The 56,610-nt window shown below is 62.6% G+C and carries 48 protein-coding genes and 4 tRNA genes (1 of these 52 only partly in view); 32 read left to right on the top strand and 20 right to left on the bottom strand.

Annotated elements, in window-relative coordinates; genetic code table 11:
- The 4 genes in view from gmtZ to PSOLE_RS16155 are tightly spaced (at most 2 nt apart) and all read left to right on the top strand, a layout consistent with a single transcriptional unit that may run on beyond the window.
- Positions 1-1,861 carry the 3' portion of a gamma-mobile-trio integrase GmtZ gene (gmtZ, locus tag PSOLE_RS16170; RefSeq protein ID WP_074857871.1) on the top strand. The gene continues 533 nt to the left of window position 1, outside the view, so the window shows 1,861 of its 2,394 coding nt (coding positions 534-2,394); its start codon lies beyond the left edge, outside the window; its stop codon occupies positions 1,859-1,861.
- The gene (gmtX, locus tag PSOLE_RS16165) at positions 1,854-2,516 is read left to right on the top strand and encodes a gamma-mobile-trio protein GmtX (RefSeq protein ID WP_074857874.1); all 663 of its coding nucleotides are present in this window, start codon (positions 1,854-1,856) and stop codon (positions 2,514-2,516) included. The genes gmtZ and gmtX overlap by 8 nt, the downstream gene beginning before the upstream one ends.
- 2 nt (positions 2,517-2,518) lie before the next feature.
- Positions 2,519-2,956 carry a VPA1267 family protein gene (locus PSOLE_RS16160; RefSeq protein WP_074857877.1) on the top strand — a complete coding sequence of 146 codons (438 nt, stop codon included), beginning with the start codon at positions 2,519-2,521 and terminating at the stop codon, positions 2,954-2,956.
- Complete coding sequence (locus PSOLE_RS16155; RefSeq protein WP_074857880.1) at positions 2,953-5,268, top strand: ATP-dependent DNA helicase; 2,316 nt, start codon at positions 2,953-2,955, stop codon at positions 5,266-5,268. Before PSOLE_RS16160 ends, PSOLE_RS16155 begins: the two co-directional genes overlap by 4 nt.
- A 310-nt stretch (positions 5,269-5,578) precedes the next feature.
- Here PSOLE_RS16155 and PSOLE_RS16150 read toward each other — a convergent pair whose 3' ends face one another.
- Positions 5,579-6,139, bottom strand: coding sequence for a hypothetical protein (locus tag PSOLE_RS16150; protein ID WP_009686162.1), 561 nt, complete (start codon positions 6,137-6,139; stop codon positions 5,579-5,581).
- 226 nt (positions 6,140-6,365) lie between these two features.
- On the opposite strand from PSOLE_RS16150, the gene PSOLE_RS16145 reads away from it, so the two are divergent.
- Positions 6,366-7,355 (top strand): arsenic resistance protein, encoded by a 990-nt coding sequence (locus PSOLE_RS16145; protein ID WP_074857882.1) that lies wholly within the window; start codon positions 6,366-6,368, stop codon positions 7,353-7,355.
- Between the two features lie 327 nt (positions 7,356-7,682).
- Here the strand turns inward: PSOLE_RS16145 and PSOLE_RS16140 are convergent, their stop codons facing one another.
- Positions 7,683-9,023, bottom strand: a complete 1,341-nt coding sequence (locus PSOLE_RS16140; protein WP_074857885.1) for an NCS2 family permease — start codon at positions 9,021-9,023, stop codon at positions 7,683-7,685.
- Positions 9,024-9,615: 592 nt separating this feature from the next.
- Here PSOLE_RS16140 and PSOLE_RS16135 point away from each other — a divergent pair.
- Positions 9,616-10,383, top strand: a complete 768-nt coding sequence (locus PSOLE_RS16135) for a GntR family transcriptional regulator (RefSeq protein WP_003460856.1) — start codon at positions 9,616-9,618, stop codon at positions 10,381-10,383.
- A gap of 162 nt (positions 10,384-10,545) precedes the next feature.
- On the opposite strand, the gene guaD is transcribed toward PSOLE_RS16135, so the two are convergent.
- The 4 genes from guaD to xdhA form a co-directional block, all read right to left on the bottom strand.
- Complete coding sequence (guaD, locus tag PSOLE_RS16130; protein ID WP_074857887.1) at positions 10,546-11,850, bottom strand: guanine deaminase; 1,305 nt, start codon at positions 11,848-11,850, stop codon at positions 10,546-10,548.
- 117 nt (positions 11,851-11,967) lie between these two features.
- Positions 11,968-12,798 (bottom strand): xanthine dehydrogenase accessory protein XdhC, encoded by an 831-nt coding sequence (gene xdhC / locus PSOLE_RS16125; RefSeq protein ID WP_074857889.1) that lies wholly within the window; start codon positions 12,796-12,798, stop codon positions 11,968-11,970.
- A gap of 286 nt (positions 12,799-13,084) precedes the next feature.
- Positions 13,085-15,481 carry a xanthine dehydrogenase molybdopterin binding subunit gene (xdhB, locus tag PSOLE_RS16120; protein ID WP_074857892.1) on the bottom strand — a complete coding sequence of 799 codons (2,397 nt, stop codon included), beginning with the start codon at positions 15,479-15,481 and terminating at the stop codon, positions 13,085-13,087.
- A gap of 75 nt (positions 15,482-15,556) precedes the next feature.
- Positions 15,557-16,996: a xanthine dehydrogenase small subunit gene (gene xdhA / locus PSOLE_RS16115; RefSeq protein ID WP_074857895.1), complete on the bottom strand. Its 1,440-nt coding sequence runs from the start codon at positions 16,994-16,996 to the stop codon at positions 15,557-15,559.
- 326 nt (positions 16,997-17,322) lie between these two features.
- On the opposite strand from xdhA, the gene PSOLE_RS16110 reads away from it, so the two are divergent.
- The 4 genes from PSOLE_RS16110 (at position 17,323) to ligA (ending at position 24,933) form a co-directional block, all read left to right on the top strand.
- Positions 17,323-17,982 carry a GntR family transcriptional regulator gene (locus PSOLE_RS16110; RefSeq protein ID WP_074857897.1) on the top strand — a complete coding sequence of 220 codons (660 nt, stop codon included), beginning with the start codon at positions 17,323-17,325 and terminating at the stop codon, positions 17,980-17,982.
- Positions 17,983-17,988: 6 nt separating this feature from the next.
- On the top strand, positions 17,989-21,477 hold the full coding sequence (smc, locus tag PSOLE_RS16105; protein WP_074857900.1) for a chromosome segregation protein SMC: 3,489 nt from the start codon (positions 17,989-17,991) through the stop codon (positions 21,475-21,477).
- 213 nt (positions 21,478-21,690) lie between these two features.
- Positions 21,691-22,512: a cell division protein ZipA gene (zipA, locus tag PSOLE_RS16100; RefSeq protein WP_074857903.1), complete on the top strand. Its 822-nt coding sequence runs from the start codon at positions 21,691-21,693 to the stop codon at positions 22,510-22,512.
- A 60-nt stretch (positions 22,513-22,572) separates the two neighbouring features.
- Positions 22,573-24,933: an NAD-dependent DNA ligase LigA gene (gene ligA, locus PSOLE_RS16095; protein ID WP_003460869.1), complete on the top strand. Its 2,361-nt coding sequence runs from the start codon at positions 22,573-22,575 to the stop codon at positions 24,931-24,933.
- Between the two features lie 218 nt (positions 24,934-25,151).
- Here ligA and PSOLE_RS16090 read toward each other — a convergent pair whose 3' ends face one another.
- From PSOLE_RS16090 to PSOLE_RS16070, 5 genes are all read right to left on the bottom strand, one after another.
- Complete coding sequence (locus tag PSOLE_RS16090; RefSeq protein ID WP_003460871.1) at positions 25,152-25,520, bottom strand: glutaredoxin family protein; 369 nt, start codon at positions 25,518-25,520, stop codon at positions 25,152-25,154.
- Positions 25,521-25,714: 194 nt separating this feature from the next.
- On the bottom strand, positions 25,715-26,260 hold the full coding sequence (gene folE / locus PSOLE_RS16085; protein ID WP_003460872.1) for a GTP cyclohydrolase I FolE: 546 nt from the start codon (positions 26,258-26,260) through the stop codon (positions 25,715-25,717).
- Positions 26,261-26,337: 77 nt separating this feature from the next.
- A complete protein-coding gene (locus PSOLE_RS16080; RefSeq protein ID WP_003460873.1) occupies positions 26,338-26,895 on the bottom strand; it encodes a Smr/MutS family protein in 558 nt (185 codons plus the stop codon).
- A gap of 165 nt (positions 26,896-27,060) precedes the next feature.
- A complete protein-coding gene (locus tag PSOLE_RS16075) occupies positions 27,061-27,381 on the bottom strand; it encodes a hypothetical protein (protein WP_074857906.1) in 321 nt (106 codons plus the stop codon).
- An 81-nt stretch (positions 27,382-27,462) separates the two neighbouring features.
- Positions 27,463-28,059 (bottom strand): cysteine hydrolase family protein, encoded by a 597-nt coding sequence (locus PSOLE_RS16070; protein ID WP_074857908.1) that lies wholly within the window; start codon positions 28,057-28,059, stop codon positions 27,463-27,465.
- Between the two features lie 155 nt (positions 28,060-28,214).
- On the opposite strand from PSOLE_RS16070, the gene PSOLE_RS24955 reads away from it, so the two are divergent.
- On the top strand, positions 28,215-28,343 hold the full coding sequence (locus tag PSOLE_RS24955) for a hypothetical protein (protein WP_017679228.1): 129 nt from the start codon (positions 28,215-28,217) through the stop codon (positions 28,341-28,343).
- Between the two features lie 78 nt (positions 28,344-28,421).
- On the top strand, positions 28,422-29,342 hold the full coding sequence (prmB, locus tag PSOLE_RS16065) for a 50S ribosomal protein L3 N(5)-glutamine methyltransferase (RefSeq protein ID WP_074857911.1): 921 nt from the start codon (positions 28,422-28,424) through the stop codon (positions 29,340-29,342).
- A 231-nt stretch (positions 29,343-29,573) separates the two neighbouring features.
- On the opposite strand, the gene PSOLE_RS16060 is transcribed toward prmB, so the two are convergent.
- Complete coding sequence (locus PSOLE_RS16060; protein ID WP_074857913.1) at positions 29,574-30,374, bottom strand: hypothetical protein; 801 nt, start codon at positions 30,372-30,374, stop codon at positions 29,574-29,576.
- Positions 30,375-30,410: 36 nt separating this feature from the next.
- A complete protein-coding gene (locus tag PSOLE_RS16055) occupies positions 30,411-31,373 on the bottom strand; it encodes an alpha/beta hydrolase (RefSeq protein WP_039964689.1) in 963 nt (320 codons plus the stop codon).
- A 298-nt stretch (positions 31,374-31,671) separates the two neighbouring features.
- Here PSOLE_RS16055 and aroC point away from each other — a divergent pair, with 298 nt between their 5' ends.
- From aroC to PSOLE_RS16005, 9 genes are all read left to right on the top strand, one after another.
- Complete coding sequence (gene aroC, locus PSOLE_RS16050; protein ID WP_003460880.1) at positions 31,672-32,763, top strand: chorismate synthase; 1,092 nt, start codon at positions 31,672-31,674, stop codon at positions 32,761-32,763.
- Positions 32,760-33,920: an MFS transporter gene (locus PSOLE_RS16045; protein WP_003460881.1), complete on the top strand. Its 1,161-nt coding sequence runs from the start codon at positions 32,760-32,762 to the stop codon at positions 33,918-33,920. Before aroC ends, PSOLE_RS16045 begins: the two co-directional genes overlap by 4 nt.
- A 16-nt stretch (positions 33,921-33,936) precedes the next feature.
- Positions 33,937-34,476: an acireductone dioxygenase gene (locus PSOLE_RS16040; RefSeq protein WP_074857916.1), complete on the top strand. Its 540-nt coding sequence runs from the start codon at positions 33,937-33,939 to the stop codon at positions 34,474-34,476.
- 61 nt (positions 34,477-34,537) lie between these two features.
- The gene (locus tag PSOLE_RS16035) at positions 34,538-34,729 is read left to right on the top strand and encodes a PLDc N-terminal domain-containing protein (protein WP_003460883.1); all 192 of its coding nucleotides are present in this window, start codon (positions 34,538-34,540) and stop codon (positions 34,727-34,729) included.
- A 77-nt stretch (positions 34,730-34,806) separates the two neighbouring features.
- Entirely contained in the window at positions 34,807-35,277 is a 471-nt protein-coding gene (locus tag PSOLE_RS16030; protein WP_244597264.1) for a histidine phosphatase family protein, read from the top strand.
- 3 nt (positions 35,278-35,280) lie between these two features.
- On the top strand, positions 35,281-35,961 hold the full coding sequence (locus PSOLE_RS16025; protein ID WP_371821418.1) for an alpha/beta hydrolase: 681 nt from the start codon (positions 35,281-35,283) through the stop codon (positions 35,959-35,961).
- Positions 35,961-36,659: an SDR family oxidoreductase gene (locus PSOLE_RS16020; protein WP_074857922.1), complete on the top strand. Its 699-nt coding sequence runs from the start codon at positions 35,961-35,963 to the stop codon at positions 36,657-36,659. Before PSOLE_RS16025 ends, PSOLE_RS16020 begins: the two co-directional genes overlap by 1 nt.
- Positions 36,660-37,032: 373 nt before the next feature.
- Positions 37,033-37,377: a ribonuclease E inhibitor RraB gene (locus PSOLE_RS16015; protein ID WP_003460887.1), complete on the top strand. Its 345-nt coding sequence runs from the start codon at positions 37,033-37,035 to the stop codon at positions 37,375-37,377.
- 237 nt (positions 37,378-37,614) lie between these two features.
- Complete coding sequence (locus PSOLE_RS16005) at positions 37,615-38,322, top strand: type 1 glutamine amidotransferase (protein ID WP_074857925.1); 708 nt, start codon at positions 37,615-37,617, stop codon at positions 38,320-38,322.
- Positions 38,323-39,040: 718 nt separating this feature from the next.
- Here the strand turns inward: PSOLE_RS16005 and PSOLE_RS15995 are convergent.
- Both PSOLE_RS15995 and acnA read right to left on the bottom strand, forming a co-directional pair.
- Complete coding sequence (locus tag PSOLE_RS15995) at positions 39,041-40,606, bottom strand: methyl-accepting chemotaxis protein (protein WP_074857927.1); 1,566 nt, start codon at positions 40,604-40,606, stop codon at positions 39,041-39,043.
- Between the two features lie 251 nt (positions 40,607-40,857).
- Positions 40,858-43,578, bottom strand: a complete 2,721-nt coding sequence (gene acnA / locus PSOLE_RS15990) for an aconitate hydratase AcnA (RefSeq protein WP_074857930.1) — start codon at positions 43,576-43,578, stop codon at positions 40,858-40,860.
- A 307-nt stretch (positions 43,579-43,885) separates the two neighbouring features.
- On the opposite strand from acnA, the gene rlmM reads away from it, so the two are divergent.
- Complete coding sequence (rlmM, locus tag PSOLE_RS15985; protein WP_074857932.1) at positions 43,886-44,941, top strand: 23S rRNA (cytidine(2498)-2'-O)-methyltransferase RlmM; 1,056 nt, start codon at positions 43,886-43,888, stop codon at positions 44,939-44,941.
- A gap of 68 nt (positions 44,942-45,009) precedes the next feature.
- Positions 45,010-45,261 (top strand): sulfurtransferase TusA, encoded by a 252-nt coding sequence (gene tusA, locus PSOLE_RS15980; protein WP_003460892.1) that lies wholly within the window; start codon positions 45,010-45,012, stop codon positions 45,259-45,261.
- Positions 45,262-45,444: 183 nt separating this feature from the next.
- Here the strand turns inward: tusA and PSOLE_RS15975 are convergent, their stop codons facing one another.
- The gene (locus tag PSOLE_RS15975) at positions 45,445-46,503 is read right to left on the bottom strand and encodes a DUF3080 domain-containing protein (protein WP_074857934.1); all 1,059 of its coding nucleotides are present in this window, start codon (positions 46,501-46,503) and stop codon (positions 45,445-45,447) included.
- A gap of 39 nt (positions 46,504-46,542) precedes the next feature.
- Complete coding sequence (locus PSOLE_RS15970; protein WP_074857937.1) at positions 46,543-47,916, bottom strand: MATE family efflux transporter; 1,374 nt, start codon at positions 47,914-47,916, stop codon at positions 46,543-46,545.
- Between the two features lie 150 nt (positions 47,917-48,066).
- Between PSOLE_RS15970 and pdxB the strand changes: the two genes are divergently transcribed.
- The 3 genes from pdxB (at position 48,067) to PSOLE_RS15955 (ending at position 50,435) form a co-directional block, all read left to right on the top strand.
- Entirely contained in the window at positions 48,067-49,197 is a 1,131-nt protein-coding gene (pdxB, locus tag PSOLE_RS15965) for a 4-phosphoerythronate dehydrogenase PdxB (RefSeq protein ID WP_074857940.1), read from the top strand.
- Positions 49,198-49,494: 297 nt separating this feature from the next.
- Positions 49,495-49,980, top strand: coding sequence for a glutathione peroxidase (locus PSOLE_RS15960; protein ID WP_017679255.1), 486 nt, complete (start codon positions 49,495-49,497; stop codon positions 49,978-49,980).
- Positions 49,977-50,435, top strand: coding sequence for a MarR family winged helix-turn-helix transcriptional regulator (locus tag PSOLE_RS15955; RefSeq protein WP_074857943.1), 459 nt, complete (start codon positions 49,977-49,979; stop codon positions 50,433-50,435). Before PSOLE_RS15960 ends, PSOLE_RS15955 begins: the two co-directional genes overlap by 4 nt.
- Here PSOLE_RS15955 and PSOLE_RS15950 read toward each other — a convergent pair.
- Positions 50,425-52,746, bottom strand: coding sequence for a response regulator (locus PSOLE_RS15950; protein ID WP_074857947.1), 2,322 nt, complete (start codon positions 52,744-52,746; stop codon positions 50,425-50,427). The two genes, PSOLE_RS15955 and PSOLE_RS15950, sit on opposite strands and share 11 nt — an antisense overlap.
- Before the next feature lie 110 nt (positions 52,747-52,856).
- Between PSOLE_RS15950 and PSOLE_RS15945 the strand changes: the two genes are divergently transcribed.
- Entirely contained in the window at positions 52,857-53,747 is an 891-nt protein-coding gene (locus PSOLE_RS15945; RefSeq protein WP_003460900.1) for an ATP-binding protein, read from the top strand.
- Positions 53,744-54,226 (top strand): GAF domain-containing protein, encoded by a 483-nt coding sequence (locus tag PSOLE_RS15940; RefSeq protein ID WP_003460901.1) that lies wholly within the window; start codon positions 53,744-53,746, stop codon positions 54,224-54,226. The genes PSOLE_RS15945 and PSOLE_RS15940 overlap by 4 nt, the downstream gene beginning before the upstream one ends.
- Positions 54,227-54,350: 124 nt before the next feature.
- On the opposite strand, the gene PSOLE_RS15935 is transcribed toward PSOLE_RS15940, so the two are convergent.
- Complete coding sequence (locus PSOLE_RS15935) at positions 54,351-55,013, bottom strand: glutathione S-transferase family protein (protein ID WP_017679260.1); 663 nt, start codon at positions 55,011-55,013, stop codon at positions 54,351-54,353.
- A gap of 54 nt (positions 55,014-55,067) precedes the next feature.
- Complete coding sequence (locus PSOLE_RS15930; RefSeq protein ID WP_074857950.1) at positions 55,068-55,811, bottom strand: hypothetical protein; 744 nt, start codon at positions 55,809-55,811, stop codon at positions 55,068-55,070.
- Between the two features lie 243 nt (positions 55,812-56,054).
- On the opposite strand from PSOLE_RS15930, the gene PSOLE_RS15925 reads away from it, so the two are divergent.
- The 4 genes from PSOLE_RS15925 (at position 56,055) to PSOLE_RS15910 (ending at position 56,442) form a co-directional block, all read left to right on the top strand.
- Positions 56,055-56,130, top strand: a tRNA-Glu gene (locus PSOLE_RS15925).
- Positions 56,131-56,145: 15 nt separating this feature from the next.
- Positions 56,146-56,221: transfer RNA gene (locus PSOLE_RS15920), tRNA-Gly, on the top strand.
- 46 nt (positions 56,222-56,267) lie between these two features.
- Positions 56,268-56,343: transfer RNA gene (locus tag PSOLE_RS15915), tRNA-Glu, on the top strand.
- 23 nt (positions 56,344-56,366) lie between these two features.
- Positions 56,367-56,442: transfer RNA gene (locus PSOLE_RS15910), tRNA-Gly, on the top strand.
- The last annotated feature ends 168 nt before the right edge of the window (positions 56,443-56,610 follow it).

Below are 56,610 nucleotides of genomic sequence, written 5' to 3'. Positions count from 1 at the left end.
TCAGGTGCGCTTTCTCGACTCGGGCGAAGTCGATACCTGGCGCTACGAAAAAGGCGAATGGGTGCTCAACCAGCGGCACCCGCTCAAGAACGGCAACGAGAAGAACCCCTGGAAGCGGGGTGTGTTCTGCCGTATTCGCAGCGCCGACATTGGCGAGATCATGACCGGGCTGTACATCAACACCAACAAGACCGCTGACCAGAACAAGGACGAGCGCGAGCGCGGCTACACCATCCCCTGGCAGCACGCCGAAGTGCTGCACTGGCTGGAGAAGCTGCGCAACTGGCAGGAGAAATACAATCCGATTGACTCTCCGACGCCCTGCACCGAACTGGAAGCCAAGCATTTCGGCAGACCCAAGTCGGAACAGCAAAAACGCGAGATGGGTGCCATCTGCTTCCTGTTCCGCGATGCCAGCGCCAAGGGCCATGAGCGCGACAAGCCTTTTCAGCCGCAGCAACTCAGTGTGCTCTGGTATCGCCTGCTAAGTACCTTGGAAGACCGGGTGGCGGCGCGCGGGCAGACGCTCAGCGACGGCTCGCAGCTGCGCTTCGTGCAGCCGTACCCGGACGACTACCGCTCCCAAAAAAAGGGCACCGAGTTCCCCCTGCACAGCCTGCGGGTTTCCCTGCTGACCTGTTACGCGATGGAAGGCCAGGTGCCCATGCCGGTGCTGTCCAAGCTGCTCGCCGGGCATTCGCGGCTGCTGATGACGCTGTACTACACTAAGCCGACGCCGGCCATGATGACCCAGGCGCTGGATGCGGCGACTGTGAAGGTGGATGCCGCCCAAGGCGAGACCTTGCGCACCTTCTTGCGCGATGCCGACCTACGCCAGATCACCTGCAAGGTTGCCTACCGTGACGAAGCCTCGCTGCAAGCGGCGTTGGCGAACCGCAATCCCATCGGCTGGGAGCATCGCCACGTAGGCCTGTGCCTGGTCGGCGGCAATAGCGCCAAGTCTGACGAATCGGGCAGCGTCGGTGGCTGCTGGAACGGAGGCGAGTTCATTCGTAGTTTGGGGAGTGCCGGGAGTCAATACGGCCCCGTCCCCAATGGCCCCGAGAACTGTGTGCGCTGCCGCTGGTTAGTCACCGATGCGCGCTATCTGGATGCGTTGCGGGCGCACTTCAACACCATCAGCTACAAGGCGTCCCTGGCCGTCAATCTGGCCATTGAACATGAGCAGGCGCGGGACGACTTGCTCGATGCGCGTTATCTAGCCACGGAACAGGGCCGGCCCTTCCTCCAGCAGAATGATTTGCAGGAGGCCGAGCGGCGCTACGAGAAGCAGATCGTTCTCGCCGACCAGTATGCCAAGGATCTGGTGGCCTGCTTCCAGTTGATCGGTCGCCTCATCGCCATCGAGGAAGGCCGCGCTGAAGACGACAAGGCCACCAAACTGGTGGCCGTGGGCAGCATGCAGGACATCCATCAGCCGATCAGCTTCATCGAAACCCGGTCGGAGTTGCTGCAACTGGCGCAAATCTGTGAAGACGCCGAGATCTACCCCGATCTGGCCGATGACCTGCGCAAGACGCCGGCCATCGAAAAACGCTCGCGGGCGCTCAACAACTTGCTGATGCGCAATGGCTACAGCCCCGTCTTCATGCAGATGGACGAGCGCATGCAGTTGATCGCCGGCAACGCCATGCTGCGGGCGATGGCGCGCCAAGCCTCGCCCAACGACCAACTGGAAGGTTTCAGCTACGTCGTCGGGGCAATTGAAGCCGGCCAACATCTGAAGCTGCTCCCAGACGGCATCAAGTCCCTTGAAGAGGTCTACCAAGGCCCGGTGATCAAGCTGTCCGATCTGATCGCCACTTCCGCGAAAGCCGTTCGGGAGTTGAACCATGATTGATGCTCAGTCGATCTTTGAAGACCTCAAGGAACAGGCTTCAACGCGGCAGGCCAAGTCGCTGACGGCGCTTAATGACGTGCTGAAGGCGCAGTATGCCGCTGGCGAGCGCAACTTCTCGATTGCAGAGATTGCGCGCCTTTCAGCCGGGCGGGGCGGCCCCAGTGCCCAGACCATTCGTAACAAGACGGGGCAGGTCTTCCGTCAGCTCATTGAGGCGTGGGCCGCCCAAGCCGGGGCGTCGATGAAAGCCCCTATCAATCCGCTGGCCAAAGCAAACCGGGTTCCGAAGGACAACGAGTTGCTTGAGCGGATCGCAGACCCGGCATTGCGGGCGCTTTTTGGCCAGATCATTGCCGAGCGCAACCGCTACCGCAATGAACTCAATATCCTCAAGGCGCACAGCGAATTGATTGTCGATAAGCGCCCGGTGCGGCAATTCGAGCAGACCTCAGAGAACGGTGCTGTGCAGCTATTGCCCGCACTGAACCTCAACGATATGGAGATCGATGCGCTGAAGGCAGCTGTTTCGGATGAGTTCTTCCAACAGCGGGAGTGGACTGTCAATGCTGCCGGCCAGGTCAAGGACGAAAACAGACGCGAGATTTACAAACATGGCTATGTGAATGCCATTAAGAAGGTTCTCAAGGAAGTCTAACCATGGCTAACGGACAGCAGGCAGCCGAACAGAATCTGGCTGCATTCATCGCCTGGTCGGTATCGAAGTCGGACGATGACTTTCGTGAGTACGTCCACCGAGGCAAGCTAAAACGCTCAGAAATCGCCGCTGAATGCGCTTTTGGCAAAAGCGCACTGGTGCAGAACCCCTCGATTAAAAACGCACTGGAAACGCTTGAGGAACGCTTGAGGGGTGCTGGTGTTCTGCCCCCGCTGAACGAAGCAATTCAGCTAACACACCAAGAGTCGCCGATGCGCGACCGCGAAGCCAATACGCGCCGTCAGGACGGCCAGCGCCTGAACTCGCTAGAACAGGAAAACGCGGCCTTACGAGCGGAACTTGCTCATGCCAAAGCCATGCTTGAGCGCTACAAGCTACTGTCCTCGTTCATGGAAGAAACCGGACGGATGCCGCGATGAATGCTCCTGCGCCCAATCTACTGACAGCCACCGTTCGCATCACTCGCATGCGCTCTAAAAGCCGCCAAGGCTGCATTGCATTCGGCCATCGTGTTGACTTAACGACGGGCATCAACGACCGCGCCAGTGCGCTGGTAATCAGCGTGCCGGCTGCCATTGCGGAGCCCGCGAATATCATTGTTGGGTGCATCTACGAGGTCTATGGCGAAGCGCATACCATCCAGCGCACCCATGGCTCCTTCACCGTGTCGGAAACCCAGGTAGAGGCGCAGGATGTTCGCCTAGTTCGTCCCTCAGGCAGTCAATTGATTCAGTGGCTGGCCGACAATGCCAAAGGCATCGGTGAAGTAAAAGCCACAAAGCTATGGGATACATTGGGTGAGCGCTTGTATGAGGTGCTTGATAGCGCAGAGCACTCAGCCATCGAGGGGCTCATTCCGACTCTTGAAGTCCGTGCCGCCCTGTTCAAAAAATGGACTGAGAATGGCGACGCCAAGACGCTGCGCTTCGTACAGGAATGCAACATACCGCTGGATCTGGCCCGCAAAGCCATCAAGTTTCACAAAAAGAACACTATCACTGCCCTGACCGAAGACCCCTACCGGCTGCTGTCTTTCGAGGGCAGTTGGCAGCGCGTTGACGGCATCGCCCGAGACAAGTTCCACGTTGCACTGGACGACCCACGTAGGCTGGCCGCTGCACTGGAAGAGGCGTTGTACCGAGTGGCCGAGAAAGGCCATACCTGCGCCACCCTGAATGACCTGCAAGATACAGTTGGCCGGCTGGTCAAGCCCTATCGGGCACCCGACGCGGCGCTGGCAAAGGCGTTGCTTCAGGGGAATAAAACCGGCCAGTTCGTCAGCCGCGAAACCGCCAACGGCGACCTGATGCTGCACGCGCCAGGCACTTTCCTAATGGAGCGTAAGTGCGCCGAGTTCATCCACGAGCTGTTGCGTAACCCCGAAACTCAGCAGCCGTTATTCCCGACCGATATTGACGCCGTAATTGGCGAGTTCGAGCGCACAGAGCGGTTGCACTTGGGCATCCCAGCCTTTGCGCTGAACGACGCCCAGCGGGCAGCGGTCAGGACTTCCTTTGAAAACCGCTTCAGCATAATCACTGGCGGTGCTGGTGTTGGTAAAACCACGGTGCTTAAGGCTCTTTACCGAGCGCTTGATACCTTGGGCCGACCCCGCTTCCAAATGGCCCTTTCGGGCCGTGCAACGGCCCGAATGATGGAAGCGACCCAACAGGAGGCCACGACCATTGCGGGTTTCCTGAAACGTGTCAGCGCCGAGGAAATGGGGCCTGCGCCAATCATCGTTATCGACGAAGCCTCAATGCTTGATCTGGTGACCTTCCACCGGCTGGTCTGCAAGCTGCCTGCCGGCACCCACTTGATCCTGGTGGGCGACCCTTATCAGCTTCCGCCGATTGGCGCGGGCCTTGTACTTCATGTGCTGTGCGATCTTTCGAGCATGCCGGTTACGCGGCTCACCGAGGTCAAGCGCCAGGCCAAGGAGTCGGCCATTCCTGCGGCATCCTTAGCGATCCGCGAGGGGCGGTGGCCGGCATTCTCAGCGGATGCAGCGGGCGAGGTCGTGTTCCTACCTTGCGCCGACGACCAGATCATCCCGACCGTTATCGAGCTGTACGAGCGGGATCGCGACAATACCCAGATTCTTGGTGCCACCCGTTCATGCGAATTCGCCGGGGTGGAGACCCTGAACCGGGCCTGCCATGTGCGCTACACCGGCCAGGGGCGGCATCTGATGGCTACCAACCCGGAAACCGGCGAGATCGAAGCCACAGGCTTCTGCGAGGGCGATCTGCTGCTATACACCGCCAACAACTGGGATCGGAACCTGCAAAACGGCTGCCTGGGCAAACTTACTGATATTTTCGACCGGCCACAAACGGTCAACCTGGGCGACGATGAGAATCCCGACATGCGAATCGCCTTGGGCCGTGCCATCTACGAGGGGGTCGAGCACTATGTCCTCGACAGCGATGTGGATGTGATGCATCACGCTTTCGCGATCACGGTTCATAAAAGCCAGGGCAGTCAGTTTAAGCGAGTGATCGTGCCGGTACGAAAGTCGCGGGTGCTTGATCGCACCTTCGTCTACACAGCTGTCACGCGGGCGCAGATGCAGGTGATCCTCGTGGGGAATGCCGATGCGGTAAGAGAAGCTGTTGCGCTACCGCCGAAGGCATTTGGCCGGCAGGTTGGGCTAACCGAGATGCTGAATGCGAAATTGCATCTGACTCGACCGCCCATTTGCATGGGCCCTGTTCAGCCTTTGCATTAACCCTGACCAGTTGTTTGAAGCTAATAGGGTATAGCGGGCGACACTCGGCCAAAAGCAGCCATTAGCCAGCCAGACATGTAGGTGTCCGCTGATACAGAGTTGACGTATTCGTGCCCCCTATTGGTTGATGCGTCGACGGAGCGCACAAAAAAGTCACCATTCACAGGAGCTTTAGCGCTGAATCTTCAGGTGAGCCAAAAATTGAATCGGTGGGCGCCAGCCCAACGCCCCTAGCGTGAGTTGGGCTGGCGCATGAGAGTATTCATACCGTACGGGAACAGCATGCTGCCCGTGGAATAAGTGTGAAGTCTCAGCGCTGTGGCATGCCCATATGCTGCTGATGCTGCATCATCTGATCCATCATCATCTGTTGCATGCCCATGTACCTGTCCATCATGTATTGATGCTGCTTCATCTGCTCAGGCGTCATCTGGGAGTAGTGGCTGCCCATTTGATCCCAGCCCATCATGTGGCCCCCACCCATCATCTTACCGTTACCCATCATGTGGCCCCCGCCCATCATCTGACCGTCACCCATCATATGGCCGCCCTGCATGCCCCCTCCGCAGCACCCCATCATTCCGCCGCCACGCATTCCGTTCATCATGTGCATTCCTTGCTGCATCATGGTTTGGTGCTCTTGCATCAGTTTCTGACGCTGTGCAGGGTCGCTTGCTTTCTGAATTTGGCTCATTTGCTCCTGCATTCTCTTCAGGTTTTCTTGTGCCTTCGCCATCTCTTGATCAAATTGCTCAACGCTCATTGGCTGCTGTTGAGCCTGGCTGGTGGTACTGGAGTCCTGCTGCGCAAAGGTTAAGGCCGGAAAAAGCGCAGCCGCCAAAGCGAAGGTGGCGAGTTTTGGTGCTTTCATTGCTCAGTTCCTTGCAGGTGAAAGTGGGTCGTGGGGTGAGTCACCAGTAGTCAATATAGACCTCGAAGACGGGTGTAGCCTAATGCAGGTCAAATTAACCTGCAAGTACAGGCCTGAAGCAGCCATTGATGAATGACCATTGGCCGTTAGCGCTGCTTGCCTTATCCCTAGCTAACCATCCTTGTCCTCCCTAACGCGGAGAGCAAACCATGACTTTGAGTGAACCATGACAAGAGATGCACTAGAGCAGAACCAAGTACCGATCTACTTCGTAGCGGTTATTGTCGCGGCGATTGGCGGATTGCTGGCTCCGAATACCGCCCAGGGATTGTCGGTCTTGGTCACGCCCACCATCGCTGTTCTGATGTATGCGATGTTTCTTCAGATTCCGTTGCTGAACCTTAAAGATGGCTTGCACAACAAGCCCTTCATGGCTGCGCTCCTAGTCGCCAACTTTGTTTTGATTCCTCTCCTGGCTTGGGGGCTGACCCGCTTCCTGGATGGACATCCCGCCATCCTGATTGGCGTGCTATTGGTGCTACTGACGCCCTGCATCGATTACGTGGTCGTGTTCACCCACATTGGCCGGGGTGACTCACGCCTGATCCTTTCGGCGACGCCGATTTTGCTGTTACTTCAGCTTGCTCTTTTACCGCTCTACCTGGGGCTTATGCTGAGTGATACTTCGGGGGTGGTCGTGTCGATAGGCCCCTTTGTCGAAGCCTTTCTGGCACTCATCATGGCCCCGCTGATCCTGGCACTGCTGACAGAAGCATTGGTAAAGCGCTCCGCAGCGGTGAAGACATGGGCTGATGCTTGGGCCTGGTTACCTGTGCCGGCCATGGCGGCGGTGCTCATAGCCGTGGTCGGCTCGCAGATTGCTCCCGTAGTGAATGAGATCGGCAGGCTTGCTCCCGTACTGCCGATCTACATCGCCTTTGCCTTCTTGGCTCCCGTAATCGGTGCACTGGTCTCCAAGGTGTGCAAGCTGCCTGTGCGGTCGGCAAGGGCTGTGATCTTCAGCAGCTCGACGCGCAACTCACTGGTGGTGCTGCCCCTTGCATTAGCGCTGCCTGAACAGCTGCGGGGGCTCGCCGCCGCTGCGGTGATTACCCAGACCCTTGTCGAGCTGGTTGCTGAACTGGTCTATGTCCGGGCTGTGCCAGCGTTTCTTTGCCGTGATCGTGCCGAGACTAGCGAACCGCTCAACGGCTGAACCTGCTCCGGGTTGGTCACGTGACATCGATAGCGGACGTAGGACAACATCTTGTTGCGGATGTCTGCTTTTGGCCGTTTTCTGCCGGTTGCCACCTGACCGCGCGTTAATGCAAATGGATGGTCGAGGCCATGCAATTACGCAGCTGATTGCCTGAAAAAGAAAACTCCCAGCGGCTTGCGCCAACTGGGAGTGGTACACCTAATGGTACATGTACTAAAAAGCAAATTAGCCTGAAGGCCTATCACTCACTCACAGAGTTTTAGTACAATTTTGTGCTGTAAAGAGCTTTAGGCCGGGGTTTCGTTCAGCGCCTGGTGTTAGCCGTCAGAGGAAGGCGAACTTGGCGATGAAAATGATGCACAGGGCGTACAGGCTCAGCGATACCTTGTCGCTCTGACCGGTCAGCAGCTTGAGTGTGGCGTAGGTAAGGAAGCCCAGGGCGATACCGTTGGCGATGGAGAAGGTCAGCGGCATCATCACCACGGTCACGATGGCCGGAATGGTGTCGGTGTGGTCCTTCCAATCGATGTGCGCCATGCCGCTCATCATCAGCATTGCTACGTAGATCAGCGCGCCCGCGGTGGCGTAGGCCGGAATCATGCCGGCCAGCGGGGCGAAGAACATCGCCGCGAGGAACAGCAGGCCTACGGTCACTGCGGTCAGCCCGGTGCGGCCGCCGGCGGCGACGCCCGAGGCGCTTTCCACGTAGCTGGTTACCGGCGGGCAACCGACCATGGCGCCCACAACGCTCGAGGTGGAGTCGGCTTTCAGGGCCTTGGACAGGTTCTGGATCTTGCCATCCTCATCCACCAGGTTGGCGCGGTGGGCGACGCCCATCAGGGTGCCGGCGGTGTCGAACATGTTCACGAAGAGAAACGCCAGGATCACGCTGATCATCGCCACGTTGAACGCGCCGGCGATATCCATGGCCAGGAAGGTCGGGGCCAGGCTCGGCGGCATCGACACCAGGCCACCGTATTCCACCAGGCCGAGTGCCCAGCCGATGGCGGTCACGCCGAGCATGCTGAAGAGGATGGCGCCAAACACGTTGCGGTGGCTGAGCACGGCGATCATCAGGAAGCATACGGCGGCGAGTAGCGCCGACGGGTTGCCGAACGAGCCCATGGTCAACAGGGTGGCCGGGCTGTCGACGACGATCCCGGCGGTCTTCAGGCCGATCAGGCCGAGGAACAGGCCGACCCCGGCACCCATGGCGAAGCGCAGGCTCATCGGGATGCTGTTGAGCAGCCATTCGCGGATCTTCGACAGGCTCATGATCATGAACAGCACGCCGGAGATGAACACCGCGCCCAGTGCGATCTGCCAGCTGTAGCCCATTTCACCGACGACGGTGTAGGTGAAGAACGCGTTCAGGCCCATGCCCGGCGCCAGGCCGACTGGCCAGTTGGCGTACAGGCCCATCAGGAAGCAGCCCAGGGCCGCCCCGATGCAGGTGGCGACGAAGGCGGCGCCATGATCGATGCCGGCAGTGGCCATGATGTTGGGATTGACGAAGATGATGTAGGCCATGGCGACGAAGGTCGTCAGGCCGGCCAGCAGCTCGGTCTTGATGGTGGTGCGGTGCTCGGTCAGTTTGAAGAAGCGGTCGAGCAGGCCACCTCTTGCCAGTTGATTCGCGTGTTGTTCTTGTTTGACGCTTTCCACAGCGGGTACTCCTCATCTCTCTTGTTGTGTACCGCCCAGAGCCTTGCGCAAGAACAATGCTCTCTGAGGCAGGCGGTGTTTTCGGTGGTGCTTCCTGGCTAAGTTGTTGACCGAGCGGTCAAGAAGTCACTCGGGCGCGATTATGCTTTTGTATACAAAAAATGCAATTAATGTTTTTAGTGTTGCATTAATCGCACCAGTCGAACCTGCGGATGGAAAAGCGCATGGATTTGGCGACAATCCCTTCAGGGCTTTAAATAAAATGCTTATAAAACAAATGGATGGAATTTTGGTTTGGTTGAGGACGACGCTCGATCGAGCGTCGGCTCAGCAGCCTGACCGGGTTCTTAGCAGCTAATGAACTTAGAGGACGGCTGTATATAAAGAAAGAATTTGTTGTTCTGCGCTCAGAGGTGGGTGATATGCGGGCGAGGGTCAGCTATGACGTCATACAGCGAAGGGTGTGATGGCTGATTGACTTGTGTACAATTGTCTCAAATTTTTCTGATGTTTTTTCGCTCGGAGCTTGTCAGCTACCGGGTAGAACACAGTAGAGTCGCAGTGTCGCCGACTCTCATTGACGCGAGCCAGAATGAACGATCAATTGCAGCCTCTCAAGAAGCAGCCGCGCGTGGGCAAAAGCAGCCGCAGCGGGACTCAGGACGATGTCGTATATGCCCATATCTTCGATGCCATTCTCGAGCAGCGTCTGGCGCCCGGCACCAAGCTGAGTGAAGAGGCGCTGGGTGAGATCTTCGGCGTCAGTCGCACCATCATTCGTCGCGCCCTCTCACGACTGGCCCACGAGGGTGTGGTACTGCTGCGTCCGAACCGCGGTGCGGTAGTCGCCAGCCCGAGCGTCGAAGAAGCTCGGCAGATCTTCTATGCACGCCGCCTGGTTGAGCGCGCCATCACCGAACTGGCCGTCGAGCACGCGACAGCCGAGCAGTTGGCCGAGCTGCGGCAGATGGTCAAGGACGAGCAGGACAGCTTCTCCCGTGGTGATCGTGGTGCTGGCATCCGCCTGTCCGGCGAGTTCCACCTGAAGCTGGCCGAGGCCGCGCGTAATGCGCCGCTGGTAAGCTTCCAGCGCAGCCTGGTGTCGCAGACCTCGCTGATCATCGCCCAGTACGAAAGCAGCGGCCGTTCGCACTGCTCCTATGACGAGCACAATCAGCTGATCGATGCCATCGAGGCGCGCGATGCCGAGCGTGCGGTGCACCTGATGATGCACCACATGGATCACATCGACAGCAAACTCAACCTGGACGAGGAAAGCGCCTCGGACGATCTGCACGCGGTGTTCTCGCACCTGCTGCAGACCAAGAAGAAACCCGGCCGCAGCGCTGCCAATCGCTGATCGACTGCGTGTAACAAGAAAGCCCCGGTGCTCGCGCATCGGGGCTTTCTTGTTGGCGTGTCTACGTTGAGGCGTTTTTTTGTAGGAGCTGGCTTGCCAGCGATGCGCTAGTGAATTGATCGCCGGCAAGCCGGCTCCTACAAGGCGATCAGGCTGTTCGTTTCAATCGCGCTGGTGCACCGATACACCCGCGGCGAAGGTCTCTTTCACGGCGCGGTCATCGCCAAGCATGGTCAGGGCGAACAGGCGCTCCTCCAGGCTCCGAGCCTGCTGCATGCGGTAGCTGATCAGCGGCGTGGCGTTGTAGTCCAGCACCAGGAAGTCGGCGTCCTTTCCGGGCAGGAAGTTGCCCAGCTGGTCGTCCAGGTACAGGGCGTTGGCGCCGCCCAGCGTGGCCAGGTACAGCGACTTGAACGGATCGAGTTTCTTACCCTGTAGCTGCATGATCTTGTACGCCTCGTTCAGCGATTGCAGTTGGCTGAAGCTGGTACCGGCGCCGACGTCGGTGCCGAGACCGACGCGTACGCCATGTTCTTCCAGCTTGTTCAGGTCGAAAAGGCCGCTGCCGAGGAACAGGTTGGAGGTCGGGCAGAAGGCGACAGCCGAGCCGGTCTCGGCCAGGCGCTTGCACTCGTCGTCGCACAGGTGCACGCCATGGGCGAACACTGCGCGCGGGCCGATCAGTTTGTGGTGGTCGTAGACGTCCAGATAGCCCTTGCGTGCCGGGAACAGCTCCTTGACCCAGGCGACCTCGGCCTTGTTTTCGGAAATGTGGGTGTGCATGTACAGGTCCGGATACTCACCGAACAGCTTACCGGCCAGATCCAACTGCTCCGGTGTACTGGTGGGGGCGAAGCGCGGGGTGACGGCGTAGTGCAGGCGGCCTTTGCCGTGCCAGCGTTCGATCAGTGCCTTGCTTTCTGCATAGCCGGTTTCGGCGGTGTCGGTCAGGTAGTCGGGGGCATTGCGATCCATCAGCACCTTGCCGGCGATCATGCGCAGGTTGAGCTTGTCGGCCTGCTCGAAGAAGGCATCCACCGACTGCGGGTGCACGCTGCCGAACACCAGGGCGGTGGTGGTGCCGTTGCGCAGCAGCTCCTTGAGGAAGATCGCCGCCACGTCGCTGGCATGCGCCTTGTCTTCGAACTGCCGCTCGGTGGGGAAGGTGTAAGTGTTGAGCCAGTCCAGCAGCTGCTCGCCGTAGGAGGCGATCATGCCGGTCTGCGGGTAGTGGATATGGGTGTCGATGAAACCTGGGGTGATCAGCGCATCGCGGTAGTGCTGAACCTCGACGCCGGCCAGCTTGGGCAACAGCTCGGCAGCCGCGCCAATCTGGGCGACCTTGCCATTTTCAATTAGCAGGATGCCGTCCTCGAAGTACTGGTAGGACTGCTCGATACCGACGACAGCCGGGTCGGCGAGGCTGTGCAGGATGGCGGCGCGGTAGGCTTTGATGTTGGTGGTCATCTATTACGTCTCGATTGGGGCAGGCAGTGCGTAGGGTGTGCTGTGCGCACCACGGGCAATGCGGTGTTATTGGTGCGCGCGGCGCACCCTACTGGGCGCGCTGCGAATTAGGCAGAGTCAGGACCGGCGCGAGGCCGGCAATAGCTTGGCGACGCTGGACTCACCCTTTTTCACGTCCTGACCGAAGCTTGCGTTATAGGTGGCGATCACCTCGCCGGCGATGGACACGGCAATTTCCACCGGCAGCTTGCCTTTCACTTCGGCCAGGCCCATGGGGCAGCGCATGCGCGCCATCAGGGTTTCTTCGAAGCCGCGCTCGCGCAGGCGATGCTCGAACTTGACGCGCTTGGTCTTCGAGCCGATCAGGCCGTAATAGGCGAAGTCGCCGCGTTTGAGAATCGCCGCGGTCAGCTCCAGATCGAGCTGGTGGTTGTGGGTCATGACGATGTAGTAACTGCCGGGCGGCATGTTCTCCACCTCGTCGACCACCTCGTCGCCCACGATCTTCTCCACGCCGGCGGGGATGTGCTCGGGAAATTCGTTCTCCCGCGAATCGATCCAGCGCACCTTGCACGGCAGGCTGGCGAGCAGCGGTACCAACGCGCGACCGACATGGCCGGCGCCGAATACGGCGATCTGCGCCTGCGGCTGGCCCATGGGCTCGAACAACAACACGGTGGCGCCGCCGCAGCACTGGCCGAGGCTGGCGCTGAGGGAGAAGCGCTCCAGGCGGGTGTCCTGGCTGCGGCTGGCGAGCATCTCGCGGGCCATTTCCATGGCCTTGTATTCCAGATGGCCGCCGCCGATGGTCTCGAAGATGCGCTCGGCGGTGACCACCATCTTCGAGCCGGCATTACGCGGCGTCGAGCCGCGTTCCTCGATGATGGTCACCAGCACGCAGGCTTCACCTTGTTGCTGCAACTCGGCGAGGGCGCTGATCCAACTCATTTGCTCAGCCTCCAGGAAGGCGTGGTTTGTCCCGGGCGCGGCAGGCGCCAGTTGCTCGGCGACGGATCGAGAATCGGCTCCGGCGCCGGGTGAGCGGGGCGGTTATTCGGTTCGGTGTGTTTTGTCATTGTTGTACACCCATTCATCATTCGTTCGCAGTCGCAGGGCTGTGGGAGGCGCTTTCGGCTCGGGCATCCTGCTTCGCTCTACCTCCTGCATCCCTGCAGTTGCAGCGGCGACAGTCGCGGCTAAAGCCCCTCCCACGGCGGCCTGAGGCTGCGCCAGGTCAGGCCGGTTCGACCTCGGCAGCGCTGGCAGCCTTGGCCGTAGCCTTCAACTTGCGCATCTGCTCCACACCCCAGAGCACGCGCTCAGGCGTGGCCGGCGCGTCGATCTGCGGCTGCACCTTGTAGTCGGCCAGGCTGGCCACGGCGTCCTTGAGGGCACACCAGGCAGCGATGCCGAGCATGAAGGGCGGCTCGCCCACGGCCTTGGAGTGGAACACGGTGTCTTCCGGGTTCTTGCGGTTTTCCACCAGCTTCACGCGCAGGTCGATGGGCATGTCGGCGATGGCCGGGATCTTGTAGCTGGCCGGGCCGCAGGTCTCTAGCTTGCCCTTGGCGTTCCACACCAACTCTTCCATGGTCAGCCAGCCCATGCCCTGGACGAAGGCGCCTTCGACCTGGCCGATGTCGATGGCCGGGTTCAGCGAGTCACCGACGTCATGCAGGATGTCGCCGCGCAGCATGCGGTATTCGCCGGTCAGGGTGTCGACCAGCACTTCCACGCAGGCCACGCCGTAGGCGTAGTAATAGAAGGGGCGGCCGGCCGCCTTGTCGCGGTCGTAGTAGATTTTCGGCGTGCGGTAGAAACCGGTCGACGACAGCGATACCTGGCCGAAATAGGCCTTCTGGATCACCTCCTCGAAGGACAGGAAGTGATCGCGCACGCGCACCTGGCCGCCCTTGAATTCGACGTCTTCCGGAGTGACCTTGTACTCGCGCACCAGGAAGTCGATCAGGCGCTGCTTGATGGTCTCGGCGGCGTTCTTCGCCGCCATGCCGTTGAGGTCGGTGCCGCTTGAGGCGGCAGTGGGCGAGGTGTTGGGCACCTTGTCGGTGTTGGTGGCGGTGATCTGGATGCGCTCGATATCGACCTGGAACACCTCGGCGACGACCTGCGCCACCTTGGTGTTGAGGCCCTGGCCCATCTCGGTGCCGCCGTGGTTAAGGTGGATCGATCCGTCGGTGTAGATATGGATCAGCGCGCCGGCCTGGTTGAGGAAGGTGGCGGTGAAGCTGATGCCGAATTTCACCGGGGTCATGGCCAGGCCTTTCTTCAATACCGGGCTTTTCTGGTTGAACGCGATGATTTCGCGACGGCGCTTGGCGTACTCGGCGCTTTCTTCCAGCTCGGCGGTCATCTCGTGGATGACGTTGTGCTCGACGGTCTGGTGGTAGTGGGTGACGTTGCGCTCGGTCTTGCCGTAGTAGTTGAGCTTGCGCACTTCCAGCGGGTCCTTGCCCAGGCTGCGCGCGACGGCGTCCATCACTTCCTCGATGGCGACCATGCCCTGCGGGCCGCCGAAACCGCGGTAGGCGGTGTTCGAGGCGGTGTTGGTCTTGCAGCGATGGCCGTTGATGGTGGCGTTGCCGAGGAAGTAGGCGTTGTCCGAGTGGAACATGGCGCGGTCGACGATGGAGCCGGACAGGTCCGGCGAGTAGCCGCAGTTGCCGGCCAGGTCCATCTCGATGCCGTGCAGCAGGCCGTCGTCATCGAAGCCGACGTCGTACTCCACGTAGAAGGGGTGACGCTTGCCGGTCATGCTCATGTCTTCCATGCGCGGCAGACGCATTTTGGTCGGCCGGCCGGTGAGGTGCGCGATCACTGCGCACAGGCACGCCGGGCCGGCGGCCTGGGTTTCCTTGCCGCCGAAGCCGCCGCCCATGCGGCGCATGTCGATGACGATCTTGTTCATCGGCACGCCAAGCACTTCGGCGACCAGCTTCTGCACCTCGGTGGGGTTCTGCGTCGAGGTGTAGACCAGCATGCCGCCGTCTTCAGTCGGCATCACCGAGGAAATCTGGGTTTCCAGGTAGAAGTGCTCCTGGCCGCCGATATGCAGGGTGCCCTGCAGGCGACGCGGGGCGCTGGCCAACTGGCTGGCCGAGTCGCCGATGCGGTGGGTGTGGCTGGCGAGTACGAAATGCTTCTTGCGGTAGGCCTCGACCACGTCGAGCACCGGCTCCAGGTCCTCGTATTCGACGATGGCGGCCATGGCCGCCTTGCGCGCGGTTTCCAGACTGTCAGCGGCTACCGCCAGCACCACCTGACCAACGTACTCGACCTTGCCGTCGGCCAGCAGCGGGTCGCCGGCGACCACCGGGCCGATGTCCAGCTGGCCCGGCACGTCATCCTTGGTGATGGCGATGGCCACGCCCGGAAACTCGTAGCAGGGGCGGGTGTCGATGCGCAGGATGCGCGCATGGGCACGATCCGACTGGCGCGCATAGACGTGCAACTGGTTGGGGAACTCCAGGCGGTCGTCGACATAGACCGCTTCGCCGGACACGTGCTTGTCTGCGCTCTCGTGCTTGACGCTGCGGCCGACGCCGCTGGTCATGCCGGCACGGAACAGGGCGGCCAGCTCTTCCTGGGATTTGTGTTCGGTATGACTGGACATCTTCGCCTCCAAAACTTCGCATGCCGCCGGGCTGGCCGGCGGCGTATCAATTCACTGCGCCCTTAGAACAGGCTCTTAGGCGTAAGCGGTAACCCGGGTTTCGATCTCGGGCGACTGCTGCTCCAGGAAGAACTTGCGCAACAGGTTCTGGGCAGTGAGCAGGCGGTATTCCTTGCTGGCGCGGAAGTCCGACAGCGGGGTGAAGTCCTCAGCCAGTGCGTTGCAGGCGCGTTCGATCACGCCCGGATACCAGGTCGAGCCGACCAGGGCCGCTTCGCAGGCGCTGGCGCGCTTGGGGATGGCGGCCATGCCGCCGAAGGCGATGCGCGCTTCGGTGACCACGCCGTCGACGATAGTCAGGTTGAAGGCGGCGCAGACGGCGGAGATGTCGTCGTCCAGGCGCTTGGACACCTTGTAGGCGCGGAACGCCCGGTAGGCCTGGGCGCGCGGCACGATGATCTTCTCGATGAATTCGGCTTCCTGGCGCGCGGTCACCTTGTAGTCGAGGAAGTAGTCCTGCAGCGGCAGGATGCGCCGGGTGTTGCCCTGGCGCAGGGCGATCTGCGCGCCGAGGGCGATCAGCGGCGGCGGGGCGTCGCCGATGGGCGAGGCGTTGCCGATATTGCCGCCCAAGGTACCCTGGTTGCGGATTTGCAGCGAGGCGAAGCGGTGCAGCAGCTCGCCGAAGTCCGGGAACTCGCGCGACAGCGCTTCGTAGCAGTCGGACAGCGCCGCCGCGGCGCCGATCTCGATGGCGCTGTCGGTCACTTCGATGCGCTTCATGTCTTCGATGTGGCCGACGTAGATCATCACCGGCAATTCACGGTGGAACTGGGTGACTTCCAGGGCCAGGTCGGTGCCGCCGGCGAGCAGGCGGGCTTGCGGGTTGGCGGTGTAGAGGTCGGCCAGGTCGGCCACGGTCAGCGGCACCAGGCAGCGCTTGTCGCCGCTATTGAGTCCGGCGGTCTCGCGCGGGGCGATGGCCTTGAGCTGGGCCACGGTGTTGCTCTCGAAGGCATCGAACTGGTCCGGTTGCTTCTGGCAGCAGGCCTGCTCGGCGGCGTCGATGATCGGGCGGTAGCCGGTGCAGCGGCACAGGTTGCCGGCCAGGGCTTCCAGCGTGGCGCCCTTGTCGTAGCCGCTCGAATTCTTCTGCAGGGCGAATAGCGACATGATGAAACCGGGGGTGCAGAAGCCGCACTGCGAGCCATGGCGGTCGACCATCGCCTGCTGCACACTGTGCAGCTTGCCCTGGTACTTGAGGTCTTCGACGGTGATCAGTTGCTTGCCGTGCAGGCTGGAGACGAAGGTCAGGCAGGAGTTGAGGGTGCGGTAGCGTACGCGGTCGCCCTCGAGCTCGCCTACCACCACGGTGCAGGCACCGCAGTCGCCGGAGGCGCAGCCTTCCTTGGTTCCGGTTTTGCCGACGTGCTCACGCAGGTAGTTGAGCACGGTGACGTTGGGGTCCAGGGCATGCTCGGTGCGCAGCTCCCGGTTGAGTAAAAACTGGATCAAGGACGACCTCCAGGCGCTTTATTGTTATGAATCGTTTGGCTCGCCGGATATGTGCACGCATTGCAAGGCCCGGACGTGATTGGCCATGGAGGCAATCTAGAATTCTCTGACTTTTTGGTCAATAAATTTCTGACCTGAAAGTCAGCGTGATTTTGGCAGCCTGATCCGTGAATCTGGCCATTCATGCAGCAAGTGTCATGCCGTACGCTTGGCCCGGATGCGCCCTGTGTTAAACTCACCGTCGAATTTTCGTGCTCCTGCCCAGCTGCAGCGGGGCTCTCAGACTCGACCGCCTGCCTCTGGATCGACGCAACTTAAGGAATGTCATGACGTTCAAGGCCCTGGACAGCCTCGCCGAGCAAATTGCCCATTACCTGGCAGAGCGGATCATTCGCGGTGAGCTCAAGGAGCGCGAACGTATCCAGGAGCAGAAAGTTACCCAGGCCCTTAACGTCAGTCGTGGTTCGGTACGCGAAGCCCTGTTGATTCTCGAACGGCGCCACCTGATCGTGATCCTGCCGCGCCGCGGTGCCCAGGTCAGCGAACTGACCCCGCACCACGTCACCAGTCTCTATGCGCTGAGCATCGAGCTGTACGCCATGCTGGCCCGCGCGGTGATCGAACGCTGGCAGGTGGAGGCCGATCTGGCGCCGTTCATCGAGATCAAAAATCGCCTGCAGGACAGTCTCGAGCGCGACGATATCAGCGCTTTCGTCGAGAATAGTTTCGATGTGATGCGCGCGGCCTTTCCCTTCGCCGACAATCCCTACCTGCAGGAAACCCTGGAGAATCTGCTGCCGGCCATCAGCCGCACCTATCATCTGGCGCTGGAACGGCGCAAAGGTGAGATGGGTCAGTTCATGAACACCTTCGCCAGTCTGCTGCAGGCGATCATCACCCGCGACCCCGTGCGTGCCCGCGAGGTGCTGCAGGCCTACGGTGAGCATAACTGCCAGCTGGTGCTGGCCACCCTGGCCGAGCGCTAAGCCGCGATGCGCCTGAAGAGCATCAAGCTGGCGGGCTTCAAGTCCTTCGTCGACCCGACGACGGTGAGCTTCCCCAGCAACATGGCGGCCGTGGTCGGGCCCAATGGTTGCGGCAAGTCGAACATCATCGACGCCGTGCGCTGGGTAATGGGCGAAAGCTCGGCGAAGAACCTGCGCGGCGAGTCGATGACCGACGTCATCTTCAACGGCTCCAACACCCGCAAACCGGTGACTCAGGCCTCCATCGAGCTGATCTTCGACAACAGCGACAACTCGCTGGTGGGCGAATACGCGGCCTTCGCCGAAATCTCCATTCGCCGCCGGGTGACCCGCGACGGACAGAACACCTACTTCCTCAACGGCACCAAATGCCGCCGCCGCGACATCACCGATATCTTCCTCGGCACCGGTCTTGGCCCGCGCAGTTACTCGATCATCGAGCAGGGCATGATCAGCAAGCTGATCGAGGCCAAGCCCGAGGAGTTGCGCAACTTCATCGAGGAAGCCGCTGGCATCTCCAAGTACAAGGAGCGCCGCCGCGAGACCGAAAACCGCATCCGCCGTACCCAGGAGAACCTGGAGCGCCTTAGCGACCTGCGCGAAGAGCTGGAGCGCCAGCTCGAGCGCCTACACCGTCAGGCCCAGGCGGCGGAAAAGTACCAGGAATACAAGGCCGAAGAGCGCCAGCTCAAGGCACAGCTGCTGGCCCTGCGCTGGCAGAACCTGAACCAGCAGGTTGGCAGCCGCGAGCAGGTGATAGGCGATCAGGAGGTGGCTTTCGAGGCCCTGGTGGCCGAGCAGCGCAGCGCCGACGCCTGCATCGAGCGCCTGCGCGATGGCCATCACGAATTGAGCGAGCGCTTCAACCTGGTGCAGGGCCGCTTCTATTCCGTGGGCGGCGATATCGCCCGCGTCGAGCAGAGCATCCAGCATGGCCAGCAGCGCCTGCGCCAGTTGCAGGATGACCTGCGCGAGGCAGAAAAGGCGCGTCTGGAAACCGAGTCGCACCTGGGCCACGACCGCACCCTGCTGGCCACCCTCGGTGAAGAGCTGGAAATGCTCCTGCCCGAGCAGGAGATGACCGCCGCCGCTGCCGAGGAGTCCGCCGCCAGCCTGGAAGAGGCCGAAGCCAGCATGCACGGCTGGCAGGAGCAGTGGGACGGTTTCAACCAGCGCAGCGCCGAGCCGCGTCGCCAGGCCGAAGTGCAGCAGTCGCGCATCGCCCAGTTGGAACAGAGCCTGGAGCGTCTGGCAGAACGCCAGCGTCGTCTCAACGAAGAATTGCAGCAACTGGTGGCCGACCCGGAAGACGCCGCCATTCTCGAACTGAACGAACAGCTGGCTGCCGGTGAGCTGGAGCAGGAAGCCCTGCACCTGGCCGAAGAGCAACAGGCCGAGCGCCTGCAGCAACTGCGCGAGGAATTGCAGCAGGCCGGTCAGGCCCAGCAGCAGGCGCAGGGCGAGCTGCAACGCCTGAACGGTCGCCTGGCCTCGCTGGAGGCGCTGCAACAGGCGGCGCTCGATCCAGGGCAGGGTGCTGGCGAGTGGCTGCGCGAGCAGAACCTGCTGCAGCGCCCGCGCCTGGCCGAAGGCCTGCGCGTGGAGGCTGGCTGGGAGCTGGCGGTGGAAACCGTGCTCGGTGCCGACCTGCAGGCCGTGCTGCTGGACGATTTCGCCGGGCTGGATTTCACCGCGCTGGAGCAGGGTGAGCTGCGCCTGGCCAGCCCCGCCAAGGGCGGTGCGCGCCGTGCCGGTAGCCTGCTGGACAAGGTGGAGTCGAACCACGACCTGTCGCCCTGGTTGGCCGCTGTGCGCCCGGTGGAGTCCCTGGAGCAGGCGCTGGCCGCCCGTGCGCAACTGGTCGAAGGCGAAAGCCTGATCAGCCGCGACGGCTACTGGGTCGGCCGGCACTTCCTGCGTGTGCGCCGCGCCGCCGAAGCCGACAGCGGCGTGCTGGCGCGGGGGCAGGAACTGGAGCGTCTGCAGCTGGAGCGCGAAGAGCGTGAAGCGGCCCTGGCGCAACTGGATGAACGCTTGCTGGCGCTGCGCGATGATCAACGCCGGCAGGAAGAGCTACGCGAGCAGCAACGCCGTCAGGGTCAGGAACTGGCGCGCCAGCTGAGCGAGCTGAAGGCAAAGCTGTCCGCGAGCCAGGCCAAGGCCGAGCAACTGGGCCTGCGCCGTCGTCGTCTGCAGGACGAACTGCAGGAGGCCGCCGAGCAGCGCGAGATCGAGCAGGAGCAACTGGGCGAAGCGCGCCTGCAATTGCAGGATGCGCTAGACGCCATGGCGCTGGATAACGAGCAGCGCGAAAGCCTGCTGGCCAGCCGCGACAGCCTGCGCGAGCGCCTCGACCGTGTGCGCCAGGAAGCCCGCCAGCACAAGGATCATGCGCACCAGTTGGCGGTGCGCGTCGGCTCGCTCAAGGCGCAGCACGATTCCACCCGTCAGGCGCTGGAGCGCCTGCAGATGCAGGCCGAGCGTCTGCACGAGCGGCGCGAGCAGTTGTCGCTGAACCTAGAAGAGGGCGAGGCGCCGCTGGAAGAGCTGCGCATCAAGCTCGAGGAGCTGCTCGAACGACGCATGGCGGTGGACGACGAACTGCGCCAGGCGCGTTTGGCGCTGGAAGATGCCGACCGCGAATTGCGCGATGCCGAGAAACGCCGCACTCAGGCCGAGCAGCAGGCGCAACTGCTGCGCAGCCAGCTGGAGCAACAGCGCATGGACTGGCAGTCGCTTAACGTGCGGCGCAAGGCCCTGGCCGACCAGCTCGCCGAGGACAATTACGACCTGCACGGGGTGATCGCCACGCTGCCGGCCGAGGCCACGGAAAGCGCCTGGGAAGAGGAGTTGGAGCGCATGGCCGCGCGTATTGCTCGTCTCGGGCCGATCAACCTGGCGGCTATCGACGAGTATCAGCAGCAGTCCGAGCGCAAGCGCTATCTGGATGCTCAGGACGCCGACCTGGTCGAGGCGCTGGAAACCCTGGAGAACGTCATCCGCAAGATCGACAAGGAAACGCGCAATCGTTTCAAGGACACCTTCGATCAGATCAATGGCGGTTTGCAGGCACTCTTTCCAAAAGTTTTCGGTGGCGGCAACGCTTATTTGGAACTCACCGGCGAAGATTTACTCGATACCGGTGTAACCATCATGGCGCGGCCCCCGGGCAAGAAGAACAGCACCATTCATTTGCTCTCCGGTGGAGAGAAAGCGTTGACCGCTTTGGCATTGGTGTTTTCCATCTTCCAGCTCAATCCGGCGCCGTTCTGCATGTTGGACGAAGTGGATGCACCGCTGGACGACGCCAACGTCGGGCGCTATGCGCGGCTGGTCAAGGAGATGTCGGCGACGGTGCAGTTCATCTACATCACCCACAACAAGATCGCCATGGAAATGGCCGACCAACTGATGGGGGTTACCATGCACGAGCCGGGTTGTTCGCGCCTGGTGGCGGTGGATGTCGAGGAGGCGCTGGCGATGGTGGAGGCGTGATGGCAGAGCGCCGCGAGATTAACTGAATATAGGCAAAACCTTGTGTGGCTCCCTGTGTAAAGTTGCCTTTCGTCGTGCTAGCTTATTGCCCACTTTTGTTACACGCGGAAAACGTCAGATAGAACATCAAGTTGGCGCCGCGCTTTATAGTCGAGTTGTGATCCGTTTGATTGGATCTTTTTTTCACCAGAATTTTTAAGGGTCAGGTATTTCATGGAATTCGGTCTGCGCGAGTGGCTGATCGTTATTGGCATCATCGTTATCGCTGGCATCCTTTTCGACGGCTGGCGCCGTATGCGCGGTGGCAAGGGCAAGCTCAAATTCAGGCTCGACCGCAGCTTCGCCAACATGCCTGATGACGACAGTGACCCAGATTTGCTCAGTACGCCACGTGTGGTAAATCGCGACCACGAGCCGCAGTTAGACGAAGACGAACTGCCGTCGATGAGCGCCAAGGACCTGCCACGTCGTCCACGCAACGAGCCGCAACAGGGCGACCTCAATCTGGCTGTCGATGAGCCGGTGCCGACTCTGCTCAACCCGGTCGATGACGAACCCGTCGAACCGAAGAAAGCCTCCAAGCCGGCTGCCGATGCCGCACCGGTAGAAGAGGTGCTGGTGATCAACGTGGTCGCCCGCGACGACTTCGGCTTCAAGGGCCCGGCGCTGCTACAGAACATCCTCGAAAGCGGTCTGCGCTTCGGTGAGATGGACATCTTCCATCGTCACGAAAGCATGGCGGGTAATGGCGAGGTGCTGTTCTCCATGGCCAACGCACTCAAGCCGGGCACCTTCGATCTCGACGATATCGAAGGCTTCAGCACCCGCGCGGTGAGTTTCTTCCTCAGTCTGCCTGGCCCGCGTCACCCCAAGCAGGCCTTCGACGTCATGGTCGCGGCCGCGCGCAAGCTGGCCCATGAACTGGGCGGTGAGCTGAAGGACGACCAGCGCAGCGTGATGACTGCGCAGACCATCGAACACTATCGCCAGCGCATCGTCGAATTCGAGCGCCGGCAACTGACCCAGAAACGCTGACCCGTACACGAAGTCGAAAGAGAGCAGCCAAGGCTGCTCTTTTCGTTTGAGAGACCGAGCATGACCGACGCCGCCCAACGTATTTCCGAACTGCGCAACGAACTGGACGCGCACAACTACCGTTACTACGTGCTGGATGAGCCGAGCGTTCCCGATGCCGAGTACGACCGACTGTTCCGCGAGCTGCAGGCGCTGGAGGCCGAGCACCCGGAGCTGGTCACGCCGGAGTCGCCGACCCAGCGTGTCGGCGGCGAGGCGCTCAGCGCCTTCGGCGAGGTGCGCCATGAAGTGCCGATGCTCAGCCTGGGCAACGCCTTCGATGAGGACGATCTGCGTGCCTTCGACCGCAGCGTGCAGAACGGCCTCGGCGTACAGGGTGGCGACCTGTTCGGCGGCGGCGCTGAGATCGAGTACAGCTGCGAACCCAAGCTCGACGGCCTGGCCGTCAGCCTGCGCTACGAGAACGGCCAACTGGTGCGCGGCGCCACGCGCGGCGACGGCAGTACCGGCGAAGACATCACCAGCAATGTGCGCACCATTCGCAATGTGCCGCTCAAGCTGCTGGGTGAGGGCTGGCCGCAGGTGCTGGAGGTACGCGGTGAGGTGTTCATGCCCAAGTCCGGTTTCGAGGAGCTCAACGCACGCCAGGCCGAGAGCGGCGGCAAGACCTTCGCCAACCCGCGTAACGCCGCTGCCGGCAGCCTGCGTCAGCTCGACCCGAAGATCACTGCCAGCCGCCCGCTGGAGTTCTGCTGCTATGGCGTTGGTCAGGTCAGCGGCGAGCTGCCGGGCACCCAGGTGGCCATGCTGCAGCAGCTCAAGGCCTGGGGCGTACCCATCAGTCGCGAACTGAAGCTGGCCAAGGGCGTCGAGGCCTGCCTGGATTACTACAGAGATATCGCCGAGCGGCGCATGAGCCTGGCCTATGACATCGATGGCGTGGTGTTCAAGGTCAACAATATCGAAGATCAGCAGCAACTGGGTTTCCGCGCGCGTACCCCGCACTGGGCCATCGCCCACAAGTTCCCGGCGCAGGAAGAGCTGACCGAACTGCTCGACGTGGAATTTCAGGTCGGGCGTACCGGTGCGGTGACGCCAGTGGCGCGTCTGAATCCGGTCAAGGTGGCCGGTGTGATGGTGGCCAACGCTACCCTGCATAACATGGATGAGGTGGCACGCCTGGGTGTAATGATCGGCGACACGGTGATCATCCGCCGTGCTGGCGACGTGATCCCGCAGGTGATGGCCGTGGTGCCCGAGCGTCGCCCGGAGAACGCGCGCCCGGTGCACATTCCCGAGCAATGCCCGGTGTGCGGCTCGGCGGTGGAGCGCACGCAACTGGTCAAGCGCAGCAAGGGCAAGGAATCGGTCAGCGAAGGTTCGGTGTATCGCTGCGTCGGTCGCCTGAGCTGCCAGGCGCAGCTCAAGCAGGCGATCATCCACTTCGTCTCGCGCCGTGCCATGGATATCGAAGGCCTCGGCGACAAGACCATCGAGCAACTGGTGGACGAGAAGCTGATCGGCTCGCCGGCCGACCTGTACAAACTGACCTTCGAGCAGATCATCGGCCTGGAAGGCTTCGCCGAAGTCTCCAGCAACAAGCTGCTGAAGGCCATCGAGGACAGCAAGCGGCCGACCCTGGCGCGCTTCATCTATGCGCTCGGCATCCCCGATGTGGGCGAGGAAACCGCCAAGGTGCTGGCGCGCTCCCTGGCCTCGCTGGAGCGTGTGCGCAAGGCACTGCCGCAAGTGCTGACCTATCTGCCGGATATTGGTCTGGAGGTCGCGCACGAGATCCACAGCTTCTTTGAGGATGAACACAATCAGCAGGTGATCAGCGCCTTGCTGGGCGAATGCGGTCTCGAACTGCAGGAAGAGGGTGAGCTGAGCGCCGAGTTCTCGGCCGTCGCCACCCTTGGGGACATGCTCGATAAGCTGAACATTCCGAGTGTCGGCCCCGGAGCGGCGCAGAAGCTGGCGGAGCGTTTCGGCAGTCTGGAGGGTGTGCTTGGCGGCGACTGGCTGGACATGCGTCAGGCCCTGCCGGAGAAACAGGCCAAGGCTGTACGCGAGTTTTTCGACAATGCCGATAACGCCCAGCTCGCGCGCGCTATCGAGCAGCAACTGCGCGATTTCGGCATGCACTGGGAAAGCGAGAAGAAAGTTGCCGAAGGTCTGCCCCTGGTCGGCCAGACCTGGGTGCTCACCGGCACGCTGGAGGTGATGAGTCGCGACGTCGCCAAGGAAAAGCTGGAGAGCCTGGGCGCCAAGGTGGCCGGTTCTGTCTCGGCCAAGACCCACTGCGTGGTTGCCGGGCCAGGTGCCGGCTCGAAGCTGGCCAAGGCCAGCGAGCTGGGGGTGAAGGTGCTGGACGAAGCGCAGTTCCTCGACCAGCTCAAAGTCTACGGTATCGAGGCGTAGGCGCTGTTCGCGAGCAGAACTCGCGCCTGAAGAGGCAGGCGAAGATACGCCGATCTTGTAGGAGCGGCTTCAGCCGCGAAATGACCGGTGCAGGGTAGCTCCAAGGCTCCCGGATTGCATGAATTTAGGTGTCGAACCCAGAATCTGTAGGAGCCGGCTTGCCGGCGATCCTTTATGCAGAAGCATCGCCGGCAAGCCGGCTCCTACGAAAGCGCGGCTCAACCGGCGAAGCGCTGATCCAGATAGGCGATGATCGCCTTGGACTCGTACAGCCAGGTGCTCTGGCCGTTTTCCTCGATGCGCAGGCACGGCACCTTGATGCGGCCGCCGTGCTGCTCCAGTGCCTGACGATGTTCGGCGTTGTTCTTGGCGTCGCGCAGTTGCACCGGCAGGTTGAGGCGGTGCAGGCTGCGCCTGACCTTGACGCAGAACGGGCAGGCGTGGAACTGGTACAGCGCCAGGTTGGCCGTGGCGCGCTCGACCTCGGCTTGCGCCTCGGGGCTGCGCTTTAGCTTGCGCGGGCGGCTGATCCAGTCGGCGAACACGACGAGCTGACCCAGGCCGATACGAAGGGCTTTGAGCAACATCTTTCTAACTCCTGAACGGGCATGCCGCGGGCGGCACTGCAAATGATCTTTGCGGCGTGCCCACCCTCATCCGGCGCTTCGCGCCACCTTCTCCCGGTGGGAGAAGGGTCATCGAAGAAGGCGTCGCTACGCGACTTTCACGCTAAACGGCGACGGCCGTTCACCGAAGTGAGCGGCCGTCGTCTTGAGTGGTGTCAACGAACCAGATTGAGGAATTCGCCGCGGGTCGCCGGGTTGCTGCGGAATTCGCCGAGCATCACCGAGGTGACCATGGAGGAGTTCTGCTTCTCCACGCCACGCATCATCATGCACATGTGCTGCGCTTCGATGACCACTGCCACGCCGAGTGCGCCGGTGACCTGCTCAATTGCTTCGGCGATCTGCCGGCTGAGGTTTTCCTGGATCTGCAGGCGGCGGGCGTACATGTCGACGATGCGCGCTACCTTGGACAGGCCGAGCACCTTGCCGTTGGGAATGTAGGCAACATGGGCCTTACCGATGAACGGCAGCAGATGATGCTCGCACAGCGAATACAGCTCGATGTTCTTGACCAGCACCATCTCGCTGTTGTCGGAGCTGAACAGCGCGCCGTTGGTGACCTCTTCCAGCGTCTGCTGGTAGCCACGGCAGAGGTACTGCATGGCCTTGGCGGCGCGCTTGGGCGTGTCCAGCAGGCCTTCGCGGGAAACGTCCTCGCCAAGCTGGCCAAGGATCGCGGTGTACTGTTGTTCCAGGGACATGGAAAATCCTGTTGGGTATCGAATGGGCGCAGGGTAGGGCGCCGACAGGGGCCTGGCAAGAGTGCCAGGTTCTCTGATTACTCGTCGCGACCATCCATCATGGTGCGCTTGAGGATGATGTATACCGCGCCGGTGCCGCCGTGCTTGGCCAGGCAGGAGCTGAACCCCAGCACCTGCGGGTGCTGGCGCAGCCAGGTGTTCACATGGCTTTTGATCATCGGTTTGCGCCCATCCATGCGCACCGCCTTGCCGTGGGTGACGCGTACGCAGCGAATCTCCAACTTGGTGGCTTCGGCGAGAAACTCCCACAGCGTGTCGCGCGCTTTCTCGACGCTCATGCCGTGGAGGTCGAGGCTGCCGTCGAACGGAATCTGGCCCAGCTTGAGCTTGCGCATCTGACCGTCCTGCACGCCGTTGCCGGCCCAGTACAGCGGGTCTTCAGCGCCAACGTCGATGACGAACTGGTCGGACAGCCCGTCCACCTTGATCTCGCCCTGGCTGATGGTTGCAGCCTGGCGCAGGGTGTTGAACTGTTTACGGTCAGTTTTGGGTTTGCCGGTATCGGCGCGGTCGTGCTTGATCGGCTTGACGCCGCGCAGCTCGGCCTGGAACAGGGAAAAGTCGTCGTCTTGCATCGGTGGCTCCGCGAAACAGGCTGGCATTTTACCCAAATGCCGGCCGTGTAAGCGTAGAAAGACGAATTTGTAGGAGCCCGCTTGCGGGCGATCATCAATTCGATTGAAGAAGAGCATCACCGGCAAGCCGGCTCCTACGGTTTTTGGTGCTGTGTTTTCGGGTGATCAGTCGCGCTTTTTCATCAATGATGGCGACAGGCTCAGATCGCTGGGGCGACGCAGGCGTCTGCGGCAGCGACGCCAGAAAGCGATCCCGGCCCACAACAGGAACAGGCCGAGCAGCAGCAGGACGGTGGCCTCGCCGGTGGAGTCGTTGAGCGTACCCAGTACCGGCGCGCGGCCTGCCAGCGAGGCGACACCCGCCATCGCCAGCAGAATGCCGAAGGCAGCGAGCAGGGCGCCCAGGCCGGCTCCGATACGCAGGCGCCAGTTTTTCGGCGGGCGTGGACGCAAGCGGCGTGCATCGAAATCGTCGGACAGCTTCATTCCGATTTCCTTTGGCTTATCCTCGGTATGACCGGCTGGTCGCGTCCGGGTTCCGCAGTGCTGGCGATACTGCTTCAGGTTTCACACCAGCGATTTGGCGTGCGGCACCAAGGTGGCGAAATTGTCGGCCAAGGCGATCATCTCGATGCGGTGCACCTCGGCGGCGGCGATCACGCTGCCATCCGGTGCAGGCAGGTCGCGGGTAGCGCAGGCAGCATCGACCAAGGTACAGCGATACCCGTAGTCCTTGGCTGCGCGCACGGTGGTGCTGACGCTCGAATGGGTCATGAAGCCGCAGACGATCAGGTCAAGATGGCCGAGCGCCTGCAGGCGGTCATGCAGCTCGGTACCAGCGAAGGCGTTGGGCAGGCGTTTTTCCACCACGATTTCGCCTGCCAGTGGCGCTGCCTCCGGTAGATGACGACCGCGCGGGCCGCTGGGGTCGAGCAGGCCGCCGGGAATGCCGAGGTGTTTGACGTGAACGATGTCGGCACCGGCACTGCGCGCTGCTGCCAGCAGGCTGGCGATCTCTGCCAGTGCGGGGGCCAGGCCCGGCAGCGCGAGGACGCCGCTGCGGTACTCTTCCTGGGCATCGATGATCAGCAGGGTCGCATTGTTCAGGCTGGCCGGTGCGTGGCCACGACCGGTGAGCTGGAACATGGTTTGCGGATGGGACATCTCGGGCTCCTGGCTGATGGTGATAATGTGCCATTGTCCGCTTGCCAGGGCGCTCTGTGAACCTCTATCTGCGCCAAGGCTTGCTCGGTGCATTTTGCCGGAGCAGAATCGGAACTGCCCTGAAGGACTCAGGGTCGTACGCAAAAGGAGTTGCCATGTCACTTTTGTCGCAGTTTTCCCCGCATTTCTGGCTTCTGTTCTCCATCGCCGTGGCCATCGCCGTTCTGCGCGAGCTGCGCCGTCCTGATGACGATGCACTGCGCAAGAAGCGCGAGCGCTCATGAATGTTCGTTAACCGCTCATTCATGCGCTGGCCACCCGCACTGGGCTAAACTTCCGCACTTTTCACCCGGAGGCCGCCCGTGACTGCTCTCACTACCCGTTTACGTACCCTGCGTGATTACATCCGCTGGGCCGTCAGTCGTTTTCAGGCCGAGCAACTGTTCTTCGGCCACGGCACCGACAATGCCTGGGATGAAGCGCGTCAGCTGGTGCTCGGCGCGCTGCACCTGCCTTGGGAAATCTCCGACGCCTATCTCGATTGCCGCCTGGAAGACGACGAGCACGCTCACCTGCAGACGCTGCTCAAGCGCCGCATCGAAGAGCGCGTACCCACCGCCTACCTGCTCGGCGAAGCCTGGTTCTGCGGTTTGCCCTTCGTCGTCGATGAGCGTGTGCTGGTGCCGCGCTCGCCGATCGCCGAGCTTATCGACCGTCACTTCGCCCCCTGGTTGCCAACCGAGCCGGCGCGCATTCTCGATCTGTGCACCGGTTCTGGCTGCATCGGCATCGCCTGCGCCTACGAATTCCCCGAAGCGGAAGTGGTGCTGGGCGATCTGTCGTTCGACGCGCTGGAGGTGGCCAACCTCAACATCGAGCGTCATGGCCTGGAGGAGCGCGTGTACTGCGTGCAGGGTGATGGCTTCGCCGGGTTGCCGGGGCAGCGTTTCGACCTGATCGTCTCCAACCCGCCTTATGTCGACGCCGAGGATTTTGCCGACATGCCGGCCGAGTACCAGCACGAGCCGGAGATGGGCCTGGCCTGCGGCAATGATGGCCTGGATCTGGTGCGACGCATGCTGGCTGAAGCGGCCGATCACCTGACCGAGCGTGGCGTGCTCATCGTCGAAGTGGGCAACAGCCAGGTGCATGTCGAAGCGCTGTACCCGGAAGTGGATTTCACTTGGTTGGACTTCCAGCGCGGCGGGCATGGTGTGTTCCTGCTGGCGGCCAAGCAGTGTCGCGAGCATCAGGCACTGTTTCGTTCGCGTATCGAAGGCTGATTCGCCGGTGCGCACCAAGGGCTGTTAGAGCGTAGGGCTAAGGCTGATCAGATAAGTTCTTTACCCCTCTCACTTACAGTGGAGGGGGCACTTTCTGTAGGAGCCAGCTTGCTGGCGATGCTTTTTATGGCGGATCGCCGGCAAGCCGGCTCCTACAAGGACCGAGGGCAACGGCTCAACTGAATGGCATTACTTTACGGGCTGATTTTTCGCGGCTTCCGCCGCAATGGATCAGCGTGTGGCGATCCAGATCAGCAACCCCGCCTGAAACAGGCTGAACGCCACCAGGCAGGTGATGGTGAAGCGCAGGCCACTGTCGTCACGCTTGAGACGCTCGAGCCGATCTTCCAGCTTGCGCAGTTTGACGTCCTGCTGCTGCAGCGTCTGGTCGGCCTGCTGCAGCATCGCCGCGGCGTCCAGCAACTCGATGATCTGTACCTTCTCTGCATGCCAGTCGCCATGCAGCGAGCTGACGCGCGGTGCGCTGTAGAAGGGCTTGAGTTGCAACGGGTCGCTGTACTCGATGGTGAAACCCTGCGCCTTCAGCGCGTGGTCACGGCGGGCGCGGGCGGCGTCGTTGAAATTGTCCTTGGTCGGCAGGGCGGCGCCCTCGACCTGGTAGTGCGCGTACTGCTTGCGCGCCCAGGCAATGCCCTGAGCCATGAGAAAACGCCCCAGGCCGCGATTGGCCGGTTCTACGCTGAGGCCCTTGTCCGGGCCGAAGCGAACTTCCTTGCGCTGATGGTCGGCCCAGACCTCCAGCAGGTTTTGCTGGCGATGCAGGCGCTGGCCGGGCACCTGGATGGTCAGGCGCAGCAGGCTCGTGTCTTTGGCGTGGCGTTCCACCCGGCCAAGCTGGACGAAGCGCAGCGGCCGCGGACCGGTTTCCCGGTCGACGGGCAGTGGCGCCAGACGCAGCAGGCTGAATTGCTCGGCTGGCAGGTCCGCCCAGGGATGCGGCGCGGCAGGCGTTTCGCTTGTCGCAGCTTCGGCATCTGGCGCTGGTGCCTGCGGGGCTGGGTTTTCGCTCATGGGCGTCCTGTGTACCGTTCGGTGGCCTTCGATGCGTTATCGGCCATTTTCCTCAGTACTGGAGCGAATGAAGGACAGGATCCGTTCGCCCAGCGCACGGGCCAAGGGTAGCTGCGGATCGTCGTAGGACGCCAGCTGTTCGTTCCAGGGCGCCGGGGTGATGCGCATGACGTGGTTCATGCCGGCGATCATCGCCAGTTCGGCATCGGGCTTGGCCTGCTTGAGGGCTTCGGCGTTGTCGGGGCTGACCTGGGCATCGTGGGTGCCTTGCACGATCAAGGCGGGGATCTGCAGCGCGGCGAAGTTCTCCGCCGGGTCCTGGCGCAGCAGGCTGATCAGGTAGGGCTGCACGCTGGGGCGATAGATCGCTTGCAGTTCCTTGGGCACCTCGGGCTGCAGCTTGCCGCGGATCAGGTTGGCGAGGATGTGCCTGCTCTCGGCCAGGAGCGGCGGCGGCAGGCGCATGGCCAGCTGCATATCCAGCACCTGGCCAACGGGGTAGGCGGGGCCGGCGATGGACACCAGTGCATCGGCCTGGCTGGCGGGCGCGGCCAGACTGGAGATCAGTGCGCCCTCGCTGTGACCGATCAGGATCAGTCGATCAAAACGCGGATCGTCCCTGAGCAGCTTGGCCCAGCCTTCGACATCGGCCACGTAACGCTCGACGCTGAGGTCCTTTTCGTCCGGCGTGGCAGCGCGGCTGGCGGCGACGCCGCGCTTGTCGTAACGCAGGCTGGCGATGCCATTGCGCGCCAGGACCTGGGCCAGCTTCTTCAGTGCATCGTTATGGCCGCCCTCGGGGTTGTTGCCATTGCGGTCGGTGGGGCCGGAGCCAGCGATCAGCAGCGCCACTGGCACCGGCTTGTCGCTTTGCGGCACCAGCAGGCTGCCGTACAGGGTGCCCTGGTCGGTGTCGAGGCTGATGGGTGATTGCTGGGTGGTGTTGGCCTGAGCCAGGCCGGTGATCAGGGTGAGGGACAAGAGTAGAGCTCGTAGCATGATGGGAACAAGGTAGTGGCAGACTGGCGTTGGACGCGTTCGGCTGGCCAAGGTTCGGGCACTTCTAAAAACTAGCTGCGTTATCATCACTGCGTTAGAAAACAGGCTCAAATGCTCATTTACAGCCCGTAAACTCCGCTTTTCGCCTGTTTTCAGCCTTGTGCTGACTGCCTCGCTTACGTTTTTAGAAATGCCCGTTCGGGGTGAACTGCAAGTTATCGGCAGGTATACTCGCCCACCTTGTGAATCGGGCCTGCGCAGCGCCGGGCCTGAGCTGAATTTCGCGGAGCGTCTTCCCATGTCCGGCAATACCTACGGCAAGCTGTTCACCGTCACCACCGCTGGCGAAAGCCATGGCCCGGCGCTGGTCGCCATCGTCGACGGTTGCCCGCCTGGTGTCGAGATTACTCTGCAAGACCTGCAGCGCGACCTCGATCGCCGCAAGCCTGGCACCAGCCGCCACACCACGCAGCGCCAGGAAGACGACGAGGTGGAAATCCTCTCCGGCGTGTTCGAGGGCAAGACCACCGGCTGCTCCATCGGCCTGCTGATCCGCAACACCGACCAGAAGTCCAAGGACTACTCGGCGATCAAGGATCTGTTCCGCCCGGCCCACGCCGACTACACCTACCACCACAAGTACGGCATCCGCGACTACCGTGGCGGCGGCCGCAGCTCGGCGCGCGAAACTGCCATGCGTGTGGCGGCCGGCGCCATCGCCAAGAAGTTCCTGGCCAGCCAGGGCATCGTCATCCGTGGCTACATGAGCCAGCTCGGCCCCATCGAGATCCCGTTCAAGACCTGGGACAGCGTCGAGCAGAACGCCTTCTTCAGCCCCGACCCGGACAAGGTGCCGGAGCTGGAGGCCTACATGGATCAGCTGCGCCGTGACCAGGATTCGGTCGGCGCGAAGATCACCGTGGTCGCCGAAGGGGTGATGCCGGGCCTCGGCGAGCCGATCTTCGACCGCCTCGACGCCGAACTGGCCCATGCGCTGATGAGCATCAACGCGGTCAAGGGCGTGGAGATCGGCGCCGGCTTCGCCTGCGTCGCCCAACGTGGCACCGAGCACCGCGACGAGCTGACTCCGGAGGGCTTCCTCTCCAATAACGCTGGCGGCATTCTCGGTGGTATTTCCAGTGGCCAGCCGATCGTTGCCCACCTGGCGCTCAAGCCGACCTCCAGCATCACCACGCCGGGGCGCTCCATCGACGTCGACGGTAACCCGGTGGATGTGATCACCAAGGGCCGTCACGACCCCTGCGTGGGCATTCGTGCCACGCCGATCGCCGAGGCGATGATGGCCATCGTGCTGATGGATCACCTGCTGCGTCACCGCGCGCAGAACGCCGACGTGCGCGTCACCACACCGGTGCTGCCACAGCTGTGACCTGGGCGCGTGCGGCCCTGCCTTACTGGCGGCTGTCCGGCTTCTACTTCTTCTACTTCGCTCTGCTCGGGGGTACGGCGCCGTTCCTGGCGCTGTACTTCGACCACCTGGGCTTTTCTCCGGCGCGGATCGGCGAGCTGATCGCCATTCCCATGCTGATGCGCTGTCTGGCACCGAACCTGTGGGGCTGGCTGGGTGACCACACCGGGCAGCGCCTGTTGATCGTACGTTTCGGCGCGCTGTGCACCCTGGTCTGCTTCGCCGGCATCTTCTTCAGTCAAAGCTACGCCTGGCTGGCGCTGATCATGGCCACGCACGCCTTCTTCTGGCATGCGGTACTGCCGCAGTTCGAGGTCATCACCCTGGCCCATCTGCGCGAGCAGGCGGCGCGCTACAGCCAGATTCGCTTGTGGGGGAGCATCGGCTTTATCGTCGCCGTGGTCGGCCTCGGCCTGCTGTTTGAGTGGCTGAGTCTGGATGCCTATCCGGCAGCGCTGCTGGTGATCATGGCCGGTATCGTCGTCAGCAGTTTCTGGGTGCCCAATGCACAGCCTGTGCTGCGCCCGAGCACGCTGGAGCCGGAAGGCTTTGTGCGCCAATTGCGTCGCCCCGGCATCCTCGCGTTTTACCTCAGCGTCGGGCTGATGCAGTTGAGCAACGGCCCGTACTACACCTTCCTCACTCTGCACCTGGAGGGCGTTGGCTACAGTCGTGGCGCCATCGGGTTGTTCTGGGCCTTGGGGGTGGCGGCGGAGATCCTGCTGTTCCTGGTCATGGCGCGACTGCTGCAGCGCTACTCGCTGCGCGCGGTACTGCTGGCCAGCTTCCTGATCACCGCCATGCGCTGGCTGCTGCTGGGCGGTCTGCCCCAGTACCTGCCGGTGCTGCTGCTGGCGCAGTGCATGCACGCCGCCACCTTCGGCGCGTTCCATGCTGCCTGTATCCACTTCGTGCAGCGCAGTTTTGCGGACCGCCAGCAGGGGCAGGCCCAGGCGCTCTATGTCAGCCTGGCCGGCATCGGCGGTGCGTTGGGCGCGCTATATGCCGGTTACAGCTGGAAGGGCCTGGGCCCGGCCTGGACCTTCGCCATCGCCAGTCTGGTAGCCTTGCTGGCAGCCTTCATCATTGCCACCCGTCTGCCGCCCGAGCGACCCTGAATCGAGTGAACCCTCCATGAGCAGCCTCGCCGTCTACCCGCACACCTCCCCGGAACTGCCGAACAAGGTTCTCAACCACGCCGACGATATCGCCAGCACCCTGTCCGCGGTGGACATCGACTATCGCCAGGTGGAATTGCCGGCTGCGTTGCGCCCTGGTTGCGAGCAGGCCGAGTTCGACGCTGCCTACGGTCTGTGGCTGCAGGCGTTCCTGGGCAAGGAAGGCTATGTGCAGCAGGAGCTGTTCAACCTGCAGCGCAATCATCCGCAGAAACTGGAGCTGCGCGCTCGGTATTTGGACGAGCAAGTGCAGTCTAGCGCCAGTACCTGGTTGTTCCTGGGTGGTTTCGCCCAGCTCAGCGTGCACCTGGATGGCTACGTGTATGTGCTGCAGGGGGAGCGTGGCGACCTGCTGACGCTGCCGGCCGGCACTCGGCACTGGTTCGACCTAGGTGAAGAACCGCACGTGCTGGCTCTGCGCCTGAGCCTTGGCGACGAGACGCCAGAGCGGACGGGCGACGATATCGCCAGCCGCTTTCCGCGCCTGGGGGACTGAGGGAACCCCAGCCAATCAACGACTATCCTATGCAGGCAACCTTTCAGACAGGAGTGTCGTCATGGGTTCCACCTTCAATGGGCTGCTCGGCCTGGTCATCCTGGCCCTGGATATCTGGGCCATCATCAACGTGGTCAAAAGCAACGCGGAAACTGGAATCAAGATTCTATGGATTCTGCTGATCGTGCTGTTGCCGGTGATCGGCCTGATCATCTGGGCGCTGATGGGGCCGCGCGGCAACGTCAGAATATGAGGCGTCTATGGCTGCTGGACTTGGTACTGCTGCCGCTGTTCAGTGTGGCGGCAGATAACGCCGACGCCTAGCAGGCATTGCGCGAAGGTCGTGCGCTGATACTCATGCGTCACGCCACCGCGCCGGGTACGGGCGACCCGGCGAACTTTCGCCTGGGACAATGCGAAACCCAGCGCAACCTCAACGCTCAAGGGCGTGCCGAGGCCCGGCGCTGGGGCGAGTTGCTCGCGCGTCAGGGGATCGAACAGCCGCGGCTTCTCAGCAGTCGCTGGTGCCGCGCGCTGGACACGGCCAGCAACATGCAGCGCGGCCCGGTACAACCATTGGCTGCGCTGGATTCGTTCTTCGGCACGCCCGAGGATGGTGCCGAGCAGACGGCGGAGCTGATTCGCTCGATCAACCAATTGCCTGCTGGCGCGCCGTTGGTGCTGATTTCTCATCAGGTCAATATCACCGCCCTGACCGGCATCTTTCCGGCGTCGGGCGAAGGGCTGATTCTGGCTTTGCCCCTGCGTCCGCGTGCTGAGCCTCTGGCGCGCAGACCCTAGCAACTGCTCTATCTGCATGGTGGCGCCTTCATGATCGGCGGGCCGGATACGCACCGGGGCATCTGCGCCAGCCTGGCCAAGCGTGGTGTCCTGGAGGTCTGCGCGCTGGATTACCGACTGGCGCCGGAGCATCCCTATCCGGCGGCGCGCGATGATGTGGTGGCGGCTTACCAGGCATTGTTGGCGGCCGGCTATAGAGCCGAACAGATTGCCATTGGCGGCGACTCGGCGGGGGGCAACCTGAGCCTGGTCGGCTGCCTGCGCATCATCGAACTCGGTCTGCCGGCGCCCGCCGCGCTGGTGTGCTTTTCGCCGGCCACCGATTTCACTGGCGAGCAGATGCACGAGCCGCACGCCGGCGATCCACTGATCCACCCCAGCTGGATCGAACAGGCTGCCGATCTGTATTGCCCGGCTGACCTGCCGCGCAACGACCCGGGCATGTCACCGGTGTTCGCCGACCTCAGCCAACTGCCGCCGAAGCTGATTCAGGTGGGCGAAGACGAGTTGCTGCTCAACGACAGCCTGCGTCTGGCCGAGCGCGCCAAGGCGGCCGGGGTGAACGTGCGCCTGGAGCGTTATCCGGGGCTGTGGCACGTGTTCCAGGCGCACGTCGGCATGTTGCGTACGGCAGATTACGCCATTGCCCGCGTGGCGGCCTTTCTCCGTGAACGGGGCTTGTGATGAGCAGCATCCTCATCAGCGGTGCTGCATCGGGCATTGGCGCCGCCACCGCGCGACTGTTTCACACACGGGGCTGGCGTGTCGGACTGCTCGATGTCGATGAAAAGGCGCTGGTCGCCGAGCTGGGCGGCGCGTGGCATGCGCCGCTGGATGTGGTCGAGGCCGCAGCAGTGAAGGCCGCGCTGGGCGATTTCTGCGCGCTGAGCGGCGGTCAGTTGCGCCTGCTGTTCAATGGCGCAGGCATTCTGCGCACCGGTGCCTTCGCCGATATCGAGCTGGAGCAGCACACGCGCCAGGTACAGATCAATGTGCTCGGCGTGCTCAATCTTTGCCATGCGGCCTATCCCTATCTCAAGGTCACGTCAGCGGCGCAAGTGATCAACATGGGCTCGGCCTCGGCGCTCTATGGCGTGCCGCAACTGGCCAGCTACTCGGCCAGCAAGTTCGTCGTGCGTGGGCTTACCGAGGCGCTGGAGCTGGAGTGGCGTGAATACGGCATTCGCGTGGGGGATCTGATGCCGCCATTCGTCGACACGCCGATGGTCCGCAGCCAGGCGAAGCGTCCGCCGGTGATGCGCCGTCTCGGCGTGCGTCTGGAGGCCGAGCAGATCGCCGAAGCAGCCTGGAAGCAGGCCCACGGCAGCACCGTGCATCGCCCGGTGGGGCTGCAATTCGGCCTGGTGTTCAGCCCTGGGTAGATCACGCTGGGCTTGATCAACAGGTTGCTGATGGCCTGGCTGAGTCGCCCGTGCGTTCCGGCGAGGCATGCAGGCTGGCCAATTGCCGTCGGTCGTCGGCTTTGTCACAAAGGCTTTCTGGGCGACGCCAATCTCGCGTTTAGCGGCTACTCTTGGGGTGACGGTTTTCAGCCCGGCGTTCTGTCGGGCAGTCGTCGATACGCTTGCAGTAGACACATCGAGCACCAGCTCGATTCTCGGGGTGGCGTCACTTGGATGCTTCTGTAAACGCAGGGTGTTTTCAGAGGTTTCCGGTAGAGGCCGCGACACCGTACCTAGGACGGTCGTATTGGGAAAGCGGTTAATCCATCCATAGCCTGAGAGGGGGTCGTTTATGAGCACAGCCTTCCACGAAGACTCCAGCACGTCGGTGCTGCGTCGGATGAAAGAAGGGGGATTCGACTTCGCCCAGTTTCACCCGATCGAGTTCTACGCCATCTTTCCCGACGAAGAACGGGCCAGAATGGCGGCCAGAAACTTTCGCGGCGAGTCGCTCAACGCCCAGATATTCGCCCGCGAGGACGGTATATGGCACCTGCAAATCAGCAAAGTGATGTACGCCACCCATGCCGGTATCGGCGCCTTTGAACATGACCTGGAGTCCATCGTCGTCCCGCTGGGCGGCAAGATGGATGGCTGGGGCGTTACCCAGGAGGTGAAAGCGTCAGCCATGCGTTAGGGAAACACTGAAAAAATTGTCATGCCCGCGCAGGCGGGCATCCAGAACCAGCGAATTATCTGGGCTCCCGCCTTCGCGGGAGTGACGATAGCCGGCTTTTTCAGGACATCCTCAAATGTGGATGCAGCGGCGTCCATCCGCTCAGACCATCGGCCGGCTGGCCGGCCGATGGCTTCAAACCCCAGCCTACCTCGACTTGCCAATCCTTCTCGCGCAGACTTCGCGGCGGAGGTGCTCATGGCCGATGTTCTGATCCTGACTCATATCGATTATTGCCCGCCAGCCCATCTGGCGCAGGTGCTGCAGGTGCGTGGCTGCAGCTTCGACGTGTTGCGTGTCGATCTGGGTGAACTGCGCGGTTACGACCTGGAGCGACCCAAGGCGGTTGCCGTGATGGGCGGGCCGATGAGCGTCAACGACCCACTGGCCTGGATCGCCGACGAAGTGGCTGCGCTGCAGCGTTTTATCGAGCGCGACATTCCCATCATTGGTCACTGCCTGGGCGGCCAACTGCTGGCCAAGGCACTGGGTGCCACTATCCGCCGTATGCCCTACACCGAGGTCGGTTGGCAGAGTATTCAGCGTCGCTCAGAAACAGCCGATAGCCCCTGGTTGGCGCATTTGCCTGAAGCGTGCAGCATTTTCCAGTGGCATGGCGACACTTTCGCGCTGCCAGACGGCGCCCAGCCCCTGCTGTGCAGCCGCTGGTGCGACAACCAGGCCTTCGCCTGGGGTGACAAGGTGTTGGCGTTGCAAGGGCATCCGGAAATGACCGAGGCGTTGATCGAACTCTGGCTCGACGACTGGGCACATCTGCTCGATGCTAGCCAGCCCAGTCAGCAGAGCATCGCCGAGATGCGCGAAGGTCTGAGCGAGAAGGTCAGGTTACTGAATCAGGTGGCCGAGGGTTTCTACGCGCACTGGCTGAAACTGGCTGGGCTTTGACGTCCCCAAAGAGCGGGTAACAATAGCTCTGTTGCTTCTGGCCTGGCAGGAGATCTCTCATCGTTTGGAGATATGGCATCGTCGTGCGGTTAACCGATACATCGCCGTCACGCGAGAGCCTATTCCCTGAGCGGCGCTGCTCCTACAAGGGTTATTGGACGCCATGCGGTAGGAGCCCCCCGCCCCGGGGCGAAGCCTTTGCAGTGCCAGGCTCTAAAGCGCGTGAGCGCCGATTTTTCCAGCGCCTACGGGCCCCAATAATTGAAGTAGTAGATGTTGCCGGGCTTGATCTCGATATCGATTTCCCCACCGCACTTGATCGTGCGCGTTCCGGGCATTATCTCCCCGACCTCGTGAAGCTGATGAGGCCAGTGTTCGTCGTCTACCGAGAGCGCTCCACAGCCACCACCGTTATCGTGTTCAATCACTAGATAGGTTTTGCCGTCCGTGGATGGTTGTAGCGGCCTCTGAGTTCATAAATGGCATCCGTATCCGTGAAGGCAATGCTCACCAGCAAAAACTAGTTAGGAGTCACCGCCACCTGGCTTTTAATGTGTTTGGGGGTTATACACCATGTCAGATAATTGCTGGCAATTGGCAATTACGGTGAAAGCGGGGACGGATGGGAACGGCGTAGGGAAGATCGCGAGCAAGCTCGCTCCTACAAAAAGCAGGGCGGGGAGGGGAGGCGCAGCGGTGAGCCGCTGCGCCTTTTGTTTCAGCGGTTGAAGCGTTCGACCAGGGCGTATTGGCCCTGTGCGGTGTTGGTCAGGGCTTCGCTGAGTTTGGCGGTATCGTTGGCTTCGCCGGCGGTCTGGTCGGCCAGTTGGGCGATGGTGGTGATGTTCTGGTTGATCTCGTCGGCGACGGCGCTTTGCTCTTCCGCCGCTGCGGCGATCTGGTTGGCCATGTCGGCGATATTGGCCACCGAGTCGCTGATGCCGGCCAGCGCCTGATCAGCCTGCAGCACGCGCTCGACGCCTTCGTCGGCCTGCTTGCGGCCGATTTCCATAGTCAGCACGGCCTCTTCGGCAGTGCGCTGCAGTTTGGCGATCAGGGCGTGGATCTGTTCGGTGGACTCGGCGGTGCGTTGCGCCAGCGAGCGCACCTCGTCAGCCACTACAGCGAAGCCGCGGCCCATCTCGCCAGCGCGAGCAGCTTCGATGGCGGCATTGAGGGCGAGCAGGTTGGTCTGGTCGGCGATGCCTTTGATCACGTCGACCACGCCGCCGATTTCGCTGCTGTCCTGGGCCAGGCGGGTCACGGTTTCGCCGGTATCGCCTACCGATTGCGACAGGCGCTGGATAGCTTCGCGGGTTTCCGCGGCGATGGTGCGACCTTCGCTGGTCAGGCGGTTGGCTTCCTGGGTGGCGATGGCGGCGCGGGCGACGTTGCTGGCGACTTCCAGGGTGGTGGCGGCCATTTCGTTGACGGCGGTGGCGACCTGCTCGGTCTCGCTGCGCTGGCGCTCGAGGCCGGCCGAGCTGTTGTGCGCCAGCTTGTCGGCTTCACGCGCTTGCAGGGTCAGTTGTTCGGCTGTGTCCTGCAGGCGGGTGAGGCAGGTTTTCAGGCGCGCTTCCTGGCTGAGCATGGCCATTTCCAGGCGTGCTTCGGCGCCGCGGCTGTCGGTGTACATCTGCGCGATCAGCGGGTCAGAGGTGGTTTGCTCGGCAAGGCGCAGCAGGCGTTTGACGCCGCGCGTCTGCCAGGCGATGCCAGCCAGACCCAGCGGCACGGAGAGCACGGCAGCGAGGATGAAGCCCCAGTTGCTGCCCATCCAGTGGCCGATGAGAAAACCGATCTGACTGACCAGGATGAAGGGCATCCAGGCCTGCACGACGGGCAGCCACTGGTTGCTGGCCGGTACGGCAGACTTGCCGGTGTTGATGCGTCGATACAGCGTCTCGGCACGACGTATCTGTTCGGCGGTCGGCTTGACCCGAACGGACTCGTAGCCCACGACCTGGTTATTTTCGGTGATGGGTGTGACATAGGCGTTGACCCAGTAATGGTCGCCATTCTTGCTGCGGTTCTTGACGATACCCATCCATGGGCGGCCCTTCTTCAGGGTCGTCCACATATGCTCGAACACGGCCGATGGAACGTCCGGGTGGCGCACGATGTTGTGTGGCGCGCGCAGCAGTTCTTCACGACTGAAGCCGCTGATGTCGACGAAGGCGTCGTTGCAGTAGGTGATTTGCCCTTTGAGATCGGTGGTGGATATCAGGCGTTGTTGCGCAGGAAAAGTGCGCTCACGCTGAGTGACCGGCTGGTTGTTACGCATGGCAGGTATCCGTCGTTGTAATGCCCTGTCATCGGCCGACGGACGGCAAAGTTGAGGGGTGAGTGCGTTTTGGCGAGTGTAAACGCTTTTTGTGGCCCGCCGTCCATGGCGGCCACCCTGCGGGCCGTCGCGGAGCGACGTCAAAAATTGCTCCCGGCAATTTTTTGAGTGACGTCACATTTTTGTCACGGCATGAGCCGTCCTTGGCCCGACGGTGAGGCCCTGCCGCGTGGCGCGGCAGGGCAGGTGCATCAGTTGGCGATCATCTGGCGCAGCACGTAGTGCAGGATGCCGCCAACCTTGAAGTACTCGACCTCGTTGAGGGTGTCGATGCGGCACAGCACTTCGACTTCCTCATGCGTGCCGTCTTCACGGGTGATGATCAGCGTCAGGGGCATCTGCGGGCGCAGCTCCACGCCTTCCAGCCCTTCGATGGCCAGCACTTCCTTGCCGGTCAGTTTCAGGCTGGTGCGGTCGGTACCGGGTTTGAACTGCAGCGGCAGCACACCCATGCCCACCAGGTTGGAGCGGTGGATGCGCTCGAAGCTTTCGGCGATCACCGCCTTGACCCCCAGCAGGTTGGTGCCCTTGGCCGCCCAGTCGCGGCTGGAACCGGTGCCGTATTCCTTGCCGGCGATGATCAGCAGCGGTGTGCCTTCGGCCTGGTAGCGCATGGCTGCGTCGTAGATCGCCAGCTTCTCGCCGCTGGGCACGTGCAGGGTGTTGCCGCCTTCCTCGCCGCCGAGCATTTCGTTGCGGATGCGGATGTTGGCGAAGGTGCCGCGCATCATCACTTCATGGTTGCCGCGGCGCGAGCCGTAGGAGTTGAAGTCGGCCTGGGCCACGCCGTTATCGCGCAGATAGCGCCCGGCCGGGCTGTCGGCCTTGATGTTGCCGGCTGGCGAGATGTGGTCGGTGGTCACCGAGTCGCCGAGCAGGGCGAGGATGCGCGCCTGGCGGATATCGGTGATACGTGGCGGATCGCCGGCGATGTCCTCGAAGAACGGCGGATGCTGGATATAAGTGGAGTCACCTTGCCAGGCGTAGGTATCGGACTTGGGCACGGCAATGGCCTGCCATTTCTCGTCGCCGGTGAAGACTTCGGCGTATTCCTTGCGGAACATGGCGGTGTCGACCTGGGCGATGGCCTGGGTGATCTCGGCCTGGGTCGGCCAGATGTCCTTGAGGTAGACCGGTTGGCCGTCCTTGCCGGTGCCGAGGGCGTCACGGGTCATGTCGATGCGCACGCTGCCGGCCAGGGCATAGGCCACCACCAGGGGGGGCGAGGCCAGCCAGTTGGTTTTCACCAGCGGGTGCACGCGGCCCTCGAAGTTGCGGTTGCCGGAGAGCACCGAAGCGACGGTCAGGTCGGCCTGGGTGATGGCTTTCTCGATGGGCTCGCGCAGCGGCCCGGAGTTGCCGATGCAGGTGGTGCAGCCGTAGCCCACCAGGTTGAAGCCGAGCTTCTCCAGGTAGGGCGTCAGGCCGGCAGCATTGAAGTACTCGGTGACCACCTTGGAGCCGGGGGCCAGCGAGCTCTTCACCCAGGGCTGGCGCTGCAGGCCTTTTTCCACGGCTTTCTTGGCCAGTAGGCCGGCGGCCATCATCACGCTGGGGTTGGACGTGTTGGTGCAGGAGGTGATGGCAGCGATCACCACGGCGCCGTCTTTCAGGCGATGGGTATGGCCGTCGTCCTCATAGTCGATTTCGCCGCTCTGCTTGTTGCCGCCTTCGCTGAGCAGGCGACCCTCTTCCTTGGCGCTTGGCTTGAGCTGCAGGCCGAGGAAGTCATCGAAGGCCTGGCTGACCTGGCCCAGCGGGACGCGGTCCTGCGGGCGCTTGGGCCCGGCCAGGCTGGCTTCGACACTGCCCATGTCCAGGCTCAGGCTGCCGCTGAACAGCGGCTCATCGCCTGGCTCGCGCCATAGCCCCTGGGCCTTGCTGTAGGCCTCGACCAGTTGCACGGTGGCCTCCGGGCGGCCGGACAGACGCAGGTAGCCGAGAGTGATCTCGTCCACCGGGAAGAAACCGCAGGTGGCGCCGTATTCCGGGGCCATGTTGGCGATGGTGGCGCGGTCGGCCAGCGGCAGGTCGGCCAGGCCGTCGCCGTAGAACTCGACGAATTTGCCCACCACGCCCTTCTTGCGCAGCATCTGGGTGACGGTCAGCACCAGGTCGGTGGCGGTGATTCCTTCCTTCAGCTTGCCGCTGAGCTTGAAGCCAATCACTTCGGGAATCAGCATCGACACCGGCTGGCCAAGCATGGCCGCTTCCGCCTCGATGCCGCCGACGCCCCAGCCGAGCACGCCGAGGCCGTTAATCATGGTGGTGTGCGAGTCGGTACCGACCAGGGTGTCGGGGTAGGCGAGGGTGACGCCGTCTTCCTCCTTGGTCCATACGGTGCGCGCCAGGTACTCGAGGTTGACCTGGTGGCAGATGCCGGTGCCCGGCGGCACCACGCTGAAGTTGTCGAAGGCGTGTTGGCCCCAACGCAGAAAGGCGTAGCGCTCGCCGTTGCGCTGCATTTCCAGCTCGACGTTGTCGTGGAAGGCGCTGGAGGAGGCGTAGCTGTCGACCATCACCGAGTGGTCGATGACCAGGTCCACCGGCGACAGCGGGTTGATCCGCTGCGGGTCGCCGCCGGCCTTGGCCATGGCGTCGCGCATGGCGGCCAGGTCGACCACCGCCGGCACGCCGGTGAAGTCCTGCATCAGCACGCGCGCCGGGCGGTACTGGATCTCGCGGTCGGAGGTGCGCTGGTCGAGCCAGTCGACCATGGCTTGCAGATCCGGCGGCTGCACGGTCTGGCCGTCTTCGTTGCGCAGCAGGTTTTCCAGCAGCACCTTGAGCGACTTGGGCAAGCGGTCAATGTTGCCGAGGCGCTGGGCGGCCTCGGGCAGGCTGAAGTAGTGGTAGGTGGCGTCGCCGACTTTCAGTTCGCGGCGGCAGTTCAGGCTATCGAGGGAGGGCATTGCACATCTCCTTGGGCCCGCACGGTACGGGCTGTATCTGATGGCGGCAGACCTTCAAGCTAGTTCAGCTTGAGCAGTCTGGCTAGGGTCTGTTGCCGTTTCGACGCGAGCTGTGCGCGAAACGGCAACAGACCCTAGCGCATATCCTTTATCGGTTGCTATGCGCTAGCTGTTCTGGGGGGTGGGCCTCATCGAAACGCGATGGCTGGCGGCTCCCTATCTGTGGGCAGCGCATATGTAGCTGGACAGGTTTAGCGGCTCTGGGTTCCGCTCTCGGGTATCATGCGGGCCTCGAGGAGACCCTTTGATGAATACCCTGTTTCTGCATTGCCGCCCCGGTTTCGAAGGGGAGGTTTGCGGCGAGGTCACCGACCTCGCCGCACGCCTGGATGTAGCGGGCTACTCCAAGACCAAGCCCGGCAGCGCGTGCGCCGAGTTCGTCTGCAGCGAGGCGGCCGATGCCGAGCGGCTGATGCGCAGCGTGCGTTTCAATCAGCTGATCTTCCCGCGGCAATGGGCGCGCGGGGCCTACGTCATCCTGCCGGAAAGTGACCGTATCAGCGTGTTGCTGGAGGCGCTGGCTGATTACCCGGTGTGCGGCAGCCTGTGGTTGGAAGTGGTGGATACCAACGACGGCAAGGAGCTCTCGACCTTCTGCAAGAAGTTCGAGGCGCCGCTGCGCAAGGCCTTGCTCAAGGCCGGCAAACTGGTGGACGACGCCAGGAAGCCGCGTCTGCTGCTGACCTTCAAGAGCGGCCGTGAGGTGTTCGCCGGCATTGCCGAGGCGGACAACCAGGCGATGTGGCCGATGGGCATTCCGCGCTTGAAGTTCCCGCGCGAGGCGCCGAGCCGCTCCACGCTCAAGCTGGAGGAGGCCTGGCACCATTTCATCCCGCGCGAGCAGTGGGATCAGCGCCTGGCGCCGGGCATGACCGCCGTTGACCTGGGCGCTGCGCCAGGCGGCTGGACCTGGCAACTGGTCAATCGGGAAATCCGCGTTACCGCCGTGGACAACGGGCCGATGGCTGAAAGCCTGATGTACTCCGGCTTCGTCGTGCACCAGCGCGCCGATGGCTTCACCTTTCGCCCGCAGCATCCAGTGCACTGGATGGTCTGCGATATCGTCGAGAAACCGGCGCGCACGGCGGCGATGATCGAAACCTGGCTGGGCGAGGGGTTGTGCCGCGAGGCGGTGGTCAACCTCAAGCTGCCGATGAAGCAGCGTTACGCCGAAGTGCGGCGCCTGCTCGATCGCATTGAGTCGGGGCTGGTCGAGCGGGGCCTGAAGGTCAGCATCGGCTGCAAGCAGCTGTATCACGACCGTGAGGAAGTGACCTGCCATCTGCGTCGGCATGGCAAGTGATGATCTGCGTGTAGGTGACCTGAAGGTCAGCTTTGCGCGACAATGCGCGCCTGTTTGTGGAGCCCCTTATGTCCGAAGCCCTGACCCTCAATCACGATGACCTGCTCGACGCCAGCGGCCTGAATTGCCCTGAGCCGGTGATGATGCTGCACAACAAGGTGCGCGACCTGTCGCCGGGCGGCCTGCTCAAGGTGATCGCTACCGATCCGTCGACCCGTCGTGATATTCCCAAGTTCTGCGTGTTTCTTGGCCACGAGCTGCTCGGCCAGGCCGAGGAAGACGGCACCTACCTGTACTGGATTCGCAAGAAGGCCGATTAGCTGCCGGTTGTATGCGGTGTGCCAGATATTCTGGCGGACTGTTCGCTTGGGCTCCTGAGTCCGCCCTACGGCTCTGGATTCGCAAGAAGGCCGATTAGACAGTTATCTCGTAGGGCGGGTGCAACCCGCCAAATAGCGGATGTTGTTGGTCGCGATGGCGGGTTGCACCCGCCCTACGGTTTGCTAGCTTTCGCTGTTCCATCCCGCCTGTCCCGGTGCCAGGCCGCAGCTGTTCAGTAGCGTCTGCCAGGCCTTGACGTGACGCGCCGTGGCGGCGCGGAAATCCTGCCATAACGAATCCTGCTCGCCGGCCAGTCTCTGCAGGTGCTCGCGGGTGGCGGTGGGAATACCGTCGATGCGCTGCAATTGCAGCAGCGCCGCCTGCCACTCCCGGCCGCGTTGGTCGACCTGTGCCAGGTAGGGTTGCAGGCTGCCAGCGTAGAACTTGATGAAGATGTTCTGCAGGATGCGCCCGCGTGGCGTCGCCTGGCCCAGTGGGCAGAGTGGGCGATTGTGCTGGCGTTGCTCCAGCAGTTCGCTGCCAACGTCGAGGGTGTGGCGCAGGCTGGCCAGGCTGGTGATCAACTGGCTGCCCTGTTCGCTGGCATAGAGGGCGAAGAACAGCGGTTCCAGCTGATCGGCACTCGGCGGCAGCTGTGCAGGCAGGGCGGCGCCGATGCTGGCCAGCCGCTGCAATGCGTCCAGCGCGGCGCTGTCTTCCGGCGTGTCCACCGGCAAGGCCTTATCGGCGAAACGCAGGTAGTTCTCGAACTCCGGGCTGCCGTTCAGGGCATTCCAGAATACTGCGGGCAGTTGCTGGCGCTTGTCGTCGGCCAGGCGCTGCAGCGTGTCTTTCAGGCTGGAGCCTTCCTGCAGATGCGGCACGCAGTCATCGATGGCGCGCAGCAGATCGCCTTCATAGCCCAGCCGTTGGCTGGGCATCAGCTGCTTGCCCAGGCTGCTGTTGCGCTGGCTGATCAACTGCTGCAGGTGCGGACAGCGCCGCGCGTCGATCACCAGATCGAGCAGGCCGATGCGCAGTTCGGGGATATCCGAAAGCCGCTCGCGCCGGGCTGGCAGGCGGTACTGACTGATGCTGCGCCTATCCAACGAGCTGACGTTCGGTGCATCGAGCGAGCGCTGCAGGCGTTCGAGGTAATCGCTCTGCAGGGCCAGGCCATCGTTGGCCGGGCCGCAGCCAGAGAGCAGAAGGAAGCAGAGGAGCAGGGCAGGTCGAATCATGCGCTCAGTCTAGAGCTGATTTCCTGCCTATCCAATGACTCAGGCGGCCCGGCGGATGCGCTTGCGCGCGCTGCGCGCCAGGCGCACGGTGAGCATCGCGGCAGCGCAGGTCAGCCCGACCACCAGCCCCTGCCATAGGCCACTGGGGCCGCTGGGTTCGCCGAACAGGTCGGACAGCCCCAGCGCATAACCCACCGGCAGGCCGATGCCCCAATAGGCGAACAGGGTCAGCAACATGGTGATGCGCGTGTCCTGGTAGCCACGCAGCGCGCCTGCGGCGGTCACCTGGATGGCATCGGAGAACTGGAACAGCGCCGAATAGACGATCAGCGTTGCCGCCACGGCGATCACCGTCTTGTCCGGGGTGTAGATCTGCGCGATCTGTTCGCGCAGCAGGAACATCAGGCTGGCCGATACGCAGGCGTAGCCCAGCGCCGCCGCCATGCTTACCCCGGCAGCGAAGCGCGCCTCACGCGGCTGACCACGGCCCAGCGCCTGGCCGACGCGCACGGTGGCGGCCATGGCCAGCGAGTAGGGAATCATGAACACCATGGAGCTGAAGTTGAGCGCGATCTGGTGCCCGGCTACCACAGTGGCGCCGAGGCCGCCGATCAGCAGGGCGATCACCGCGAAGATGCTCGATTCGGCGAACACTGCGATGCCGATTGGCACGCCGATGCTCAGCAGGCGTTTGATCACCGTCCACTGCGGCCATTCGAAGTGGGTAAACAGCGCGCTGCTGCGGTAGTAGGGCGCCCACTTCACCCATGCCAGCATGCCGATCAGCATGAAACCCATCACCAGGGCGGTCGCCCAGCCGCAGCCAACGCCACCCATGGCCGGCAGGCCGAACTTGCCGTAGATGAAGATGTAGTTGGCCGGGATGTTCAGCAGCAGGCCGATAATGCCCAGCACCATGGCCGGGCGCGTATGACCAAGGCCGTCGCTGAAACAGCGCAGCACGTGATACAGCGCCACAGCCGGGAAACCCAGGGCCACAGCGCGCAAATAGCCCATCGCCGGAGTGATCAGCGCCGGGTCGACATTCATGGTGCGCAGGATGAACTCGGCGTTCCACAGCAGCGCCGCAGCACTACCGCCGACGGCCAGCGCCAGCCAGAGTGCCTGGCGCACCAACGGGCCGATGTCGGCCTCTTCGCCTGCGCCGAAGCGCTGGGCCACCTTGGGTGTGGTGGCCAGCAGGATGCCGGTCATCAACAGGAACACCGGCACCCAGATCGAGTTGCCCAACGCCACCGCAGCCAGGTCCTGCGGGCTGACGCGCCCGGCCATCAGCGTATCGACGAAGCCCATGGCGGTGTGCGCCAACTGGGCGATGATGATCGGCGTGGCCAGGATGAGCAGGCTGCGCAGTTCCGTGCGCACGCGGCCAAGGCGGGTGTCGGTGGACATTTCGATTCTTCGGGATAGCAGGAAACCGCGTAGTCTACGCTTTGACGTGTCGGTCAGGAAAGTACGATCTGCCCCTCTGTCTGGCGGCCTGTGGGGCGACGCTGAGGTGTCGGCTGACTTAGAATGGCGACCTGCCCGATGGAGCCTGCCATGCATATCGTCGCCGACGAAAATATTCCCCTGCTCGATGAGTTTTTCTCCGACTTCGGCACCATTCACCGCCTGCCAGGGCGCGCCATCACCGCACAGGACGTGCGCGATGCCGATCTGTTGCTGGTGCGTTCGGTGACCCAGGTGAACCGCGCCTTGCTCGAAGGCAGCCGAGTGCGCTTCGTTGGCACCTGCACTATCGGCACCGACCATCTGGATCTCGATTACTTCGCTGAGGTTGGCATCGTCTGGAGCAGTGCGCCTGGTTGCAACGCCCGTGGCGTGGTGGATTACGTGCTGGGCAGTGTGCTGACTCTGGCCGAGCGCGAGGGCGTCGATCCGGCAGCGCGTGTCTACGGCGTAGTCGGAGCGGGGCAGGTCGGTGGGCGCCTGGTCAATCTGTTGCGTGGTCTCGGTTGGCAGGTGCGGGTGTGTGACCCGCCGCGCCAGGCTGCCGAGGGAGGCGACTTCGACAGCCTGGAGCAGATCATCGACGAATGCGATGTGATCAGCCTGCACACGCCGCTGGATGCTTCGACGCGCCATCTGTTCGATACGACGCGGCTGGCCGCACTCAAACCCGGCACCTGGCTGATCAATGCCAGTCGTGGTGCCGTGGTGGACAACGCTGCGCTGCGCAGCCTGCTGCCACAGCGGCCTGATCTGAAGGTAGTGCTGGACGTCTGGGAAGGCGAGCCGCAGGCCGATGTCGAATTGGCCGCCCTGTGCCAACTGGCGACGCCGCACATTGCCGGCTACAGCCTGGACGGCAAGCTGCGCGGCACGGCGCAGATCTATCAAGCCTGCTGCCGGGCGCTGGGCGTGGCCGAGCAGGTGAGCCTGGCCGATCTGTTGCCGGCGCCCTGGTTGAGCGAGCTGAGCATCGACGGCAGCGCGGACCCGGCCTGGGCCCTGGCCAGCATCTGCCGCGCGGTATACGACCCGCGCCGCGATGATGCCGACTTTCGCCGCAGCCTGGTTGGCGATGCCGATACCCGTCGCGCCGGCTTCGACCGACTGCGCAAGCACTACCCCATGCGCCGCGAAATCGATGGCTTACGCGTACGTATTCAGGGCGATTCAGCGCCGCTGGCCGCTCTGGTACGAGCCCTGGGCGCCACCGTTTCGTAGGGTGGGTTAGCCGCCTGTCACGCTTGCAGAACAGTGTGCTAAGCCCGGTGCGGCGGATGGCCGCCCCGCGATAACCCACCATCGGTGCAACGCGATCCATCGCCCGGTGGGTTACGTGGGGCGGCCATCCGAGCGCGCTGGGTTCATCTGCGTTTGGACGCCCTGCATTCGGCGCCGCTAACCCACTCTACGAGATAGCATGTATTCGCATGCCTTATTTTGCCTTAATTAAATTGCATGCAATTTAATTGCTCGCTACTTTATTCGTCACTTCAAGCCCATTCAGGACGATTCCCCATGAGCAACGCACTTTTCGATATTCCGGTCACCACCATCAAGGGCGAGCAGAAGACTCTGGCCGACTTCGGCGGCAAGGCTGTGCTGGTGGTCAACACCGCCAGCAAATGTGGCTTCACCCCGCAGTACAAAGGGCTGGAAAGCGTCTGGCAGCAATACAAGGACAAAGGGCTGGTAGTGCTCGGTTTCCCCTGCAATCAATTCGGCAAGCAGGAGCCGGGTGACGAGGGCGCGATCTCCGAGTTCTGCGAGCTGAACTTCGGCGTCAGCTTCCCACTGTTCAAGAAGGTCGACGTCAATGGCAGCGATGCTCACCCGCTGTTCGTGCAGTTGAAGAAGCGCGCGCCGGGCCTGCTGGGCAGCCAGGGCATCAAGTGGAACTTCACCAAGTTTCTGATCGGCGAGGACGGCAAGGTGGTCAAGCGCTTCGCTCCGACCACCAAGCCCGAAGAACTGAGCAGCGAGATCGAGGCCCTGCTGAAATGAGTGCTTTCGGCACCGCCGGGCTGCAACTGGACAATCAGCTGTGCTTCAAGCTTTACGCCGCCTCGCGTGCGGTGATCCGCGCCTACAAGCCGATGCTCGATGCCCTCGGTCTGACCTACCCGCAGTACCTGGTGATGCTGGTGCTGTGGGAGTGGCAGGAGCGGGCGCCTGAGCCGCCGACGCTCAAGGCACTCGGGCAACGCCTGCAGCTGGACTCCGGCACCCTGACGCCGCTGCTCAAGCGTCTGGAGCAGCTGGGGCTGGTGCAGCGCCGTCGCGCGCAGACGGATGAGCGCGAGGTGCATCTGGCCCTGAGCGAGGCTGGCAGGGCGCTGCAGGCGCAGGTCCTGCCGCTCAAGGCGCAGTTGCTCTGCCAGTTCGGTGACCAGGATCTGCTGGAAATGGAAAGGCTGCGGCGCAGCCTGGATCGGCTGCTGGCTCGGCTCAGCGATTGACCTCATCGGGCAGCCAGGTGTCGAGCACGACTGCCAGTTCTTCACGGCGGAAGGGTTTGGCCAGGTAATCGTTCATGCCGGCAGCGCGGCAGCGCTCGCGCTCGTCGGACAGTGCATTGGCGGTCAGGGCGACGATGGGCAACTCCAGCCAGCGGCCATTGCTGCGGATGCGTCGGCTGGCTTCGTAGCCATCCATCACCGGCATGTTGCAGTCCATCAGGATCAGATCGATGGGCTCCTGCTCCAGCACCTCCAATGCTTCAGCGCCGTGTGCGGCGACCAGCACCTGGTAGCCGAGCTTGGCCAGCATGCCTTTGGCGACCATCTGGTTGACCGGGTTGTCTTCGACCAGCAGCACGCGCGCTGTGCTTTCTCGCGCAGATCGCGCCTGGGCGCTGTTGTGCAGGTCGCCGTCGTCGCTGTGGAGGATGTGCCGCAGCACCTGTAGCAGGCCATTGCGCGCCAGCGGGCGGGCGATCTGCAGCAGCGGCATGAGACGCTGCGCCTGCTCGTGCGGCAGGAAGTTGCCATAGGCGGTGACCAGCAGTATTGGCGTGCTGATCGCCGGGCGCATACCCAGCAGGCATTCCGGGCAATCACTGATCAGCAGGTCGGCATCCACACCGTGCAGGCTGGCATCGGTATCCAGGCGCTGATAACTCAGGCCCCAGGCTGGCAGCCACTGGCTGAGCATCTGCTGCAGGCCGCTGCTGGCCGGCGTCAGCGCGACGATGCGGCCGTCCAGCACAGGTTGTGAGCCGGCTTGCGCATGGGCGGGTAGCGGCAGTTTGGCGCAGAACTCGCTGCCGAGGCCCTCTTTCGACTGCAGCGTCAGCTTGCCATGCATCGCTTCGCACAGGCGCCGCGTCAGTGCCAGGCCGAGCCCGGTGCCGCCGTACTCACGGGTGATGCCGACTTCGGCCTGGGCGAAGGGCTGGAAGATGCGCGCCTGGGCGTCTTCGGCGATGCCGATGCCGGTATCGCGCACGCGAATGCTGATGCCGTCCTTACAGCAGGCGACGATCAGGTCGACGCGGCCGAAACGGGTGAATTTGAGCGCGTTGGACAGCAGGTTGCTGACGATCTGGCGCACCCGTGTCGGGTCGCCCAGTACCTGGGTCGGCAGTGCCGGGTCGATCAGGCAGGTCAGCTCGACTGCACTGGCGGCGTTCTGTGACAGCAGGCTGGCGGTTTCCTCGGCCAAGGCGCCGAGGTCGAAGGGAATTTCCTCCAGTTCGAGCTGGCCTGCTTCGAATTTGGACAGGTCGAGAATGTCGTTGAGTAGTTCCACCAGCACCTTGCCGGAGTCATGGGCGATACCCAGCTGCTGGCGCTGCTCGGCGCTGAGCGGGCCGTCCAGAGCCAGCGCAAGCATGCCCAGCAGGCCGTTGAGCGGCGTGCGGATCTCGTGGCTCATGTTGGCGAGAAAGGCCGAGCGCGCCTGCGCCATGTTCAGGGCGGTGGTACGCGCCACCTCCAGTTCGCGGTTGGACTGGCTGAGGCGGGCGTTGGTGGCCTTGAGCTCGGCGGTGCGCGCCGAGACGATATTTTCCAGTTCGTTCAGGTACTGGGTCAGGCGGTCTTCGGCGTTACGCCTTTGTTCGATCTCCTGGGCGATGCTCGACAGTTGGCGGTTGGTGACCTCCACCAGGGTACCGATCTCGTCGCGCTCGTGGCCTTTGGGGCAGGGCACGGGGCGGTGCTGCGGGTCTTGCGGGTTACGTTCGCTGAGTGCACGAATCACCCCGGTCAGGGGCTTGGTCAGCATGAAATAGAACAGCACCAGCAGGATCAGTGACAGCAGCAGGCTGCGCGCGAAACCGGTGAGCAGAGTCAGCAGCGAACGTCTGAGAAAGTGACTGCCGAAGGCGTAGGTGTCGACTTCCAGGCGCAGAAAGCCCAAGGCTTCGTTGGGGGCATGGCTGACGTGGAGCGGGTCCTGGAACTGCCGCTGGGCCCCGAACAGGCTGTCGCTGAATACCCGATAACGGCTTTCGCTACGTGGACGGCTGACGCTGGCCAGCACCAGGCCGTTGTTGTCGATCAGTTCGGCGCGGGTCACCGCGGGCGAGCGTAGCAGGCCGAGGACCAGCTCCTGCGCCAGTTCCGCGTCGATGTTGTAGGCGATACGGGCGGCGGGGTTGTGGCTGATTTCCAGCAGCGCGCGAATCTCGCGGTTGATGGAGGCCTCTTCGCTGGCATAATCGACCGCCACCTGGGTGACGCTCAGCAGCGTACCAAGGATAAACGCCACCAGGACGGTCAGGCCGGCCTGTTTGAACGACAGGCGATTGGTGAGCGAAATGTCCATACAGGCGTGCGTGTTCTCTGATCCTTGGGCGCCTGCCAAGCATACCTGATAGCGACCCTGTACCGGCAGAGCCTGCAGCCTGCGGCTCTGCGCAAAAGGAGTAGTAGATCGTGAATTCCCGGTTACTGGATTTTCTTGCCCGCGCCGAGCAGGTGCTGGAGCGCATCGAGCCCCTGCTACCTGCACTACGTCCGGAGGTGGACTGGAGCAAGTGCGTGGCGACACGCTGGGTACGTGATGGTCGCAGTGGCTACCTGCTGCCACTGGATGTCAGTCTCGACCTGTCGCTGAGCGACCTGCTGGGCGTGGACGCCCAGCGCGAGCAACTGGCGCGCAACACCCGTCAGTTCGTCAGCGGCATGCCGGCCAACCATGCCTTGCTCTGGGGCGCACGTGGCACTGGCAAGTCGTCGCTGGTGCGTGCCCTGCTCGCCGAGCACGCCAAAGCCGGCCTGCGCCTGATCGAGATCGAGCGCGATCATCTGGCCGACCTGCCGCGCGTGGTCGAGCTGCTGGCCGGCTTGCCGCAACGCTTCGTGCTGTTCTGCGACGACCTGTCGTTCGAAGCGGGCGAGGGCGACTACCGGGTACTCAAGAGCGTGCTCGACGGCTCGTTGGAGCAGGCACCGGATAATGTGCTGCTGTACGCCACCTCCAATCGCCGCCATCTGGTCCCCGAGCATCAGAGTGACAACGAGAACTGGAAGAGGGTAGACGGCGAGCTGCACCCCAACGAGGCAGTGGAGGACAAGATCGCGCTGTCCGACCGTTTTGGCCTGTGGCTGTCGTTCTATCCCTTCACTCAGGATCACTTCCTGCTCGTCGTGCGCCACTGGGTAGAGGTGCAGGCGCGTCAGGTCGGGCTCGACTGGAGCTGGGACGAGGCGCTGGAGAAAGCCGCCATTCGCTGGGCGCTGGGTCGTGGTAACCGCAATGGCCGCTGCGCCTATCAATTCGCCCGCCACTGGGTCGGGCTGCAACTGCTGGAGCAACAGGCATGATCGATCTTTCACAGACTGGTGGTGATCTCAATGGTTACCCGCTGCTGAGTGCGCAATTGCAGGCATTGCTTAGCGGCGAGCGCGACTTCATCGCCAATGCCGCGCAGTTTTCCGCCTTCCTGTTTCACGAGCTGGCCGATCTGAACTGGGCCGGCTTCTATCTGGCGAAGGATGGCGAGCTGGTGCTCGGCCCGTTCCAGGGCAAGGTGGCCTGCGTGCGCATCGCCTTCGGTCGTGGTGTCTGCGGCGCCGCGGCTGCCAGCCTGCAAACCCAGCGAGTCGAGGATGTGCATGCCTTCCCGGGGCACATTGCCTGCGACAGTGCATCGAACAGTGAGCTGGTGGTGCCTCTGGTGAAGAAGGGGCGCCTGATCGGCGTGCTGGATCTGGACAGTCCGTCGGTGGGGCGGTTCACCGAGGTGGATCAGGCCGGTATCGAAGCGCTGGCAGAGATATTCCTGGCCGCCAGCGACTGCTGAATACGCCTTTGGCGATGCGCGGAGACTCGATCTGCTAGGGCGCCGCGCGCACCGCTGGTTTAAGACGTCGTCGAAGCTGATTTCGCAATCGGTGCGCACGGCGCACCCTGTGAAGCGGGCGTGGTCAGCGCTTGGCGCCGATCTTCTCCAGTGTGCGCAGTTCACGCGGCAGCAGTTGCTGTGTGGATGCGCGGGCCTTGATGCGCTCGTAGTGCGCCAGCAGGTTCGGCCAGCGGCCGGCATCCAGGGTTTCCCCGCCGTGCTCCATGTTGATCAGTTGGCTGGCCAGCGCCAGGTCGGCCATGGACAGTTGTTCGCCAAGGAAGTAGGGCGCGTCACCCAACGTGGCCTCGAAATAGTCGAAGTGGTTGGGCAGCTTGTCCCTGAGCGTCTGCTGCACCTTTTCCTCATCGCATGGCTGACCCATGGTGGCTTTCAGCACGCGGTTGCGAAATACGGTGAAGGTACACAGCGGCGCCAGCTCGTAGTCCGCGTATTTTTCCAGCCAGCGTACCTTGGCGCGTTGCTCCGCACCGTCGCCATATAGCGGCATGTGCTCAGGGTAGCGCTCTTCCAGGTATTGGCAGATGACGCTGGAGTCCGCCAGCTTCAGGTCGCCATCGCGAAAGGCGGGAATCCGGCCTAGCGGATTGAGCTCGCGAAACCAGTCCGGCTGGCCGAAGGGCATGACCACCTCGAGCTCGTAATCCAGGCCCTTTTCGATCAGGCACAGGCAGAGTTTGCGGACGAAGGGAGACAGGGGTGCTCCGTAAACGGTCAGGCTCATTACAGCTCCTATTCGGCGGTCAACGTGGTTGACTGAGTGAAGGCGGTCGTCTGCTCAGTCGTAGATGTTCTTCTTCTTCCAGTCGTCTTCCAGGTCCTTCAGACCTTCGGTCAACTGGCTGGGTTCATCCGCGTTGGGTACGTTGTTGTTGAGCACCAAGGCATTGGCGCGCGCCAATTGCTCTTCGAAACGCTTGAGCTGCGTCTGGTAAGGGGTCGGGTCAGGTTGCTTGCGCAGGTATTGCACGCCGCGTTCGAAGGCCAGGCGGGCCTGGCCGGGTTGATTCTGCTGCATGGCCGTCTGGCCCAGGGTGCTGAAGAACTCGATATGCACCAGTACCAGCATCTGACGAATCTGCTTGAGCCAATGCTTGCCATCGCCCGCGGGTAGCAGGCCGCCCTGTACCGAACCGGTGATCAGGGCATGCAGATTTTCCAGCAGGAAACGCACGTCCTTGGCCTTGGCTTCGTTGGCGATGGGCTGCGGCGGGTTCTTCACGGCAATGGATTCGCCTTGAGCGACCTGGGCCTTGAGCGTGTCGATATCGGTCTTCAGTTTGGTGTTCTGCTTGTCCAGCGGCAGCAGGCGTTCGCTGACTTGCAGCTGCAACTGGCTCAGCAGTAGCTTCAGCTGCGGTGTCATAAGCTGCCCAGGCATGCGTTCGGAGATATCCTGGCAGCGACGAATGCGGTCGAGCAGATCAGCGCGCTGGCGCGCTTTCTCCAGCTTGCTGTTCTCGACGGCGTGGTTGATGTAGGCAATCACCATCAGCAGGGCGATGCCGCCGACGATCAGCATGGTTATCACGAGTGCGGACACTGCTTGGGACCTCTCGAGAATCGACTTTTCGACCGAGTGTAGTGGCTTGGCTGCATGGCTCCTAGTGGCATATCGATTTATGGGCTGAAGTCTTTGATTTTAAAAATTTTTTAGAGAGAGGTTGACGACCCTCGAAAGGCTCCATAGAATGCGCGCCACTTCCAGAGCAATGCTAGAAACAGAGCGAAGGAAGCCGGAAAGTTGCTTGATGTTCCGGGGTGTGTCCCCTTCGTCTAGTGGCCTAGGACACCGCCCTTTCACGGCGGTAACAGGGGTTCGAGTCCCCTAGGGGACGCCACTTCTAAGCTGTAATGCGGGAATAGCTCAGTTGGTAGAGCACGACCTTGCCAAGGTCGGGGTCGCGAGTTCGAGTCTCGTTTCCCGCTCCAAAATTTGGAAATGCTGCTTCGGCAGGATTTCAAACGAAGTTCCAAGGTCCCCTTCGTCTAGTGGCCTAGGACACCGCCCTTTCACGGCGGTAACAGGGGTTCGAGTCCCCTAGGGGACGCCATTTTTGTTGTACCAAGTTGTATTGCGGGAATAGCTCAGTTGGTAGAGCACGACCTTGCCAAGGTCGGGGTCGCGAGTTCGAGTCTCGTTTCCCGCTCCAAATAAATGAAAACGCCGCTCAATCGAGCGGCGTTTTCGTTGTGCGCCAGGCATGGCGCGTAGCGCCGTGACTGGCGCTGTTCGGTTCACTGTGGTGGTGGACTGGACGACTTGGAGGTGAAAGTCCTCTACACACCCGGCAAGGGGAAGTGTTAGCCAGAGGCAAGGG

This window comes from Pseudomonas oleovorans subsp. oleovorans (assembly GCF_002197815.1).
Classification (GTDB): Bacteria; Pseudomonadota; Gammaproteobacteria; order Pseudomonadales; family Pseudomonadaceae; genus Aquipseudomonas; species Aquipseudomonas oleovorans.
The sequence above is the reverse complement of the archived record's forward strand: the minus strand, read 5'-3'. Positions and strand labels throughout refer to the sequence as shown.

Excerpts from the sequence above, each read along its gene's own strand:
- gmtX (WP_074857874.1), top strand. The coding sequence starts at position 1,854 with ATGATTGATGCTCAGTCGATCTTTGAAGACCTCAAGGAACAGGCTTCA.
- PSOLE_RS16160 (WP_074857877.1), top strand. The coding sequence starts at position 2,519 with ATGGCTAACGGACAGCAGGCAGCCGAACAGAATCTGGCTGCATTCATC.
- PSOLE_RS16155 (WP_074857880.1), top strand. The coding sequence starts at position 2,953 with ATGAATGCTCCTGCGCCCAATCTACTGACAGCCACCGTTCGCATCACT.
- PSOLE_RS16150 (WP_009686162.1), bottom strand. The coding sequence starts at position 6,139 with ATGAAAGCACCAAAACTCGCCACCTTCGCTTTGGCGGCTGCGCTTTTT.
- PSOLE_RS16145 (WP_074857882.1), top strand. The coding sequence starts at position 6,366 with ATGACAAGAGATGCACTAGAGCAGAACCAAGTACCGATCTACTTCGTA.
- PSOLE_RS16135 (WP_003460856.1), top strand. The coding sequence starts at position 9,616 with ATGAACGATCAATTGCAGCCTCTCAAGAAGCAGCCGCGCGTGGGCAAA.
- guaD (WP_074857887.1), bottom strand. The coding sequence starts at position 11,850 with ATGACCACCAACATCAAAGCCTACCGCGCCGCCATCCTGCACAGCCTC.
- xdhC (WP_074857889.1), bottom strand. The coding sequence starts at position 12,798 with ATGAGTTGGATCAGCGCCCTCGCCGAGTTGCAGCAACAAGGTGAAGCC.
- xdhB (WP_074857892.1), bottom strand. The coding sequence starts at position 15,481 with ATGTCCAGTCATACCGAACACAAATCCCAGGAAGAGCTGGCCGCCCTG.
- PSOLE_RS16110 (WP_074857897.1), top strand. The coding sequence starts at position 17,323 with ATGACGTTCAAGGCCCTGGACAGCCTCGCCGAGCAAATTGCCCATTAC.
- smc (WP_074857900.1), top strand. The coding sequence starts at position 17,989 with ATGCGCCTGAAGAGCATCAAGCTGGCGGGCTTCAAGTCCTTCGTCGAC.
- zipA (WP_074857903.1), top strand. The coding sequence starts at position 21,691 with ATGGAATTCGGTCTGCGCGAGTGGCTGATCGTTATTGGCATCATCGTT.
- ligA (WP_003460869.1), top strand. The coding sequence starts at position 22,573 with ATGACCGACGCCGCCCAACGTATTTCCGAACTGCGCAACGAACTGGAC.
- PSOLE_RS16090 (WP_003460871.1), bottom strand. The coding sequence starts at position 25,520 with ATGTTGCTCAAAGCCCTTCGTATCGGCCTGGGTCAGCTCGTCGTGTTC.
- folE (WP_003460872.1), bottom strand. The coding sequence starts at position 26,260 with ATGTCCCTGGAACAACAGTACACCGCGATCCTTGGCCAGCTTGGCGAG.
- PSOLE_RS16080 (WP_003460873.1), bottom strand. The coding sequence starts at position 26,895 with ATGCAAGACGACGACTTTTCCCTGTTCCAGGCCGAGCTGCGCGGCGTC.
- PSOLE_RS16075 (WP_074857906.1), bottom strand. The coding sequence starts at position 27,381 with ATGAAGCTGTCCGACGATTTCGATGCACGCCGCTTGCGTCCACGCCCG.
- PSOLE_RS16070 (WP_074857908.1), bottom strand. The coding sequence starts at position 28,059 with ATGTCCCATCCGCAAACCATGTTCCAGCTCACCGGTCGTGGCCACGCA.
- PSOLE_RS24955 (WP_017679228.1), top strand. The coding sequence starts at position 28,215 with ATGTCACTTTTGTCGCAGTTTTCCCCGCATTTCTGGCTTCTGTTCTCC.
- PSOLE_RS16060 (WP_074857913.1), bottom strand. The coding sequence starts at position 30,374 with ATGAGCGAAAACCCAGCCCCGCAGGCACCAGCGCCAGATGCCGAAGCT.
- PSOLE_RS16055 (WP_039964689.1), bottom strand. The coding sequence starts at position 31,373 with ATGCTACGAGCTCTACTCTTGTCCCTCACCCTGATCACCGGCCTGGCT.
- aroC (WP_003460880.1), top strand. The coding sequence starts at position 31,672 with ATGTCCGGCAATACCTACGGCAAGCTGTTCACCGTCACCACCGCTGGC.
- PSOLE_RS16040 (WP_074857916.1), top strand. The coding sequence starts at position 33,937 with ATGAGCAGCCTCGCCGTCTACCCGCACACCTCCCCGGAACTGCCGAAC.
- PSOLE_RS16035 (WP_003460883.1), top strand. The coding sequence starts at position 34,538 with ATGGGTTCCACCTTCAATGGGCTGCTCGGCCTGGTCATCCTGGCCCTG.
- PSOLE_RS16020 (WP_074857922.1), top strand. The coding sequence starts at position 35,961 with ATGAGCAGCATCCTCATCAGCGGTGCTGCATCGGGCATTGGCGCCGCC.
- PSOLE_RS16015 (WP_003460887.1), top strand. The coding sequence starts at position 37,033 with ATGAGCACAGCCTTCCACGAAGACTCCAGCACGTCGGTGCTGCGTCGG.
- PSOLE_RS16005 (WP_074857925.1), top strand. The coding sequence starts at position 37,615 with ATGGCCGATGTTCTGATCCTGACTCATATCGATTATTGCCCGCCAGCC.
- PSOLE_RS15995 (WP_074857927.1), bottom strand. The coding sequence starts at position 40,606 with ATGCGTAACAACCAGCCGGTCACTCAGCGTGAGCGCACTTTTCCTGCG.
- acnA (WP_074857930.1), bottom strand. The coding sequence starts at position 43,578 with ATGCCCTCCCTCGATAGCCTGAACTGCCGCCGCGAACTGAAAGTCGGC.
- rlmM (WP_074857932.1), top strand. The coding sequence starts at position 43,886 with ATGAATACCCTGTTTCTGCATTGCCGCCCCGGTTTCGAAGGGGAGGTT.
- tusA (WP_003460892.1), top strand. The coding sequence starts at position 45,010 with ATGTCCGAAGCCCTGACCCTCAATCACGATGACCTGCTCGACGCCAGC.
- PSOLE_RS15975 (WP_074857934.1), bottom strand. The coding sequence starts at position 46,503 with ATGATTCGACCTGCCCTGCTCCTCTGCTTCCTTCTGCTCTCTGGCTGC.
- PSOLE_RS15970 (WP_074857937.1), bottom strand. The coding sequence starts at position 47,916 with ATGTCCACCGACACCCGCCTTGGCCGCGTGCGCACGGAACTGCGCAGC.
- pdxB (WP_074857940.1), top strand. The coding sequence starts at position 48,067 with ATGCATATCGTCGCCGACGAAAATATTCCCCTGCTCGATGAGTTTTTC.
- PSOLE_RS15960 (WP_017679255.1), top strand. The coding sequence starts at position 49,495 with ATGAGCAACGCACTTTTCGATATTCCGGTCACCACCATCAAGGGCGAG.
- PSOLE_RS15955 (WP_074857943.1), top strand. The coding sequence starts at position 49,977 with ATGAGTGCTTTCGGCACCGCCGGGCTGCAACTGGACAATCAGCTGTGC.
- PSOLE_RS15950 (WP_074857947.1), bottom strand. The coding sequence starts at position 52,746 with ATGGACATTTCGCTCACCAATCGCCTGTCGTTCAAACAGGCCGGCCTG.
- PSOLE_RS15940 (WP_003460901.1), top strand. The coding sequence starts at position 53,744 with ATGATCGATCTTTCACAGACTGGTGGTGATCTCAATGGTTACCCGCTG.
- PSOLE_RS15935 (WP_017679260.1), bottom strand. The coding sequence starts at position 55,013 with ATGAGCCTGACCGTTTACGGAGCACCCCTGTCTCCCTTCGTCCGCAAA.
- PSOLE_RS15930 (WP_074857950.1), bottom strand. The coding sequence starts at position 55,811 with ATGCTGATCGTCGGCGGCATCGCCCTGCTGATGGTGATTGCCTACATC.